Origin of the sequence: Streptomyces sp. NPDC050610, assembly GCF_040654875.1 — a bacterium.
In the GTDB taxonomy this organism is placed as follows: domain Bacteria; phylum Actinomycetota; class Actinomycetes; order Streptomycetales; family Streptomycetaceae; genus Streptomyces.
The window spans coordinates 171,652-229,322 of sequence record NZ_JBFAIV010000006.1; the positions used below are offsets into that span (position 1 = coordinate 171,652).

At 67.8% G+C, this 57,671-nt stretch carries 47 protein-coding genes and 1 pseudogene (2 of these 48 only partly in view); 32 read left to right on the forward strand and 16 right to left on the reverse strand.

Translation table 11 applies throughout. The annotated features are described in order from the left end of the window. On the reverse strand, positions 1-316 hold the start of the coding sequence (locus AB0I22_RS10125) for a helix-turn-helix domain-containing protein (RefSeq protein WP_363130226.1). The gene continues 386 nt to the left of window position 1, outside the view; the window shows 316 of its 702 coding nt (coding positions 1-316); the start codon lies at positions 314-316; its stop codon lies off the left edge, out of view. Between the two features lie 94 nt (positions 317-410). Here AB0I22_RS10125 and AB0I22_RS10130 point away from each other — a divergent pair, with 94 nt between their 5' ends. The 5 genes and pseudogenes from AB0I22_RS10130 to AB0I22_RS10150 all read left to right on the forward strand — a co-directional run bounded on the left by AB0I22_RS10130 (position 411) and on the right by AB0I22_RS10150 (position 6,012). Next, a complete protein-coding gene (locus AB0I22_RS10130; RefSeq protein WP_030782216.1) occupies positions 411-641 on the forward strand; it encodes a hypothetical protein in 231 nt (76 codons plus the stop codon). Between the two features lie 233 nt (positions 642-874). After that, positions 875-2,148 (forward strand): annotated as a pseudogene (locus AB0I22_RS10135) (DUF3631 domain-containing protein). Positions 2,149-2,569: 421 nt separating this feature from the next. Then, positions 2,570-3,373 (forward strand): DUF2637 domain-containing protein, encoded by an 804-nt coding sequence (locus tag AB0I22_RS10140; protein WP_363130227.1) that lies wholly within the window; start codon positions 2,570-2,572, stop codon positions 3,371-3,373. A 372-nt stretch (positions 3,374-3,745) separates the two neighbouring features. Continuing rightward, entirely contained in the window at positions 3,746-4,306 is a 561-nt protein-coding gene (locus tag AB0I22_RS10145) for a MobC family plasmid mobilization relaxosome protein (protein ID WP_363130228.1), read from the forward strand. Further along, positions 4,303-6,012, forward strand: a complete 1,710-nt coding sequence (locus AB0I22_RS10150; protein WP_363130229.1) for a mobilization protein — start codon at positions 4,303-4,305, stop codon at positions 6,010-6,012. Before AB0I22_RS10145 ends, AB0I22_RS10150 begins: the two co-directional genes overlap by 4 nt. Positions 6,013-6,054: 42 nt before the next feature. Here the strand turns inward: AB0I22_RS10150 and AB0I22_RS10155 are convergent, their stop codons facing one another. From AB0I22_RS10155 to AB0I22_RS10185, 7 genes are all read right to left on the reverse strand, one after another. Next, a complete protein-coding gene (locus tag AB0I22_RS10155) occupies positions 6,055-7,029 on the reverse strand; it encodes a hypothetical protein (protein ID WP_363130231.1) in 975 nt (324 codons plus the stop codon). Between the two features lie 29 nt (positions 7,030-7,058). Further along, positions 7,059-8,078 (reverse strand): glycosyltransferase, encoded by a 1,020-nt coding sequence (locus AB0I22_RS10160; protein ID WP_363130232.1) that lies wholly within the window; start codon positions 8,076-8,078, stop codon positions 7,059-7,061. Beyond that, positions 8,079-9,371, reverse strand: coding sequence for a serine--tRNA ligase (gene serS, locus AB0I22_RS10165; RefSeq protein WP_363130233.1), 1,293 nt, complete (start codon positions 9,369-9,371; stop codon positions 8,079-8,081). It lies immediately after the preceding gene. Then, positions 9,364-10,080, reverse strand: a complete 717-nt coding sequence (locus AB0I22_RS10170; protein WP_363130234.1) for a histidine phosphatase family protein — start codon at positions 10,078-10,080, stop codon at positions 9,364-9,366. The genes serS and AB0I22_RS10170 overlap by 8 nt, the downstream gene beginning before the upstream one ends. After that, entirely contained in the window at positions 10,077-10,868 is a 792-nt protein-coding gene (locus tag AB0I22_RS10175) for an aminoglycoside phosphotransferase family protein (protein ID WP_363130236.1), read from the reverse strand. Before AB0I22_RS10175 ends, AB0I22_RS10170 begins: the two co-directional genes overlap by 4 nt. A gap of 140 nt (positions 10,869-11,008) precedes the next feature. Then, complete coding sequence (locus tag AB0I22_RS10180; protein WP_363130237.1) at positions 11,009-12,259, reverse strand: methionine adenosyltransferase; 1,251 nt, start codon at positions 12,257-12,259, stop codon at positions 11,009-11,011. A gap of 79 nt (positions 12,260-12,338) precedes the next feature. Next, positions 12,339-13,175: an aminoglycoside phosphotransferase family protein gene (locus tag AB0I22_RS10185; protein ID WP_363130238.1), complete on the reverse strand. Its 837-nt coding sequence runs from the start codon at positions 13,173-13,175 to the stop codon at positions 12,339-12,341. A gap of 248 nt (positions 13,176-13,423) precedes the next feature. Here AB0I22_RS10185 and AB0I22_RS10190 point away from each other — a divergent pair, with 248 nt between their 5' ends. From AB0I22_RS10190 to AB0I22_RS10215, 6 genes are all read left to right on the forward strand, one after another. Beyond that, positions 13,424-14,644, forward strand: a complete 1,221-nt coding sequence (locus AB0I22_RS10190) for a helix-turn-helix transcriptional regulator (protein WP_363130239.1) — start codon at positions 13,424-13,426, stop codon at positions 14,642-14,644. 10 nt (positions 14,645-14,654) lie between these two features. Then, complete coding sequence (locus tag AB0I22_RS10195; RefSeq protein WP_309028910.1) at positions 14,655-15,137, forward strand: NUDIX hydrolase; 483 nt, start codon at positions 14,655-14,657, stop codon at positions 15,135-15,137. A 154-nt stretch (positions 15,138-15,291) separates the two neighbouring features. After that, positions 15,292-18,504, forward strand: a complete 3,213-nt coding sequence (locus AB0I22_RS10200; protein ID WP_363130240.1) for a helicase-related protein — start codon at positions 15,292-15,294, stop codon at positions 18,502-18,504. Next, positions 18,501-19,271 (forward strand): DUF4391 domain-containing protein, encoded by a 771-nt coding sequence (locus AB0I22_RS10205; protein WP_363130241.1) that lies wholly within the window; start codon positions 18,501-18,503, stop codon positions 19,269-19,271. Before AB0I22_RS10200 ends, AB0I22_RS10205 begins: the two co-directional genes overlap by 4 nt. A gap of 139 nt (positions 19,272-19,410) precedes the next feature. Beyond that, positions 19,411-21,243: a site-specific DNA-methyltransferase gene (locus AB0I22_RS10210; RefSeq protein WP_363130242.1), complete on the forward strand. Its 1,833-nt coding sequence runs from the start codon at positions 19,411-19,413 to the stop codon at positions 21,241-21,243. 17 nt (positions 21,244-21,260) lie between these two features. After that, positions 21,261-24,242 (forward strand): DEAD/DEAH box helicase family protein, encoded by a 2,982-nt coding sequence (locus tag AB0I22_RS10215; protein WP_363130243.1) that lies wholly within the window; start codon positions 21,261-21,263, stop codon positions 24,240-24,242. Between the two features lie 382 nt (positions 24,243-24,624). On the opposite strand, the gene AB0I22_RS10220 is transcribed toward AB0I22_RS10215, so the two are convergent. Continuing rightward, on the reverse strand, positions 24,625-24,810 hold the full coding sequence (locus AB0I22_RS10220; RefSeq protein WP_363130244.1) for a hypothetical protein: 186 nt from the start codon (positions 24,808-24,810) through the stop codon (positions 24,625-24,627). A 390-nt stretch (positions 24,811-25,200) separates the two neighbouring features. Between AB0I22_RS10220 and AB0I22_RS10225 the strand changes: the two genes are divergently transcribed. The 7 genes from AB0I22_RS10225 to AB0I22_RS10255 all read left to right on the forward strand — a co-directional run bounded on the left by AB0I22_RS10225 (position 25,201) and on the right by AB0I22_RS10255 (position 31,651). Further along, entirely contained in the window at positions 25,201-26,895 is a 1,695-nt protein-coding gene (locus AB0I22_RS10225; RefSeq protein WP_363130245.1) for an AMP-binding protein, read from the forward strand. A gap of 9 nt (positions 26,896-26,904) precedes the next feature. After that, positions 26,905-28,458 (forward strand): phenylalanine aminomutase (D-beta-phenylalanine forming), encoded by a 1,554-nt coding sequence (locus AB0I22_RS10230; RefSeq protein WP_363130246.1) that lies wholly within the window; start codon positions 26,905-26,907, stop codon positions 28,456-28,458. Between the two features lie 34 nt (positions 28,459-28,492). Further along, a complete protein-coding gene (locus AB0I22_RS10235; protein WP_363130247.1) occupies positions 28,493-28,873 on the forward strand; it encodes a hypothetical protein in 381 nt (126 codons plus the stop codon). A gap of 40 nt (positions 28,874-28,913) precedes the next feature. Then, positions 28,914-29,363 carry a beta-hydroxyacyl-ACP dehydratase gene (locus AB0I22_RS10240; RefSeq protein WP_363130248.1) on the forward strand — a complete coding sequence of 150 codons (450 nt, stop codon included), beginning with the start codon at positions 28,914-28,916 and terminating at the stop codon, positions 29,361-29,363. Further along, positions 29,360-29,605: an acyl carrier protein gene (locus AB0I22_RS10245; protein ID WP_363130249.1), complete on the forward strand. Its 246-nt coding sequence runs from the start codon at positions 29,360-29,362 to the stop codon at positions 29,603-29,605. The genes AB0I22_RS10240 and AB0I22_RS10245 overlap by 4 nt, the downstream gene beginning before the upstream one ends. Before the next feature lie 119 nt (positions 29,606-29,724). After that, the gene (locus AB0I22_RS10250; protein WP_363130250.1) at positions 29,725-30,753 is read left to right on the forward strand and encodes an aldo/keto reductase; all 1,029 of its coding nucleotides are present in this window, start codon (positions 29,725-29,727) and stop codon (positions 30,751-30,753) included. A gap of 169 nt (positions 30,754-30,922) precedes the next feature. Beyond that, the gene (locus AB0I22_RS10255) at positions 30,923-31,651 is read left to right on the forward strand and encodes a class I SAM-dependent methyltransferase (RefSeq protein ID WP_363130251.1); all 729 of its coding nucleotides are present in this window, start codon (positions 30,923-30,925) and stop codon (positions 31,649-31,651) included. 303 nt (positions 31,652-31,954) lie between these two features. On the opposite strand, the gene AB0I22_RS10260 is transcribed toward AB0I22_RS10255, so the two are convergent. Genes AB0I22_RS10260 through AB0I22_RS10270 form a run of 3 tightly spaced genes read right to left on the reverse strand, consistent with a single transcriptional unit; the run spans position 31,955 to position 33,566 of the window. Beyond that, positions 31,955-32,419: a DUF1772 domain-containing protein gene (locus tag AB0I22_RS10260; protein ID WP_363130252.1), complete on the reverse strand. Its 465-nt coding sequence runs from the start codon at positions 32,417-32,419 to the stop codon at positions 31,955-31,957. Next, on the reverse strand, positions 32,416-33,156 hold the full coding sequence (locus tag AB0I22_RS10265) for a TetR/AcrR family transcriptional regulator (protein ID WP_363130253.1): 741 nt from the start codon (positions 33,154-33,156) through the stop codon (positions 32,416-32,418). Before AB0I22_RS10265 ends, AB0I22_RS10260 begins: the two co-directional genes overlap by 4 nt. Then, the gene (locus AB0I22_RS10270; RefSeq protein ID WP_363130254.1) at positions 33,153-33,566 is read right to left on the reverse strand and encodes an ester cyclase; all 414 of its coding nucleotides are present in this window, start codon (positions 33,564-33,566) and stop codon (positions 33,153-33,155) included. Before AB0I22_RS10270 ends, AB0I22_RS10265 begins: the two co-directional genes overlap by 4 nt. 258 nt (positions 33,567-33,824) lie before the next feature. On the opposite strand from AB0I22_RS10270, the gene AB0I22_RS10275 reads away from it, so the two are divergent. The 13 genes from AB0I22_RS10275 (at position 33,825) to AB0I22_RS10335 (ending at position 49,164) form a co-directional block, all read left to right on the forward strand. Beyond that, positions 33,825-34,697 carry an NAD-dependent epimerase/dehydratase family protein gene (locus tag AB0I22_RS10275; protein ID WP_363130255.1) on the forward strand — a complete coding sequence of 291 codons (873 nt, stop codon included), beginning with the start codon at positions 33,825-33,827 and terminating at the stop codon, positions 34,695-34,697. Between the two features lie 819 nt (positions 34,698-35,516). Continuing rightward, complete coding sequence (locus AB0I22_RS10280; RefSeq protein ID WP_363130256.1) at positions 35,517-37,397, forward strand: BTAD domain-containing putative transcriptional regulator; 1,881 nt, start codon at positions 35,517-35,519, stop codon at positions 37,395-37,397. A gap of 110 nt (positions 37,398-37,507) precedes the next feature. Further along, the gene (locus AB0I22_RS10285) at positions 37,508-37,804 is read left to right on the forward strand and encodes a hypothetical protein (protein ID WP_363130257.1); all 297 of its coding nucleotides are present in this window, start codon (positions 37,508-37,510) and stop codon (positions 37,802-37,804) included. Positions 37,805-37,839: 35 nt separating this feature from the next. Further along, positions 37,840-38,838 (forward strand): ACP S-malonyltransferase, encoded by a 999-nt coding sequence (gene fabD / locus AB0I22_RS10290; protein ID WP_363130258.1) that lies wholly within the window; start codon positions 37,840-37,842, stop codon positions 38,836-38,838. 119 nt (positions 38,839-38,957) lie between these two features. Then, complete coding sequence (locus AB0I22_RS10295) at positions 38,958-39,371, forward strand: phosphopantetheine-binding protein (RefSeq protein ID WP_363130259.1); 414 nt, start codon at positions 38,958-38,960, stop codon at positions 39,369-39,371. After that, entirely contained in the window at positions 39,343-39,870 is a 528-nt protein-coding gene (gene acpS / locus AB0I22_RS10300; protein WP_363130260.1) for a holo-ACP synthase, read from the forward strand. Before AB0I22_RS10295 ends, acpS begins: the two co-directional genes overlap by 29 nt. Positions 39,871-39,903: 33 nt before the next feature. Next, the gene (locus AB0I22_RS10305; protein ID WP_363130261.1) at positions 39,904-41,175 is read left to right on the forward strand and encodes a beta-ketoacyl-[acyl-carrier-protein] synthase family protein; all 1,272 of its coding nucleotides are present in this window, start codon (positions 39,904-39,906) and stop codon (positions 41,173-41,175) included. Then, on the forward strand, positions 41,172-42,506 hold the full coding sequence (locus AB0I22_RS10310; RefSeq protein ID WP_363130262.1) for a beta-ketoacyl-[acyl-carrier-protein] synthase family protein: 1,335 nt from the start codon (positions 41,172-41,174) through the stop codon (positions 42,504-42,506). The genes AB0I22_RS10305 and AB0I22_RS10310 overlap by 4 nt, the downstream gene beginning before the upstream one ends. A gap of 35 nt (positions 42,507-42,541) precedes the next feature. Continuing rightward, positions 42,542-44,908, forward strand: a complete 2,367-nt coding sequence (locus AB0I22_RS10315) for a beta-ketoacyl-[acyl-carrier-protein] synthase family protein (RefSeq protein WP_363130263.1) — start codon at positions 42,542-42,544, stop codon at positions 44,906-44,908. Then, a complete protein-coding gene (locus AB0I22_RS10320; RefSeq protein WP_363130264.1) occupies positions 44,905-46,008 on the forward strand; it encodes a 3-oxoacyl-[acyl-carrier-protein] synthase III C-terminal domain-containing protein in 1,104 nt (367 codons plus the stop codon). The genes AB0I22_RS10315 and AB0I22_RS10320 overlap by 4 nt, the downstream gene beginning before the upstream one ends. 67 nt (positions 46,009-46,075) lie before the next feature. Further along, positions 46,076-47,281: an FAD-dependent monooxygenase gene (locus AB0I22_RS10325; RefSeq protein WP_363130265.1), complete on the forward strand. Its 1,206-nt coding sequence runs from the start codon at positions 46,076-46,078 to the stop codon at positions 47,279-47,281. A 38-nt stretch (positions 47,282-47,319) separates the two neighbouring features. Next, the gene (locus AB0I22_RS10330; protein WP_363130266.1) at positions 47,320-48,189 is read left to right on the forward strand and encodes an ester cyclase; all 870 of its coding nucleotides are present in this window, start codon (positions 47,320-47,322) and stop codon (positions 48,187-48,189) included. Positions 48,190-48,234: 45 nt separating this feature from the next. Further along, the gene (locus tag AB0I22_RS10335; RefSeq protein WP_363130267.1) at positions 48,235-49,164 is read left to right on the forward strand and encodes an alpha/beta fold hydrolase; all 930 of its coding nucleotides are present in this window, start codon (positions 48,235-48,237) and stop codon (positions 49,162-49,164) included. Between the two features lie 566 nt (positions 49,165-49,730). Here the strand turns inward: AB0I22_RS10335 and AB0I22_RS10340 are convergent. Both AB0I22_RS10340 and AB0I22_RS10345 read right to left on the reverse strand, forming a co-directional pair. Further along, a complete protein-coding gene (locus AB0I22_RS10340; protein WP_363130268.1) occupies positions 49,731-49,955 on the reverse strand; it encodes a hypothetical protein in 225 nt (74 codons plus the stop codon). 7 nt (positions 49,956-49,962) lie between these two features. Beyond that, positions 49,963-50,427 carry a hypothetical protein gene (locus AB0I22_RS10345; RefSeq protein WP_363130269.1) on the reverse strand — a complete coding sequence of 155 codons (465 nt, stop codon included), beginning with the start codon at positions 50,425-50,427 and terminating at the stop codon, positions 49,963-49,965. Positions 50,428-51,046: 619 nt separating this feature from the next. On the opposite strand from AB0I22_RS10345, the gene AB0I22_RS10350 reads away from it, so the two are divergent. Then, a complete protein-coding gene (locus tag AB0I22_RS10350) occupies positions 51,047-53,857 on the forward strand; it encodes an AAA family ATPase (RefSeq protein WP_363130271.1) in 2,811 nt (936 codons plus the stop codon). Between the two features lie 48 nt (positions 53,858-53,905). On the opposite strand, the gene AB0I22_RS10355 is transcribed toward AB0I22_RS10350, so the two are convergent. Together AB0I22_RS10355 and AB0I22_RS10360 are read right to left on the reverse strand one after the other, a co-directional pair. Further along, a complete protein-coding gene (locus tag AB0I22_RS10355) occupies positions 53,906-55,504 on the reverse strand; it encodes a serine/threonine-protein kinase (RefSeq protein WP_363130272.1) in 1,599 nt (532 codons plus the stop codon). Positions 55,505-55,565: 61 nt separating this feature from the next. After that, positions 55,566-57,671 carry the 3' portion of a tetratricopeptide repeat protein gene (locus AB0I22_RS10360; RefSeq protein ID WP_363130273.1) on the reverse strand. It continues 1,218 nt past the right edge of the window, so the window shows 2,106 of its 3,324 coding nt (coding positions 1,219-3,324); the start codon falls outside the window, past its right edge — the gene reads right to left on this strand; its stop codon occupies positions 55,566-55,568.

The window sequence follows — 57,671 nt, forward strand, 5'->3', positions numbered from 1 at the left end:
GTTGTACGTCCTCGACGTAGCCAACGGGATAGAGCAGGCAGATGGGCGGGGTGTTCAGCGCCTCGGCCAGCACCATGACGTCGACCAAGGGCAGGTTGGAGCGGCGCCCGGACTCCATGTTGGCGATGACGTTGCGAGGGATCGGATGACCGATCTCCTCGCACTTGTCGGCCAAGTCCTGTGCGCTCCAACCCAGTTCCTTCCGCCGTCTGCGGACCTCGGCGGCCACGGTGGCCATGACCTGGTCCACCCACTCCGGGACGTCGTCCCCGTCATCGGCCTTCTTCTCTCTAGGATGGCTACGGTGTTGTGTCATAGAGACACATTAGCTCGCTTAGTGTTGATTCCAAGACCTGGAGACGGACGCAGAGGTCGCGTTCGCTGTGGGCTCAGTCATGGATGGAGTGCGCATGCGCGAGAACGAAGACGCCGGATGGGCGAAGGGGATGAGTCGCGAGGAGCTTCTGGGGCTCCCGGCGGCCGTTGACCTGGAGACGGGTAACCGGGCATTGGGGCTCGGCCGGAGCAAGGGCTACGAGCTGGCCAAGCGCGGCCAGTACCCGTGCAAGGTGCTCAGGCTCGGGAACGCCTACCGGGTGGTGACCGCAGACCTGTTGGCCTTGCTGGGGCTGGCCGCGTGAGGCGCCTGATGCGCCATAGGCCATTCTGCGCTGAGCTGACACAGAAACGCTGGACTGTGGCATGGCGTGGACGTACTGTCCGTGGTCGCTCGCGGTACCGAAACCCCCGCCCGCAAAGGGAGAGCCTCCGGCGGTGCAACGCCGGAGGCCCCGAGACTCCCCAGCAATCCCGTGAGATCCGCCCCGGCGGCAGGGGCGTGCAAGCCCGACACCGCCAGACGAGGAGCCGCCCAGTGCAACCCGAGAACCCCGACTCCTATTCCGCCTCCGCCCGAGCGGCCTGGCCCGCCACAGCCATCCCCGGCCAGCCCGGCGCCCACCTGCGCCCCGCCCAGGCCGACGGTGCCACAGCAGCAGCGAGGCGGACCCGGCGAGGGGCCTGGAGACCATCCCCGACGCGGAGCCGACGCCGGGCTCGGAGCTACTGGATGAACTACGTTCCCAGATAGCCCAGTTCGTGATCCCACCCTCTTCCGAGGCGCTGGACGCGATCACCCTGTGGGTGGCGGCGACGCAGCTCCAGCCCGCGTGGCAGCACGCCCCACGGCTGGCAGTGGTGGGTCCTGCGAAGCGGTGCGGGAAGTCGCGGCTCCTGGACGTGCTGACCGAGACGGTCCACGAGCCGATGCTCACCATCAACACCACACCAGCGGCCATCTTCCGCTCGATCAACGAAGAGGAGCCGCCGACGCTGCTGGTGGACGAGGCCGACACCATCTTCGGCCCCAAGGTCGCGGAGAAGAACGAGGAGACACGCGGCCTCCTCAACGCCGGCCACCAGCGCGGCCGGTACGTCACCCGGGTCGTCGGCAACGACCACACCCCGACCAAGTTCGCCACCTTCGCGATGGCGGCCATCGCGGGCATCGGTGACCTGCCGGACACCGTCATGGATCGATCGGTCGTCATCCGCATGCGCCGCAGGGCCGAGGGCGAGAAGGTCAAACCCTTCCGCTCGCGACGCGACATCCCCGCTCTGCACGAACTACGCGACCGCATCCGTGCCTGGGCCCTCCCGCTGCTGGAGGACGCTGCGAGCCTGGAGCCGGAGATGCCGGTCGAGGACCGAGCCGCCGACACCTGGGAGCCCCTGGTGATCGTCGCCGACCTGGCCGGCGGTCGCTGGCCCCGGCTCGCGCGGATCGCGTGCGCACGAATGGTCGCCGCCGAGGTGGTGGCCGAGGAGGACCACCCGAGCGGGGCGCGGATCCTCGCTGACATCCGACGGGTCTTCTTCGCGCAGCGGGAGGCGGACAGCCTCTCCACCGAAGACCTCCTGCACCACCTGAACGCGGACGCCGAAGCCCCCTGGGGAGAGCGTGGACGCTACGGCCTGACCTCCCGGGAACTCAGCGGGATGCTGCGCGACTACGACATCCGGCCCGGCAATGTACGCATGGTCGACCGGACGCAGCGCAAGGGCTACACGCGCAACAAGTTCCTTGACGCCTGGCGGCGCTACTGCCCGACCGTCCACCCGGTCAACGCCCGTCGCGGCGAAGACTGACCCCCACCTCCCTGGTTGCCGTACTTGCCGTCCCTGCCGTGATCGTGCAGGTCAGGGCACACACCAGCAAGACGGCAGTCGAGGGCAAGACGGCAACGAACGCGCCTGAGCACGTGCAGCCAGCAGAGGGATGGCGTCCCGATCCGTCTTGCCCCGTCCCAGGCGTCCTCGCCGTATCGCCGCAGGTCACAGTCCTGCTTGCCGGGACGGCTGCCATAACGCAGCCGTCCCGGCAGGGGACAAGCCGTCCCAAGGCGGAGCCCGAACCGAAGCCGCCGCCTCCCTGTCCCGAATCGGGACAAGACGCTGGCGCTGCCCGCCAGGACGGCACGTCCGGAGCGCTGCCGTCCCGCGCTGACCTGCACGTGCAACGGCCGAGACGGCAAAGACGCCCCGCACCACCACCCCCAGGAGCTTCCGCTTGACCGCCCCGCACCTCACCACGCAAGCACCACAGCCACGAGCCGACGCCCGCAGCGAAAGGCAGCCGAAGAAGCGGGCTGACGCCGAGCAACTCGTGCTCGGCGCGGCCGGCCTCGTCATCGTCGCCCTGACAGACGGAGCGTTCTGGCTCTCCTACGCGCACCTCGCCGACGTCGCTGGCCAACACGGGCTCGGAGCAACTCCCATCCGCCGCTGGGCCTGGCCCGCCACCCTGGACGCGTTCATCGTCGCGGGCGAACTGCTCATGCTGCGCGCAGCGCTGCGCCGCATAACCGACCCCTGGGCAATCGCCGTCACCGCTGCCGGATCAGTCGGCTCCATCGCGTTGAACGTCGCCGGGGTCAGCGGAACGGACAACGCGCGTAGTGTCCCGCGCCTCGACTACGTGGTCGCAGCCGTTCCTCCGGCCGCCGCGATGGTCGCCTTCGGCGTCCTGATGCGACAGATCCACCAGCTCGTCGCATCGCCCGGCGACTCCTCGGACAGGGGTTCCGTACAGGCACAGGAACGATCGGTCGGCGACATCGGCCACAGCCACCGGCCAGACGCCGCTCCCGATGGTTCGCCTGCCTCCGGCGACGATCGGACGGAACCTGCGGCCCAGGTGCCGGAGAGCAAGTCGAGCGGTGGCCGTCCGCCGAAAGCGACCATCGCGGAGCTGGCGGACATCGGACGGACGACCGGTCATCAGCACGGCAAACTCACGCGCGGCCTGCTTCGAGCGGCAGTGAAGGACCGAGACCTGACGATCGGCAGTGAGCGGCAGACCGAGGTGATGTAACTACTTCGGCCGGAACTCGAAGCAGCCGGCATCGAGGTCTCCAGGCGCTGACCCCGGCCTGCTCGGGTGACCGGAACCCTTCCGGTCACCCGAGCATCGGCCAACCCGCCGCAGATTTCCACACCTGTGGACAACGCGACGGTCGCGCCGCGCAAACATCGCCGCCCCGCACGCCCAGTCGTACATGGAGCATCTTCCTTGACGCACAACCAGCACCTGCCTGACGACACCCACTCTGAGCCACCTGCGTCGCCGCAGTCCCCTACGCTGCTGCCACGTCTGCGGCGGGCGTTCGGGCGGACGGCCCCTGGCGGAGCCAGTAGTACCCCGAGTCCGACTCAAGTCCGGTCTTCGGGGGTTTCCGCCCCAGGGGTGGCGGAGACAGCCCAGCGCCAGGGGGCGCCGGACCGGGAGGTCCGAGCCGAGGACGGCCCCGACCAAAACGAGCTCCATACCGTCCAGCAGCAGATCCTCCACCCCACACCCACCACCGAGCCGCCAACAGGCGAGCGAGAAGCGCAGAGCGTCCAACCGGCGATCCGTCGTTTCACCGGCATCAAGCGGACCGTCCGTGTCGGCCCACTACGGTTCACCGGCGACGAGCACAACGTGCCCCAGGAGGCCGCCGCCGAGCACGGCTACAAGGGGGAATCCGGCTTCGCTGCCGACATCGTCCTCGCGTTCGTCTCCGGTCGGTTCACGGCGAACCTACCGCTGTCTGAGGACCGCCGCCGCACCCACATGTTCCGCGCCCAGGCGCTGCGCGAGCTCAACCGGATCGGCGTCAACGTCAACCAGATCGCCCGCGCCCTCAACAGCGACCTCACCCCACCCGACGTACGTCACCGCCTCGACGAGCTGCACCGCCTGCTGGAGCTGATCGCCGAGGCCCTGCGCGAACCCGCCGACCCCAGGAAGGACCAAGCCGCGTGATAGCCGCCATCAAGCCGACCGGGTCCAACACCCGTGGCCTGCTCGCCTATCTCTACGGCCCCGGTCGGCACGATGAACATCTCGATCCGCACATCGTCGCGGGCTTCGCCATGCTCGGCATGCCCGATCCCGGCCAGAACCCCGACGCCACCCTCACCCAGCTCGCCCGCCACCTCGACGAGCCCGTACGGCTCCGCAACAGCGAGTTCGGAAAGAAGGTCACCGACCACGTCTGGCACTGCCCCGTCCGAGCAGCCCCCGAGGACCGGCGCCTCTCCGACACGGAGTGGGCCGACATCGCACAGCGGATCGTCGAAGCCGCAGGCATCGCCCCACCCGGAGACGACCTGGCCTGCCGGTGGATCGCAGTACGTCACGCGGACGACCACATCCACATCCTCGCAACCACCGTCCGCGAAGATGGCCGCCGTCCCAAACTCCACGACAGCGGCATCCGCGTAGGCGACGCCTGCCGCCAGGTCGAAAAGGACTACGGCCTACGCCAACTGAAGAAGGGCGACCGCACCGCCGGACGCCGCCCCACCCAGGCCGAGATGCACAAGGCCGAACGCCTCGGCTGGGAGCAGACCAGCCGCCACTGGCTCCAGGACCGCATCCGCGCTGCCATCCCCCACGCCGGCAGTGCTGATGAACTCCTCGCCTACCTCGAAGCCGACGGCATCGCGGTCAAGCCGCGCCGCGGACCGTCCGGAGACCCCCTCGGCTACGCCGTCGGCCGCCCCGGCGACCTCAACAAAGACGGCGAACAGATCTTCCACCCTGGCGGCAAGATCGCTCCCGACCTCACCCTCCCCAGGCTCAAGGCCCGCTTGGGAACCACCGCGCCAGAGGAACACCCCACCGCCCGCCGAGAGCGCCGCACTACCCCCTGGCACCAGGCCACTGACGCCCTCGACACCCTCCATGCCGGCATGGCCGACGACTCCCACGCTCAGGCCCACATCACCGCGCTCGGCGAATTCATCGAGGCCACCGCCCAGAATGCCCCCGCCCACTTCCACGCCGAACTGCGAGCCGCTTCACGGGCGTTCGTCCGTGCTCAGCGCTCCCAGATCCGAGCCGAGAACCAGGTCGCCCACACCCTGCGCACGGCGGCCCGCGACATCGCACACACCGCCACCGGCCCCGACGGCAGCGCCCTGGCGACCCTGCTCGGCGCCCTCGTCTGGGCCACCGTCGTCGCCGCCCGCTGGCATGAAGCGAAGAACCACGCTCACCAAGCCGAGGCCGCCCGCCAGACTCTCCACCACCTCCAGACCGGCGCCGACCGAGCCCTCACGCCCGTCATCGAAAGCCTCGCCACTCGCCATCCGAACGACCAGGCCCGTCGCTCCCTCGTCCGCGATGTCCGCGCAGCCATCCCCGACTACGCCGACCGCATCCTCACTGACCCTGCCTGGCCGGCCCTCGCCACCGTTCTCGCCGATGCCGAAGCCGGCGGCCACACACCCCACCAGCTCCTCAAGGAAGCAGCCGCCCAACGCGAACTACACACCGCCCGTCAGCCCGCCCGCGTCCTGATCACTCGCATCCAGCACACCAGCCGAAACCCTGTGCCCAACCGCCGGGCAGAGGCTGCTCGCCGACGCTCGACCATGACGTCTTCGGTGTCGGCTCACCTCAATCCACAACCTGCAGCGGTACCCACGGCACCCGCCGAACGACAGTTCGGACGGCGCCGATAGTCCCAGTCGGTCTGGCCGACGGCGACACGAACGGCCAGCCCTTCAGGCACCCAGCTCCTCCTCCATCGCCATGGCCACGGCTGGCCAAGGTGCCTTCAGCTCGCCGAACAGCCGCCAGTAGCGGTACGACGCGCGAACCAGGGAACTGACGCCCAACCTCGCCGCACCAGGATCGACCGTTGCGATCACTCGGCGAGTGATTCCGCCTGCTCCTCGCGAGGCGGGACGGATGCCGTGCCCGAGGAGGAGAGTGGCGGTGCGGACGGCATCCAGGGTCGGTGGTGGGGCCAGGGATGAGAACCTGCCGAATACGAGATCCCTCCACCCCAACCGAGTCCGTGCCCAGGCCAGTCGCTCAAGACCGGTACCGAGGTCCACGGCCAGACGGGCAGGGTTGTCGGCGTTCCACAGTAGGACGATGTCACCGACAGGCAGGTCCAAGTGCTTGAAGCGAAGTGTGATGCCCTCGACTTGGCGGCGCTTCCAAGTGGTCAGTGTGCCGTGGACGCTGATGTGGCGCGCGTGGAAACCGAGTCGTGACAGCACGCTGAACCAGCCGTCCAAGATTCCTCCGTACTCGTCCATGTGCTGGATCGGCTGGACACGGGAGACGTTGACGAACGAGGTCAGGAACCCTGGCCGAAGATCACCCGATGTGTCGCGTTGCCCGGTGAAGCGGACAACGGGCTGAGGCAGGAAGCCGCTGCGGTAGGTCACCGGACGCCCGTCCTTGAGATAGAGATCGAGGGCTTGGACTGCCGAGATCGTCAGCTCGGTCTCGCGGCCCCACTGAAGCGGCAGGCAGGTGTCCTGCGGGACGCCTAGTCCCGCGAAACCCGTCGTGAGCCCCGCCAGTAGTTCCTCCCACGACGGCGCCTGACGTGGCGGACGGTATGGGGAGCCTCTGTGTGCGTGCTCGATCTTGACGTGTCTGTCGGAGACGGTGAACTCCCAGTGGGCCCCGAGGATGCGCTGAAGGACCTCAGGTATGAGGATGCCTGAAGGAGGTGATGGCACGAACGGGCATTCTCTGGGATGACTCGACATCACGGCCGACTCGCCATCGCCCTGAAGTGGCGGGCCGGATCGAAGCGGTCCATCCCGATCTCCTGGACCTCCGCGTACTTCAGGTCCTCAGCCTTCTCGATCGCCCGCGCGAGGAGTTCCGCTGCCGTCTCGTCGTCCACGACAGGGTCGGCCACCGCCACCACGCCGGTCTGATCGCACAGAGCGGCTTGGGCGCATGTGCCCTCGCGCCAGGTGAGCGCGGCCATGGGGGTGCCGACGCGGAGAGACTCGCCGAAGACCGCGGCGCCAGCCTCCACGTATGCACGGGCGTAGGTGTAGACGAAGACGGAGGCGTCGCGGATAGCAGCCGTCTTAGCGGGGCCGCCGAGTTCACCGACCCACTTCACGTGGTCCGCGCTGAAGAGGCGTTGGTGGCGTCGTACGTACGCGTCGTCGAAGACGGGTCCGACGATCTGGATCCGGCGTCCGAGGATCTGGGCGGCTCGGACGGCGATGTGCGGGGCCTTTTCCTCGTCAATCCGGCCGAGCCATACGAGGTCGCTACCGGCGACGGCGGGCGGCTCTTCCTCGTCCAGGCCGAGGTGGACAGCGAGTTCGGGGATCGGTCGGTGGGCTGCGTACCGCTCGATCATCTCGGGCGAGTAGCAGTAGAGCCGTGACCGCTTGCCGTCGAAGGCCGTGTCCGCGTGCTGGAAGACGGGCGAATGCTGGAACGTGGCCATGTCGCAGTCCAGCTTGTTCCAGGTACGCGTCCAGGCCGGCAGCGACGGGTATTCGTGCCCGACGACCAGGAGGTCGTATCCGGCGCTGCGGAGCTCGCGCTCGGCGAGAGATCCGGGAGTCAGGTCCTCCAGGCGGACCGGCTTACGGACCCAGTCGTGTTCCAGGTCCGTGAGCCAGCCCGGCCCGAGGAGGTGTACGTCGGCGCCTGCGGTTCGGGCGCCTACGGCGACCGCCCACAGCCATCGTTCGATTCCGCCGTATCCGGCGGGTGGAAAGGCGTAGCTACCGGGGAAGTCGCAGACGCCGACGAGCACTTATGCCTCCGGTGTTCCGTCCGCCGAGATCCGGCGGAAGCCGAGGTACGGGAAGAGAGATTCGGGGAGGACGAGCGAGCCGTCCTGCTGCTGGCACTGCTCAAGGAGCGCGGCCAGGGTGCGGCCGACGGGCAGGCCGGAGCCGTTGAGCGTGGCGACGAGCTTGGGCTTGCCGTCCTCGCCGCGGGTACGGATGTTGGCGCGGCGGGCCTGGAAGGTGCCGAAGTTGGAGATCGAGGAGATCTCCCGGTAGGTGTTCTGGCTCGGGATCCAGACCTCGATGTCGTACGTGAGCTGGGCGGAGAAGCCGGTGTCGCCGGCGGCCAGCTTGACCACGCGGTAGGCGAGACCGAGCTCCTTCAGGCACGCCTCGGCGTGGCCGACCATCGTCTCCAGCTCGGCGTCCGCCGTCTCAGGGTCGACGATCTTGACCATCTCGACCTTGGAGAACTGGTGCTGGCGGATCAGGCCGCGGGTATCGCGCCCGTACGAGCCGGCCTCCGAGCGGAAGCACGGGGTGTGGGCCGTGAGAGCCAGGGGCAGCTCGGCGGGCGGGATGATCTCGCCGGCGTAGAGGTTCGTCAGCGGGACCTCGGCCGTCGGGATGAGGAACAGGTCGCGATCGGCGGCGCCGGTCTTGAACAGGTCCTCCTCGAACTTCGGCAGCTGGCCGGTGCCGGTCATCGTCTTGCGGGTCACCAGGTATGGGACACCGTGCTCGACGTAGCCGTGACGGCGCGTGTGGATGTCCAGGAAGAGCGTGGCTAGAGCGCGCTCCAGAGCGGCGCCGGCGCCGCGGGAGACCGCGAAGCGCGAACCAGAGAGCTTGGTGGCGCGGGCGAAGTCGAGGATGCCGGTGGCCTCGCCCAGGTCGACATGGTCCTTCGGCTCGAACGAGAACGACGGCGGGTTGCCGACCCGCCGGATCTCGACCGCGAACTCCTCGGAGTCGCCGTCCGGGGCCTCGTCGTCGGGGAGGTTCGGAATGGTCAGCAGGAGCTCGGTGAGCTCTTCCTGGACCTTCTCCTGCGCGGCCTCGATGTCGCGGATCTGGTCCTTCAGCTCGCGGGCCCGCTCCTTCAGCTTGGAGATGTCCCCACCCTGCTTGGCCGTCTGCTGGACCTCGCTCGCCACCCGCTTGGACTCCGCCCGCAGCTCGTCGGCCGAGCGGATGCTCTGGTTGCGCCGGGACTGGAGGTCTTCCAGCCGGGACAGGTCCAGGGAGTAACCGCGACGAGCGAGCCGACGTACCGCTTCGGCACCCATTTCAATCAGGGCGCGGGCATCATGCATGGGGAAGATCCTTCTTATCCGGCGAGTGGGACGGGGATACCGCATCGACGGTAGCAACCGCCGGGCGCTCGCCGATCCGCAATATCGACGCGTCACCGCCGGTGGTGGTCTCGCGCAGAGTGGCTGATTCAAGATCATCCATGAGCTCCGTGGTCAAGAGGGGAAGATCGTCGTCGCCGATGGCGAGCGGTTCGATATAGGGAGCCTCGGGGAAGAACAGCGGCATGGGCTCGCCTGCCGAGCGATCTCCATGCCAATGGAGGACGGAAACCAGCAGGCCGTGCCCGACCAGGACGCGGGGCCCTGGGTGCTCCAGAGCGGCGAGGACGCCGGTGAGCAGCCTGCGTATGCCCTCGTGCTGCGACTCCGCGGCGCCCGGCGGGCGCCGACGTGGGCCGTGCTCGTCGAGCCAGGCCGCGTATTCGAGGAAGGGCTTGCCCTCGAACTCCCCGTAGTCGAGTTCGTTCAGGTGGGCGTCGACAACCAGCTCGGGCGAGGGAACGCCCATAAGGAGCGAGGCGGTCTGCCGGACCCGTGGAAATTCGCTGGTCAGCCAGGTGGCCACAGAGTGGAGCGGGAGGACATTCCACGCACGGCCGAGCGACTGGCGGCCTTCGTCGGTCAGGAGGATCTGCTGGGTCGGGTCACCGTTGACGAGGTACCGCTTGCTGTAGTCGGTCTGGCCATGGCGAAGGATGTACGTCGTCACGATCCGCTCCGAGGGGTTGTCGCTGTCGCCAGGAGATCGCTGAGCACGGTGGCCATGACCGTGGCGCGTGGATCGCCGGACTCCACGTAGAAGAGGAGGCCGTGGACCGCCAGGAGTCGGCACCAGGGTGCGAGCACGGGGACGGGGATCCGGGACGTACGTGAGGCGATGGCCAGCCGTACGGTCGTCCCGCGCCCGAGCTCGTAGTAGATGGTCCAGAACGCCCAGTCGAACGCGGGGTCGCCCACCATGGGGAGCGGATCGATCAGCCGGGGGTGTCCCCGCCAGTCGAACAAGACGTTCTCCCGGTACAGGTCGGCGTGCAGCACCGTCGCCCGACGGGGGCCCTCCTCTAGATCGACGACGGCAGCGAACCCTGCTTCGACGAGGGGACGCCAGCCGTAAAGGTCGAGTTCGCGCATCCGTCGCTCGACCTGCGGACGCACTTCGTGGGCGAGGTAGTCAGTGAGGAGCGGAAGCTGCTCCGACCGGAGTCTGTGTCGCCCCAAGGTGTGGAGCCCGTGGACGGCCGCCGCCACCATTTGCAGCTCCCGCCGCGGCCGATCCGCGCCGCCGGGTTGCCCGCCGATGAGTTCGAGCGCGGCCACGGCCAGGTCGTCCGCGGCCTCCACGACCTCCGCCGTCGGGCCGTGGGCCCAGAGCCGCAACGCTTCCACCTCGTGGCGAAAACGAGATGGATCAACCCATGCCTTGAGGAGCAGCGGACGCCCGTCGGGACGGACCGCGGTCGCAATCACCGAGGCGTGGCCGGCGTCGTGGTAACTCACGAGCGTCAGCCTCCGCCTCCCTGCCGCACGCGCCAGCAGCCCCGGGACGGCATCGAGCCACGGCCTGGCCGCAGGCCCGTAGTGCGCGAGTAGCCGCTGCCTGCACCCCGCGGGGATCTCTCCGAGCGTCCGCTTCGCCATCAGCTCAGCTCGATCCCGTCCGAGACGAGCTCGTCCGTCAGGGCCGGGAACTCACCCAGTGCCTCCGCGACCAGGGCCTGCACCTTGTCGACCTCGGCATCCGGGGCGGAGAGGCGGATGAGGATGCGCCAGGGTTCATCCAGGCGCTGGCCGGTGGTGCTGACCAGATGCACTTCCGCGTGCCCGTCCGTGGTCTCGTGCAGGCGGTGAGCCAGGCGTTGCGCGGCGATGTTGTAGAGCTTGCCGACGTGGTAGACGGGGTTCTTGCCGTTGGCGCCCTCCAGGTTCATCGGCCGCAGCGGCGTGATCAGCCCGTTGACTCGGTTGCCGCGCCCGACGACGCCCTCGTCCCCGGACTCGATCGAGCTTCCGGTGTAGGTCAGGTACAGCTCGTCCTTCTCCGGGACGTCGCGGGCGTTGAGCCGGAAGCGCGCCTGGGCGCCCAGCAGCCGGAGGCCGGCCAGCCGGTGACACTCGGCGAGGACGGTCTCCTTGTTGCGGATGTACTCGGCCCGGCTGGCGACGTGCCGCGACTTCTGCGGCACGCACAGGACGATGTCGGCCTCGTCGCCGTCCGAGAAGCCCATGAGCTTGACGTCGGATCCGCACCACGCGTGGGCAAGGGTGAACTCGCTCTCGCCGGAGAAGTGGTTCACCAGGTCGCGGACGAAGGTCTCGAAGGCGTTCTCGGGGGCCCAGCCGGTCCCCAGCGACGTGTCGTTCGAGAGCCGTACCCGGCGCTCACGGAGGTCGTCGAGGGAGCGGGGATTGAACCAGCGCGTGCGGTCGGGAGTCCCGTCGCCGGTGAGGACCGCCCCCGGGCTGGAGTTGCTGGTGATGTTGAAGACGATGTCGAGGTGGTCCGATACCTCGGGAAGCCGCTCGGCGAAGAACGCCCGCACTTCGGCCTCGACGATCTCCTCGACGGGGACCGTCTCGCCGCCGCACATGGGTGCCGCGCGTCCGTTGACCAGGACACGGGCCGGGGCGGTCATCTCACCTGCCCCGTAACGGACTTCACTGGTGCCACCGAGGAGAGCGAGCTTGTCGAAGTTGTGGTGCAGCACGGCCCCGAAGCGCGCGACGGTGTGGTGGCTGTAGGCACGGGACAGCCGCTCGGCGAGGTGATCGGCGAGGGTGTCCGGGTGGCCGAGGCCCTTCCGCTCGACGATGGTCGTCGCGTCCGGTCTGGCCATGGCGGTGTCGATGACGAGGTGGCTGTTGCCGATGGTCGTGCTCGTACGAGGCATCACGAACTCCCTTTCAGGGGTGGGAAGAAGGGGATGAGCGCAGGCGTCAGCACGCCTGGACGAGCGGTGCGGTCGAGATTCAGCGAGGGACTCCGGCAGCGCGGAGGTTCGCCACGATCGCTGCGAGCGACTGGTGCGCGGAAACGGCTTGTTCCTCGGCGGTGAGTCGGACGATGTCGTGGGTCGTGACGAGGGCGATGTCCCGGGTCCGGCGGCGATCGAGCCAGCGGAGCAGACGCCAGGCGAGCACCGGCCCGCAGAAAGGCAAGCGGCCCGCAAGATCGACTGGAATGCGCGCCGGCGCTACGTCCTCGTACAGCAGGTCCCGTACGAGGTGGAAGACGACGTCGGTGTAGTCGAGAACGGCTGGGCCGCAGGCGCTCGCCTCCCAGTCGACGACGTGCAGGTGCTCTCCGTCGACGAGGAGGTGCTCGGGCTTGAGATCGCCATGTAGGTGAACGGTTGGGTGGGCGTCGATCGTTTGGAGGGCCTCCCGCAACGCAGCCCACCAGGGCGTCCGTCGGCAGCGGGCCGAGAACTGATCCAGCAGGAACTGGCTCGCGGAAACAGGGCTGTCAGCCCGTGCCGCCCAGCCGGGGCCAGGGGTAGCGCCGGCAGTGGGCCGGTGAAGCATGCCGCTCACCGCCACGACGTGACCGATGTAGTCCTCCGTCGCCTTGCGGGTAGCCACCGAGCATGGCGTCCCGTGCACCGCCCGGAACACCGTCCAGGACCCGGCCTCATCGCATCCCGTCGCGAGGACGGTCGGAACCGAGATGCCGCGCAGGGCAGCACGCTGGACCGTGCTGGTCTCCCGTCGGCGTCGGCCCTCGGGGTCGATGCCGACGTAGACCTTCAGCACGGCACTGCCGTCCGTGGCGAACCGTGTTCTGGAGTACGGCTTGCGGACTGCCACGCCGAACGGCCCCAGCCCTTGTCCGGCCCATGGCTCCGCCGTCTTCGTGCTGCGCATCCTCCACACACCTCCGTCCCGTTCGAGAAGCAGAACCGATCGCCAAAGACCGCTGAAATGAAGGGAGTTACCCCCATCGCCCTGCGGCTTTCTCGGTCTGCTGCGACAGTAGGCGCGGCGCCCCGCAGTACCCCGGAAAAACCTTCCGGGGTCGATTCCGGCCACGAGGTGATGCTCAGGACATGCGAGGGATGACAGAGAACCTGACCATCGGAGAACGCGTTGCCTGGTACCGGCGCCGACGTGGACTTTCCCAGGAAGTCCTGGCCGGCCTCGTCGGCCGCACCACGGACTGGCTGAGCAAAGCGGAGAACAACCGGATCGAGCTCGACCGCCTCTCGGTGATCACCTCACTCGCCGAGGCTCTCGACGTCTCGCTCGGGGATCTCCTCGCCGAGCCGACGCTCCTGGAGTGGTCGAGTGACAGCGGCCGCCGCACGGTGCCCGCTCTGCGCGACGCGCTCATGGAATACAAGCAGCTCACGCCCTTGCTGGGGCTCCCACCCGACGACGAACCGCCGACTCTGACGGGCTTGCGTGACGCAGTGAAGGAAGTCCTCGACGCCTACCAGGTGTCTCAGTACGGCTTCGCGACTCGACGGCTTCCTCTCGTCCTCGCCGACGCACTCGCGGCCTCCCGCTCGTATTCAGGGCGTGAAGGGGAGGAGGCCCATGCCGAACTCGCCCTGGCCTATCACGGTGCGGCCATGGTGCTGGGCAAGGTCGGGGAGTCGGAACTGGCGTGGATCGCCGCCGACCGCGGCTTGGCGGCAGCGCAACGGAGCGGCCAGAGCACGGTGACGGGCTCGCTCTTCCGCGCGGTCACGCACTGCCTGATGGCCACTGGCCGCTTCACCGCGGCGATCCAGCTGGTGAACGACGCGGCGGCCGTCATGCAGCCCGGCCTGGGCACCGCGAACGACGAATACCTCTCGGTCTACGGCACGCTCTTCCTCGCCGGCGCCATGGCGGCCGCCCGAGCGGAGGACCGCGCAACCACCCAGACCTTCCTCCGCGAAGCGGATGAGGTCGCGCAACGACTGGGTGCCGACGCGAACCACCTCTGGACGGCCTTCGGCCCGACCAACGTGGCCATCCACTGCGTCGCCACCGCCGGAGAACTCGGCGACATCCAGATCGCGGCCGATCTCGGGCAGCGCATCGACACCAGCGGCTTGCCTGTAGAACGGCGCGTGAGGCACAGCCTGGAAGTCGCCCGAGCCTTCAGTGCCTGGAATCGGACCGACGAGGCCCTGGCCACGCTGCTGGACGCCGAGCGAGCCGCACCCGAACAGGTGCGTCACCACTACCTGAGCCGCGAACTGGTCATCGGCTGGATCCGCGGCACCCGAGGCCGCCCGTCCCAGCCGGTGGCCGACCTGGCCCGCAGGCTCGGCGTGGTCGGCGGTTAGAGTCCGTCCTGTGACCGAGAACGAGCACGAAGCGAAGATGGCCCACCCGCGCATGGCCGCCGGCGCGCTCTTCTTCGACGACGCCGACCGGGTCCTCCTCGTCGAGCCCTCCTACAAGGACTACCTCGATATCCCAGGGGGGTACGTCGAGGGCGGAGAGTCCCCCATGCAAGCCTGCGCGCGCGAGGTCCACGAGGAGCTGGGCATCCGGCCCTCCATCGGGCGCCTGCTCGTCGTGGACTGGGCGCCAAGTCCGGGCGAGGGAGACAAGGTCCTCTACCTTTTTGACGGTGGCCGTCTCGGCGCGGATGAGTGCCGACGCATCGTGTTGCAGGCCGACGAGATCCGTGACTACGCCTTCCACGACGCCGAAGAGTTGCCGGAACTCACCATCCCCCGCCTCGTACGACGTATCGCCGCTGGCATCAAGGCTCGGGCCAATGGCGTAACTGCCTACCTGGAGCATGGGGCGGTGCCGGACGCAGCGCGATAGTCCTGGGGAGGCCGAAGCTGAGGCGCGGTCGGGCATCTCCAGGCACCGCGTCAGTACCCTGCTCTAAGCTCTGAGCCATCCAACTCGTTCGTTCTATTTGGTGCTCGGAGGGGGAAGTGCATTGAAGGTCGTGAGCAACCGAGGTGGCGACCGATTGATCGATGCGGTGCGGCCGAGTCTGCAGCCGGGCGGTGCATTGGACCTCGCCTCGTCGACCTTCTCGGTATACGCGTTCGAAGAGCTCAGCGACGAGCTGGCCAAGCTGGAGCAGGCTCGACTTCTGCTACCGAGTGTAGCCGCCGATCTGCACCTACTGGGCGGCGAGCATGATCGCGCTGCCCGCAACCGCCTGTCGAGCCGCTACCTTGCTGCGTCGTGCGTCGAGTGGCTGTCTCGGCGGGCCGAGGTGCGGCATGCGGCGTTTCATGCTATCCCCCAGGGTGTTCTGGTTGCCCGAGCGGCCTCGGGTGAAGTGATTTCGCTGGCCCAGGGCTCTTTCGGCTTCGATCGTGCCGGCCTCGGCCTGGCCCCTGGTAATCCGTACACGTCGATCCTGCGCTCCGACAACGAGAGCGAGGCGGCCGCTCTCGCTCCTGCACTCTTCGAGGCGATGTGGGAGAGCACGCCCGCCTCTCTTGAAGCGGGCCCGCTGCTGGAGCAGATGCGTGCCCTCGGGCGCTATCGCGACCCGGAGCGCATTTACCACCTCATGCTCCACCATCTGTTTAGCGCTGCTGGCGGGGAGCTGGACGAGGACACGGTCATCGATGCGAAGACCGGCATCCACGACACCGTGGTGTGGGGAAAGCTGTACAAGTTCCAGCGGGACGGCGTCATCGGTGCGATCGACAAGCTGAATCGCTACGGCGGCTGCATCATTGCGGACAGCGTCGGCCTGGGGAAAACCTTCGAGGCGCTCGCCGTGATCAAGTACCACGAGCTGCGCAACGACCGGGTGCTCGTACTCTGCCCGAAGCGGCTGCGAGACAACTGGACGATGTACACGGCGAATGACCGCCGAAACCTCCTCGCTGCAGATCGCTTTAACTACGACGTGCTCAACCACACCGATCTGTCCCGTGAGTCCGGCAGATCGGGCGACATCGACCTTGCCCACGTCAACTGGGGTAACTACGACCTGGTGGTCATCGATGAGTCGCACAACTTCCGCAACGCCAACTCTCCGAAGCAGAACGGCGAGACTCGCTATGACCGCCTGATGCGCCAGATCATTCAGGAGGGCGTGAAGACCCGCATCCTGATGCTCTCGGCAACCCCGGTCAACAACCGGCTTGCGGACCTGCGCAACCAGATCGCCTTCGCTACCGAGAACGACGACACGGCCTTGGCGCCGTACGGTATCGCCAGCATCGCCGAGACCGTCCGCGTCGCGCAGCGCCAGTTCAATCGGTGGCAGGAACTTGGCCCAGAGGGGCGTACCCCAGCCCTACTCGTGGACATGCTGGGCTTCGACTATTTCACGCTGCTCGACATGCTGACGATCGCCCGCTCGCGCAAGCACATCGAGAAGTACTACGGCACTGCCGAGACTGGATCCTTCCCCGAGCGCCTCGCACCGCTCAACGTGAAGTCGGATATCGACACACAGGGCGACTTCGGCGCCATCGGAGAACTCAACGACCAGATCCGCAAGCTCAATCTGGCCGCTTACTCGCCCATGCACTACTTGAGACCGGACAAGCGGGCCGAGTACGCCGACAAGTACGCCACCCGCCTGAAGAGCGGCAAGGGTAGCTTCCAGCAGGCCGACCGAGAGCAGAGCCTGGTCAACCTGATGAGGGTGAACATCCTCAAGCGGCTGGAGAGTTCCGTCCACTCCTTCCGGTTGACGGTGAGCCGGCAGCTGGAGCGCATCGACGCGCACCTGGGTGCGATCGACCGCCACGAGAGCTACTACCGCCCCGACTCTTTCGACGAGGAGGAGCGCGACGACCTGCGCTCGGACGAGCTGGCGATCGGTGGTGGCAAGATCAGGGTTCTCATCGCGGACATGGATCTGATCCGCTGGCGCCAGGACCTCCTAGAGGACCATGAGCGCCTCTCCGCGATGCTGTACAGGGCCGAGCAGGTGATACCGGAGCGTGACGCGAAACTAAGCCACCTTAAGCGGCTAATCGCGGATAAGGTTCGCAACCCCGTCAACCCGGGCAATCGCAAGGCCATCGTCTTCACTGCTTTCGCGGACACCGCCGCCTACCTGTATGAAGAGCTCGCCGAATGGGCGCGGGTCGAACTCGGCGTCGAGGCTGGCTTGGTGACGGGGTCCGGGAACAATCGCACCACGCTCAAGCTGCGCCGCGATCTTCCCGCCATCCTCTCTGCGTTCTCCCCACGCTCGAAGCAACGCCCGGACGATCTGGCTGGAGAGGGAGAACTCGACCTGCTCATCGCCACGGACTGTATCTCCGAGGGTCAGAACCTGCAGGACTGCGACTGGCTCGCGAACTATGACATCCATTGGAACCCGGTGCGCATCATCCAGCGCTTCGGCCGCATCGACCGCCTCGGTTCGCGCAGCGCTCGGATCCAGCTCGTCAACTTCTGGCCGCAGATGGACCTGGAGGAGTACATCGGCCTCGAGCAGCGAGTCACGGGCCGCATGGTGCTCCTCGACATCTCCGCCACCGGCGAAGAGAACGTCATCGAGACCAGCGCCGGCGACCCGATGAACGATCTCGAATACCGGCGCGCACAACTCCTCAAGCTGCAAGACTCCGTCCTCGACCTTGAGGACCTGTCGACCGGCGTGTCCATCGCTGACCTCACCCTCACCGATCTGCGCATCGACCTCGCCGATTACGCCAAGCGACACCCCGGCGAGCTGGATGCGGAGCCACTCGGAGTTCACGCGGTCGCGGACACCGATGGCGATGTCCCACCCGGACTGATCTTCTGCCTACGTGCCGAAGACCAGGCGGCCGATCGGGCCGTGCAGGCCGGCGACCCACTTGCCCCTCACTACCTCATCCACGTCGGGGAGGAAGGGGTGGTGCAGCTCAGCCACACCCAGACCAAGCGCATCCTCGACCGGGTGCGCAGGGTCAGTGCCGAGCAGGGCCAGGTTGACCCGGGGCTCACCGCGCTGTTCGACGCCCGGACTCGGCGCGGCGCCGACATGGGGGCAGCCCGCAAGGCCCTTGCCGCCGCTGTACGCTCCATCACCGGCAAGGAGGAAGAGCGCGCGGTCGCCAGCCTGTTCAGCCTGGACGGCACCCAGGCCGCCGCGGCAGGAGGCTTCGCCGGGACCAATGACTTCGAAGTACTCGCCTTTCTCGCCGTTTTGCCCCGTGTCGACGCCGAACCTGTCGGTCCCGCCACACACGACGACCAAGAAGCCCAGCGATGACTCCGGACGACGTGGTCGACGCCCTTCGGTTGCCCGCCGACTGCGCAGTGGATGTCCGGGTGCCCAAGACCCAGTTGCAGGCGCACTCCGACTTCAGCGCCGCTGATCGGCGGTTGCTGCAGGATGGCATCGATACCCTGCGCTGGGCCGCCGCGATACGTCCCGATGCCGTGGGAATCCCTGCCTACATGGCCCCGGACGGCAGTCGGCGCGTTCCCGAGCTCCACGTCATGACTCTGCGTACCCGGACCGGAACCAAGCTCACTCGCCTGGAAGAACTCCTCCATCGAGCCGTGCCATACCCGATCCTCCTTGTTAGCGAACAGGAGTCCGGTCCCCGTGTTTCGGTTGCCCTCAAGCGCATGTCACACGCGCGGAACGATGAGGTCACACTGGAGAGTCCGCCTGTGAGTGCTTCCGTCGGAGACGTCCCCGCACCGGTGGGCGATGCTTTCCTGGGCGCGCTCCAACTCGACCGGCAGCCACGCAGCGACCTCAGTGCGGTCTACGACGGTTGGCTGGCCCGGACGGTTGCCTTGCGTGTTGCTGCGGTGCTTGGGGAGTTTGCGCCCGCGGGCACCTTGGGTGCGGCGCAGACCCAGCTGTCTGCCCTGACAGAGAGCACCCGCCTCGAGACAGAGATCAACAAGCTGGTCGCCCAGATCAAGAGAGAGAAGCAGATCCCTCGCAGGATCGAGCTACAGGACCAGATCAAGGTGAAGAGAATCGCTTTGTCAGTGGCGCACGATAAGTTGCGTCTGGCGTAGTAACGCAGGAAGAACGAAGAGCACGGTCAAGAAGAAGGCACCGGTTGAGCCGGACGGTGCCGTAGTCAAGCAGGGGACGATCAGGGTGACAATGCACACGGTTGAGCCGGGGGATCCGGAGACCCACTCCAAGGACCTCGTGGCGGAGAACCTCGAACAGCTCCGGAAGATCTTCCCGTCTGCCTTCGCGGAGGGCAAGGTCGACTTTGACGCTCTGCGTGAGCTGCTTGGCGACGCCATCGATGACGGCGATGAGAAGTTCGGACTGTCCTGGTTTGGCAAGCGCAATGCCCGACGTGTTGCCCTCAGGCCGAGCACGGCGACGCTGCTGCCCCGCCAAGAAGAGTCGGTGGACTGGGACACCAGTCGCAACATCATGATCGAGGGCGACAACCTTGAAGTGCTCAAGCTCCTGCAGAAGAGCTACGCGAACAAGGTCAAGCTCATCTACATCGACCCGCCGTACAATACCGGCAAGGACTTCATTTACCCCGACAGTTTCCAGGACAGCATTCAGAACTATCTTGAATTCACCGGCCAGACCGACAGTGGTGGCGGGAGGCTCAGCAGTAATGCCGAGACTTCTGGGCGTTATCACAGTGCCTGGTTGGATATGATGTACCCCCGGTTGACATTGGCTCGGAGTCTGCTCGCAGATGACGGGCTTATTATTGTGTCGATCGATGATCATGAAGTCCATAATCTCCGCGCACTTCTTGACGAGATCTTCGGTGGCGAGAATTTCATCGGATCATTTATTTGGAAGCGCAAAGCTGGAGGCGGTGACGATAGCGGCCATATTGCCGTTGAGCATGAGTATCTGCTTTGTTATGGGCGTCGTATCGAGTCTGTGAAGCTTGCGCGGATCAAGCATGAGAGCCCGGCTATGACCGCGAAGTATAATCGGTCGGAAAATGGCAGGCGCTACTATTTGGAGCGACTGGACAAGACGAGCCTTACTTATAGTTCGGCACTTGACTTCGAAATCGAATGTCCGGACGGAACGTGGATCAGCCCACCTCAGAATGACCCGGAAAATCCGACCACTATCTGGCGCTGGAGTAAGTCAAAGGTCGCCGACAGCCGAGGCGAGCTGGAGTTCCAGCGCGACAAGAAGACGGGCGAGTGGCGGATTTATACCCGAACGTGGGAGTCCTTGGACGGCGTTACTGCCCGGAGTCTTCTGGTGGATGCTGAGCACGGGAGGAACCGGGATGGGACTCAGGAATTGATCTCGCTTTTCGGGGGTCGAGTATTCACCAATCCGAAGCCGGTCAAGATGCTCAAGCATATTCTGCGCATTGCTGCAAGTGATCCGGACTCCATTGTTGTGGATTTCTTTGCAGGCAGTGGTAGCGTGGCGCATGCCTTGATGGAAATGAATGGCGAAGACGGGGGGTGCCGTCGATTTGTCTTGGTGCAACTCCCTGAATCTACTGGGCGTAGTGACTATGTGACGATCCCGGAAATCACGAGGGCGCGACTTCGAAAGGTCGGCGAGAAGCTTTCGGGGAATCTCGGCGCGGGGGATTTCGGATTTCGCTCCTTCGCTCTTTCGGAGGGGAATATCGTCCGCTGGGACACCTCCCGTCCGGACTTCGAGCAGCAAGCATTCGAGCACATCGAAAACGTCCGCGAGGGCCGCTCCGAACAGGACATTCTCTTCGAGTTGCTGCTTAGCCAGGGGCTCGACCTCGCTTCTGCTGTGGACACGCGCACCTTTGCAGGCGTCCATGTGTTTGCGACTGGTGGGGGTTTGCTTTTTGCTGTTCTCCCGCCTGTCGTCTCAGTCAACAGGGATAACGCGGAGGGCATCGCCCAGGGAATCATTGCCTGGTGTGAGGAGCTGCAGCCTGAAGCAGACGTGACTGTCTTCCTCAAGGACGTGGCTTTCGCTGACGATGTTGCCAAGGCGAACCTCGTGGCGATCCTCGAGCAGCACGGGACCCCCTTCGTCGTGAAGAGCCTGTGAGCCGAGGGGACGTCAGGATGAAAAAGCCCAAGCTTCATTTCGATTCCGAGCTGTCACACCAGAAGATGGCTGTGGATGCGGTGTGTGATCTATTCCGCGGGCAGGAGAGCGGGCACAGCCTGTTCACCGTCAGTGGAGATAACGACGACCTGTTCACGCCCGCGGCAGGCGTCGGGAACCGGTTGCGGATTCTGCCCGATCAGCTGCACATGAACCTGAACGAGGTCCAGGAGCGTAACGGTCTGCCGCTCTCCTCGCCGTCCGACCTGGCGGACGAGCGCGACCTGAACTTCACCATCGAGATGGAGACCGGGACCGGCAAGACGTACGTGTACCTGCGAACGGTCTACGAGCTGAACAAGCGTTACGGCTTCACGAAGTTCATTGTTGTCGTGCCATCTGTGGCGATCAGGGAGGGCGTCTACAAGTCGCTGCAGATCATGGAGGACCATTTCAAGGCCCTCTACGACGGCACCCCACTGCACTACTTCCCCTACGACTCGGCGCAGCTGGGCCAAGTGCGGAACTTCGCCTATAGCTCTGGCATCGAGCTGATGATCGTGACGGCCGCCGCGATCAACAAGCAGGCGACCGCGAAGATCTATCAGCCCAGCGAGCGGACGGGAGGCGAGGCGCCGATCGAACTGATCAAGCAGGTGCGGCCGATTCTCATCGTGGACGAGCCGCAAAGCGTGGACGGTGGTCCCCAGGGGCGGGGTCGGCAGGCGCTGCGCACGATGGCCCCGCTGTTCAGCCTGCGCTACTCGGCGACGCATGTCGACGTGTTCAACATGGTTTACAAGCTGGATGCCGTCGACGCCTACCAGGCGGGACTGGTCAAGCAGATCGAGGTAGCCGGCGGTACCGTCGAGCACGCGCACGGCCGCCCCTACATCCGCCTTGAGAGGGTCAGCACGCGGAAGAACGACTACACGGCGACCGTGGAAGTTGACGTGATCAGGTCTGGGCGCGTCGCGCGCCAGACAGAGAGAGTCAACCCCGGAAGCAACCTTGAGGCGATCACTGGCAACCGTGTCTACGAGGGGCTGTTGATCGGTGACGTCTCTAAGGGCCGTGGCAAGAGTGAGCTGGGGTTCATCCAGATCCACGGCGGCGGAATCGACGAGTACCTCAGGGAAGGCGAGGCTTACGGCGACATCCCGGTGCTCGAGCGCGCCCGGCATCTGATCAACAAGACCATCCGGGTGCACCTTGATCGGGAACTGGAGCTCCGCTCCAGGGACATCAAGGTGCTGAGCCTGTTCTTCATCGATCGCGTGGACCGCTACCGCGCCGAAGATTCGGATGGCGCTTCGGTACCGGGCGAGTACGTGAAGATTTTCGAAGAGGAGTATGCGCAGCTCCAGCGCAACCCCCGCTACTCGACCCTCTACGACGGGGTGGATCTCGACTCTGAGCCGAGCGCCGTCCACGAGGGCTACTTCGCTCGGGATGCCAAGGGCAAGCCCAAGGACATCAAGGAGGGAGCGGCCCAGGACGGCGCGGACGCCGAGCGCGCGTATGACCTGATCATGCGGGACAAGGAGCGCCTGCTCAGCCTCGACGAGCCGGTGAAGTTCATCTTTTCCCACTCGGCGCTTCGAGAGGGCTGGGACAACCCGAACGTCTTCCAGATTTGCAGCCTGCGGGAGATGAGCTCCGAACGGCAGCGTCGGCAGACCATCGGCCGCGGTCTACGGCTCGCAGTGAATCAGGAAGGCCAGCGGCTCCATGGCTTCGACGTAAACACCCTTACGGTCGTTGCGACTGAGAGCCTGGAGCAGTTTGCCACCTCACTCCAGACCGAGTACGAGCAGGACGCCAAGGTCAGCTTCGGTCGAATCGAGCCGCACCAATTTTCCAGCCTTCTCCTTCCCGACAGCGATGGGAAGCGGCTCGGTAGCGAGGGCTCGCAACGGCTCTTCGCTGCTCTGCAGGAGGCTGGCTACATTCAGAGCAACGGTAAGATCGACGCGCAACTGCTCCAGCAGGCTCTCGCGGAGGACACGTTCACACTGCCCGTGGAGTTCGCCGGCCTGGAGTCTGTAGTTGCGGAGCGGCTCCAGCAGCGTGCCAAGGGCGTCACCATCAACGACCGGGATGAACGACGAACGGTCAAGGTCCGTAAGCAGGTCTTCGAGAACCCACAGTTCCACGAACTCTGGAACCGCATCAAACAGAGGAGCACCTACCGGGTGGACTTCGACCCGGAGAAGCTGATCGCGGACGCAGCGGGTGCTCTGAAGGAGGCCCGCCAGATTCTTCCTGCCCGCATGGTGTGGACGTCAACGACGTTGGCCATAAGCGAGCGTGGCATCGAAACCGGTGCTGAGTCGACCTCGGCCCCGCAGCTGGTCGAGCAGGGAGACATCCCGCTACCGGATATCCTCGGCGAGTTGGCTGAGCAGACCAAGCTGACCCGACGCACCATCCACCGGATCCTCTCTGAGAGCGGCCGCTTCCGGGATTTCCAGCGCAACCCGCAGGAGTTTGTATCCCTCGCCGCTGAGAAGATCACAGAGGCTCGGCGTGCGGCGCTTGTCGACGGGATCAAGTACGTCAAGCTCGGGGAGAGCGACGTCTACGCCCAGGAGCTCTTCCTTACCGAGGAGCTGCACGGCTATCTCGGCAAGAACCTGACCCCTGCGGCGAAGAGTGTCTACGAGGAAGTTCGTTACGACTCCGAGACCGAGCGGAAGTTCGTCGAGGATCTGGAGTCGGCGAGCGATGTCGAGGTGTACGCCAAGCTCCCGTCCTGGTTCAAAGTCCCCACCCCGCTCGGCACATACAATCCGGACTGGGCTATCGTGCGTCGCCTTCCCGACGGCGAGCAGCGCCTTTACCTGGTGATAGAGACCAAGGGCACCCAGCAAGAGAGCCTTCTCCGACCGGAAGAGCTGGGAAAGATCAAGTGTGGGCGCAAACACTTCGAGGCCCTGGGTACCAATGTCACCTTCGAGCAGACGGATGTCTGGGGCCACGTGACGTTCACCGCATGAGAGATGCCCTGTGGTGGAGCGGGCGTCCGTCCCACCACGGGCACCTCAGCTTGCAGCGCGCCACAAGGATTTGCGTGAGCGCTGCGTGAGCGGATGGGGTGGCACAGGATGGATCGGGCGGCACGCAGGTCTCGGCCGCACGCTTCTGACCAGCGAAACCGAGAGCCCGTGGCACAGTCCAGCACCACCCGGGACGATCATGCAGGCCCTCGTAATGCGTAGGTCTCGGGTTCGAATCCCGAAGGCGGCTCCGCTTAAGCCCAGGTCATACCTCGTGTGACCTGGGCTTTCTCATGGCCTGGCCAGTTTTCGGAGGCGTCACCGCCACCCGCGTCTGGGCTGTCTCATCCAAGGGGAGCGCATGAGTTCCCTGAGCCAACCTCTATGCCGCGGTCGTCTCGGCAGTCGTGTTGATCTTCCTGTTGGCGTGGTGGGTTTCGGGGGCGTAGCAGGCGCCGTCGCGTCGGCAGGCCCAGACCACCGGCAGCCAGACGCGGACGAGGATGCGGGCGAGGACAGCATGGGATGTCTGGTCCCTGTTGCGGTGCGACCGGCTGGCCGACGTCACCTTCAGTGCCCCCGAACCCCTTGTCGGCGCATTCGACGGGGCTTACGACACGTCCGTACCACGGCGACCTGATATATGACTGCCTCGTCGAGACCGGCCTGGCCATCAGACCCGCCCACCTGAGTAATTCAGCGACACCACGAGTTCAACTTCGGCAGCCCCAAACCCAGGGGGCATTTTCCGTGAACCATGGACGCACCGAGCGCGTCTCCCAGGGGCCGACCGCGATCGTGCTCCGCTGCCTGGCGGACCCGCCGGTGCCGAGTCTGATGAGGACGCGTGCGAGCAACTGGTGAAGGCCCGTTTCCTGACCGTGCGGCCGTTCAAGCAACACGCCAACCTGCGAATACATCCCCGATCAAGACACGCTCCAGTCCGGCGCCCATTCCGGTGCTCGACAGTGGCTCCCGAGGCCCCGAGACACAAGGCAGGCCCAGCGGCTCTGCTCGCCACAACCACTCGACTGAGAAGGGAGATGCTATGGAACGTACGCGTCCTTCGGCGGACAACCTCTATCGGCTGCTCATGGGGCCTGTGGCCAACACTCCGGGAAAACCCGCAGTGGTTGAGGAAGACGGGAATGGAGCGCTTGAAGAGATCTCCTACTGCCGTCTCGACAGCCAGGTCCAGGAGTACGCAGCGGTCTTGGACGGCCTCGGTCTCGATGTCGGTGACCGCGTAGTGATCGAGGCGGACACCTCGGCGGCGGCGGTAGCCCTGCTACTTGCTTGCTCAAAGCTGGGTTTGCCGTTTGTGCCGGTAAGCCCGCAGACGCCGGACGCCCGCCTGCGCTCGATCCTGCGGTCGGTCGAACCCGCGCTCCACGCAAGGGCGGACGGCCTTGAGCACAGGGAGCCGGCAGCAGCAGTCGGCAGCGCGCACTTCGGCCGGGGAGGGCTGGTGGTCGAGCACCTGCCGGCGGGCAAGGTGCGCCGGCGGCGGAACGTGCTCGACACCGACACCGCGTACATCATCTTCACCTCCGGGTCGACCGGCAGCCCCAAGGGCGTGGTGATGAGCCACCGGTCGATCGTGACGTTCCTCCGCGCGATGCTGGAGGACGGAGTGGTCGCCCCCGACGACCGGGTGGCCAGTACCTCACCGCTCCAGTTCGACTTCGCGCTCTTCGGAATCGGTGTCGCCCTCGCCAGCGGCGCCACGCTCGTTCCGGTATCGCGCGAGAACCTCGACTCACCGCGGCGTATGACCGGTTTCCTGCATGATGCCGAGGTCACGCAGGTTCACGGGGTCCCGTCACTCTGGCGTCCGGTCCTGCGCGTCGATCCGGACCTGCTGAAACAGTTGGAGCGGCTGCGCTCGGTCGTCTTCGCGGGAGAGGAGTTCCCGATCCCTGAGCTGCGTCGGCTACAGGAGACGCTTCCCGGCGTTCGCCTCGTCAACGGCTACGGAGCGACGGAGTCGATGGCCGCCTCGTTCACCGACGTCCCGAATCCGCTGCCGACGGAACAGGAACGGCTGCCGATCGGATACGCCCACACCGGGGCCGAGATGACCCTCGTGGGCCGCCAGGGAGAGGTGGTCACCGAGCCGGGCTTGACCGGGGAGATCTACCTGCGCAGCCCGTCGCTGTTCACCGGCTATTGGAACGACCCTGAGGCCACGGCCGCGGTGCTGGTGCCCGACCCGGCCGAGCCGCGGCACGGGCAGATGGTTCTCCGCACGGGCGACCTGGCCCGCCTGGGCGACGAGGGCGAGCTCTACTACCTGGGCCGGTCCGACTACCAGGTGCAGATCCGTGGAAACCGGGTGGAGCTGGGCGAGATAGAGGGCATCCTGACGCGCCTTCCCGCCGTGACGGCGGCGGCGGCCACCTTGGTGCCGCGTTCCGGAGACCACGCCCTGGCGGCGGCCGTCGTCCTCGACCACCCGGAAGCGGAACTCGACATAGGCGCGGCACTTGAGTTCTGCGCGCGGGAGCTGCCCACCTACATGGTGCCCCGGTCGATCCACACCTTGCCGGAGCTCCCCCTGACCGAGAACGGGAAGATCGACCGCGCCGTGCTCACGCAAACACTGGCCGCCCCGCGGAGCACATCGGATGTACGACATGCCACCAACGCTTAGGAGCTATACGTGACTTACACCCTGTCCCTGGACCAGCGGGTGCGGCTCACCGAGGTCGAGTCGACTGCAGTTTCAGCTGACCCCGTGGCCATTGACGACGCTGTTCGCGCACGCGTGCAGGCCTCCCGAGACATGCTGGAGAAGTTCGTCGCGCAGGAGCGGGTCATCTACGGCGTCAACACGAGCATGGGCGGCTTTGTCAATTGGCTGGTGCCGGTCTCCAAGGCACGGCAGCTTCAGGAAAACCTGCTCAACGCGGTGGCGACCAACGTGGGCGACCGCCTCGACGACACCACGGTCCGCGCGATCATGACGTCCCGCATCGTGTCGCTGGCCCGCGGCAACTCGGCCATCTCCATGACCAACCTGGAGAAGCTGATCGCGGTACTCAACTCGGGTGTCGTGCCGTGCGTGCCGGAGAAGGGATCGCTGGGCACCAGCGGCGACCTCGGGCCGTTGGCCGCGATCGCTCTGGTCTGCATAGGCCAGTGGAAGGCGAGGCTGGACGGCGAGGTCCTCCCGGGTGCCGAGGCGCTGCGACGGGTCGGCATCGAACCGATGGAACTCAGCTACAAGGAGGGTCTGGCGCTGATCAACGGCACCTCCGGCATGGTGGGCCTGGGCAGCATCAACGTCGCGCGGGCCCGAAGGCTGCTGCAGTCGTATCTGCTGGTCTCGGCGCTGTCCGTGGAAGCACTCGCAGGCAAGACCAAGCCGTTCGATCCGCGAGTCCACAAGCTCAAGCCACACCAGGGACAGCGGGCGGTCGCCGAGTTCCTGCGAAATACGCTGGACGACTCCACTCTCGCGGTTGACGAGCTCGACACCGAGCACTTGCTCTCGGGCGAGATGGGAGACGACGCGAAGGCCGGATCGCAGTCCATCGAGGACGCCTACTCGATCCGGTGCACCCCGCAGATCCTTGGGCCGGTCGTCGACAGCCTCGCCAACATCGAGCGGGTCGTCGAGGACGAGCTCAACTCGTCCAACGACAATCCGCTGGTCGACCCCGACGAGGCCGAGGTGTTCCACAACGGGCATTTCCACGGACAGTACGTGGCGATGGCCATGGATCACCTGGTGATCGCGTTGACCACGCTGATGAACCTGTCCAACCGCCGCATCGACCGCTATCTCGACAAGAGCAACAGCGAGGGGCTGCCGGCTTTCCTGTGCCAGGAGGACCCGGGCCTCCGTCTGGGGCTGATGGGAGGCCAGTTCATGACCGCCTCGCTGACCGCAGAGACCCGGGCGAAGGCCATGCCCATGTCCATCCAGTCGCTGAGCACGACCGGGGACTTCCAGGACATCGTCTCCTTCGGCTTCGTCGCGGCCCGGCGCGCCAGGGAGGTGCTGGACAACGTCGCCTACGTGGTCGCCTTCGAGCTGCTCTGTGCCTGCCAGGCCGTCGACATTCGGGGTACGAAGGGCCTGTCGTCCGCGACCCGGCGGCTCTACGAGCAGACGCGTGAGGTGGTCCCCTACCTCGACCACGACGTGACGATCACCGATTACGTGGAGGAGCTCGCGCAGCGCCTCGTCGCCCAGCCGGGCCTGGGCTGAGGACGCCGTGCCTGCCTCTATCCGGACAGCGACGGTGTTCGACGTGCTGAACCGCCCACCGCAGACCGAGAAGACCCCGGAGGGCACCCGGGTCACGCTGCGGATGCCCGTGGACCGGGCCACCGAGCAGATGGCCGGCCACTATCCGGGCTTCCCGATCCTGCCCGGGGTTCTCTTGATCGATTCTGTGCGCCAGGCAGCCGGTTTCGCCGATGGCCGCGAGCTTCGGCTGTGCAGCATCGACCGCGCTCGTTTCGCCAGCCCATTGCTTCCAGGTGACGAACTGGACCTCTCCCTACTGGTGACTCCCGACGCGAATGGGAAGATCGGGGTCCGTGCCCGAGGCACGCGTGTCGATGGCCGGATGGCGGCGGAGCTGTCCGTCACGCTCGAACCGGTGGCGGCCCATGCTTGACCACAGCCAGGTGCGCGGCCGGCTCCGCCAACGCCCCCCGATGCTCCTGCTCGACACCGTCCGGGAGTACTCGCCGCCAGGCTCGCTCGTCGCCACCAAGGCGGTCACCGGCGGGGAAGCCTGCTATCGGGACTTGGCGGACGGTACCGGCATCGACGGCTTCGCGTATCCGTCGGCTCTCCTGCTCGAGTCGTTCGGCCAGGCCGTCTCTCTCCTGTGGTCGCTCGCTGCGCTCGGCCAGCCGGAAGAGATCCCGCTGATGGTCGGCCTCCGCGACCTCGTCTACGCCGTGCCTGTCGTACCCGGGGATGTCCTGGAACACCATGTGCGGCTCAACCACCATTCCGGTGCGGTCGGTGAGTTCACCGGTGAGACCCGGGCAGCCAACCGAACCGCCCTCACCGTGGGCTCCGTTCTGGTCGTCTCCCGCCCGGCCGCGAGCCTGCTCTCCACCACATCAGTACCGGCGCAAGCAAAGGACGGCGGATGAACGACACCGACTACTCGATCTCAAGGGTCCGCGCGATCGTGGCGGAGGTCCTGGTATTGAGTCCGGACGAGATCGACCCCAACGAGGACTTCGTCAAACGCTTCCAGGCCGACTCCCTCAACCTGATCGAGATCGTCGCGCAGGTGGAGAAGCAGTTTCAGGTGGTTCTGCCCCCGAGCGAACTGAAGCAGGCGAACAGCGTCACCGCCTTGTGCGAGTTGGCTGCTCGGCAGACAGCCTGACTCTGCTCTGACTGGCCAGTTTGCGCCGACGGAAGATTCAGGATCCTGCGTGGGCACAAAATGTTCCGCTTGCTCGCTGGTGCGCCACCGCCGCGCCGAGCACCTCTGAGAGGACCGCGTTGCAGTACCGCACATTGGGTCGGACCGGCATCCAGGTCAGCCCCTACTGCCTGGGTGCCATGATGTTCGGGGCCATCGGCAACCCCGACCACGACGACTCGATCCAGATCATCCACAAAGCTCTGGACGCCGGCATCAACTTCATCGACACCGCCGACATGTACTCTCAGGGCGAGTCCGAGGAAATCGTGGGCAAGGCGCTCAAGGGCCGCCGCGACGACGTCGTACTCGCCAGCAAGGTGCACAATCCGATGGGCGATGGCCCGAACCGCCGGGGCAACTCGCGGCGCTGGATCATCGCCGAGGTCGAGAACTCCTTGCGCCGCCTGCAGACCGACCATCTCGACCTATACCAGGTCCACCGGCCGGACTCGTCGGTCGACGTGGAGGAGACCCTGTCGGCACTGTCGGACCTGATCCACAGCGGCAAGGTGCGGGCGATCGGCTCCTCCTGCTTCCCGGCCGCGGATATCGTTGAGGCGCAGTGGGTCGCCGAACGGCGGGGTCTGCAGCGCTTCCGCACTGAGCAGCCCGTTTACTCGATCCTCAACCGAGGCATCGAACGCGAGGTGCTGCCGGTCTGCCAGCAGTACGGGATGGGCACGCTGGTCTGGAGCCCCTTGGGCGGTGGTCTGCTCACCGGCCGGTACCGCAAGGGCCGGGAGGCGGACACACACCGAGCCAAGTATGGCTTCAAGCACCTCAGCGACGAGCGACGGCTCGATGTCGTCGAGCAGCTCATCCCCCTTGCCGACAAGGCTGGTCTGCCGATGTCGCACCTCGCGATGGCCTTCCCAATCGTCCACCCCGGCGTGACCTCCGCGATCATCGGGCCCCGGACCATGGAACACCTCGACAACCTGCTCGCAGGCGCCGAAATTACTCTTGACGACGACCTTCTCGACCAGATCGATGAGATTGTTCCGCCTGGAACCGACATCGGCACGCTCGACATGGCCTACATGCCGCCGGCCCTGGAGCACGCGAGCCTGCGCCGCAGGCCGACCGAGGAGCGCCGAGCCGTCTGAGCGCTACCGATACGGCCCCGGGACGCATCCGGGATCCCCACCGAGGGCCGTGAGGACGCCGACCTTGAAGAACGCATTCCCGATCAAGAAACACTCCAGTCCCGCTCTCTAGATGTGCGCGACACACGTGAACGTCTACGAGAGGTCCAGGTGGAAGGTGACATCACTCATGGCAGGACAGCAGGACCTCAAGCTTCTGCAGCCACACGACTACGAGGAGCTGTACCGTGAGGGAAAGACGCAGCCGGGCGAGATCGGCACGAGTCTCGACATGATTCCGTGGAATATTCAGGCTCCGCAGCCTGTCATTCTCGAACTGGAAGAGGCTGGGGAAATCACCGGCCGCGTGCTGGATGCCGGATGCGGTCTCGGGGACAACACGCTGTTCTTCGCTGAACGCGGTTACCAGGTCACCGGGATCGACGTGTCCTCAAGCGCTATCGAGAGTGACCGGGACAAGGCCCGCGAGCGCGGCTTGCAGGTCGATTTCATCGCGGCCGATGCGACCACGATGGAGGGTGTCGAAGGCCCGTTCCACACGGTGGTGGACAGCGCGCTGCTGCACTGCCTGGACGAAAAGGCGCAGCGGGGCTACATATCCGCGTTGCACGGGATATGCGAACCCGGAGCGTGGCTGCATCTGCTGTGCTTCTCGGACAAGCTGCCCGCGGAAATCCCGGCCTACCGGAACACCGAGGCAGACCTGCGCGCCCTCTTCAGCGACGGGTGGGCGATCCACCGGCTACAACGCCGGGGTTACGCCACGACGTTCACCAAGCAGAAGGTCCGTAGCCTCCTTCAGAACGGCTCTTCCGTAATGGACCTCAGCGCCCTTGAGGCCGATGACGCAGGGCGGCTTCTGCTGCCGAGCTGGCAACTGACAGCCGAACGGATCTGACACGCCCGCGAACTGCTCGTACAACACAACGGCGAGTCCCGGCGGATGTCTCCTCGGCGTCCGCCGGTACTGCTATGCGCGCCGCGAACTGCCGGTCCACGGCCGTTCGCCTCTCACCCGTTTTCCTCGGTGCGACCGGCACCGCGCTCGACGTACCGAAGACAGGGCATGCTTAACCCCTATGCGCAATCGCGAGTTGGGCTATCGGCACGTTCGGGGACGGGCTGACGGTCGAACGGCTCGTCGTGGCACGGTCTGATCCGTCGGAGGCCCCGCCGTCCCAACGGCGGGGCCTCCGACGGATCAATGAGTGACGATGACCGTGAGGAGACCGGCCAGTGCGATGGTCTGCAGTGCGGTCCGGAGCCAGATGACCCCGTCCCAGCGCTGCTGAAGCTCCTTGGTGTCTGTCGGGACTGTATTGCTGGCAGCGGCCGCGCGGAGCTTCTTGTTGATGGGTGCGCTGATGCGCAGGTACACGGCGAGCCAGGCCAGCAGTGCTATCAGGGCGGTGGTTGCGCCAATGCGGGACAGGGTGCCATCGCTGAGGGCGACGGCAAGTGCTGCGGCAATGATGGAAGCCATGCCCGGCACCGGCAGGCGACGGTCTCCGTATTCGTGGATCCTGCCGATCAGGTCGGCGATGGAGGCATCGGCGGCACCGCCTGCGGCTGGGCGCACGACGAGCGCGCAGAACAGGTCGGTGCCGTAGATGACGGCTGTGCTGAGGGTGCCTATGACGGCGATAGCGGTGGCAACGGTGTTCATGGCGGCGAAGCTGTTCCCTCCGTGCGGTGGTTAGGGGGGAGCCCGAGCTGTTCCGGCCCGGGCAGGACTCGGGTGAGGCAGTTGGTCAGCGCGTCCTCGAACAGGGCGTGCAGTCCCTGGGCATCGACGTCGACGCGGTCGACGACCAGCAACGCGATCAGCCCGTGGGCGGTCGCCCACAACTGCAGGACGTGCTGCTGGGGGTGGGGATCTCCGGCGGCGCCGAGCAGTTCGGTCATGATGTCGCCGATGGCCTGGCCCTCGGCCCAAGCGTCGGCGGCGGGTACGCGCACGCCGCCCAGGCCGTACATGAGCTGATAGAGGTCGGGATAGATCAGGGCGAAGTCGAGGTAGGCGTGCCCCGCACGTCGCACCGCCGCGGCCGCGGCGTCTGCGCTTGACATGCCGGTGCTGGTGCCACTACCGGCGTCCGGCCCTGTCTGCCGGCCGGCGGTGGCCATGGCATCTCGGAGCCGGGCGAATGCCTCGCGTACCAGGGTGGAGAGGATGTCGTCGCGGCCAGTGAAATAGCGGTAGGCGAAATTCGCGGAGTGCTCGATCTCCTCCGCGAGTCGGCGCATGGTCACCGCGTCCCACCCATCGCGGCGGGCCACGTCCAGGGCCGCGGACAGGATCGCCTCCCGGGCGGCAGCCCGTTCCCGGCCCCGCCGTCGCTGCGCCGGTGTCGACCCGGACGTGTCCAGTCGGGGCGGAGGACCTTGTTTCTCAGGCGTCACTGGTCACTACTCTCGCCGGTCAGTCGGGGGAAGAAGAGGTGTCTGTCGACCTGGTCCCAGTGTTCTACGGCCATCCCGTCGACGACCTGCCGGATGTCGATCGAGTGCATCTCCCCCGGGCGGCCGGTGGGCTTCAATCTCATGAATAGCCCCTGAAACGTGGCCGGGTGGGTGGAGCGGCCCGAGACACGATCGCCGTCGGCCGGGGGCACCTGGGTATCGGGGAATGCGGCGAACCGCATCTTCCAGAAATCACTGTTCGCTTCGCGGTCGTTCTCTATGCAGAAATTGTGGTCGATGTAGTCCTTGGCGATGAAAATGTCGAGAGCATTGACATTGCGACAGTTCATCATGTCGGCGAACTTGTCGGCGACTGTCTCCGCGCTGTGCTGTGTGGCGCTGGTGTCCATGACCCTATTCTTAGACTGGTTACGCTGTAACCAGTGTGTACTGTGTAACCAGTAGGGTCAAGCGGGTGGGAGGAAGGCCGCACGCGGCACGCGGGTGCTCTCGCGGTCCATCCCGATCCGGAGAAGGCCCTCACCTGCGAGACCAACTCCGCGGCGCTGTCGGGCCGATCGTGTCGTTCGGGCAACGGCAAGGCCGCGGGGTGCAGCTGGAGCTGCGACCGATCCTGATCAATACCGATAGAAAAGGAACGGATCCTCATGCATGTACTGGTAACGGGCGTCACGGGAACGATCGGGGGCGCGGTGGCCCGCGCACTCGTCCGGCGTGGGCACGAGGTCACCGGCACCGTGCGCAACGAAAGCAACCGCGGGGCGGTGCCGCAGGGCGTCGAGGTGGTGGTGGCCGACCTCTTCGAGGCCGGTGTGCTGTCCGATATCGCGCGGCGCGTTGACGGCGCGGTACACGCGGCATCCAGCAGTGACGAACGGGCCGGAGAGCTGGATCGGGGTGTGGTGAATGCCCTGATCGGGGTCTTCGACGGCACCGGGAAGCCGCTCGTGTACACCAGTGGCCTCTGGCTCCACGGGAATGTCGGATCAGCTCCGCTGACCGAGGACTCCCCGCTGAAGCCGCCGACGGTCGTGGCGTGGCGGCCGGCAATCGAAGAGATGCTGCTTGCGGCCGCCGGCCGTGGCCTGCGTACGATCCGGATCCGGCCCGGGCTGGTCTACGGCGGTGGGCGGGGGTACGTGCCCATGCTGTTGGCCCCGCAGGAGCACGGAGAGGCGAAGGTCGTGCGGCACTTCGGGGACGGCTCCAACCGGTGGGCGGTCGTGCACGCTGACGATCTTGGTGAGCTGTACGCGCTGGCTGTGGAATCGGCGCCGGCAGGATCCGTTTATCTGGCTGCCGACGAGGAGCCGGTGTCCATGCGGGAGGCCGCGAAGGTCGTGGCCGACCGGCATGGCGCCCAGGTGCAGGACTGGGACCCTGCCGACGCAGAGCGGTACTGGAGCGTGATGGTCGAGGCGCTCATGCTGGATCAGGTAGCCAGTCACGCGCGTGCTCGCGCCGACCTGGACTGGCAGCCGCAGCGGTCGGGGCTCCTGGAGGAGTTGGCCGCCGGATGAGGAGAAGTCGGCCGGGCTCCTCGGCGGCGTGAGACCGAGTCGATTCGTCGTAGTGTCGGGGAAACTGATTCCCCGACCCGTGCATACGGCCTGGCCCCGGCCGCCGGCCGGATGATGCGGCGGCAACGCCGTGATGAAACCGTTCCTTTCCTTGCTGTAGCAGAACGTTCTCGATGCCAGGTGATGGTGCACCCGGGAGAAACTCCGGTCGGCGGCCGTCCCCTGGCCCCAGAACGACGCTGCACCCGCGCCCCGGCCCCACCGGACTCCGGGTGGCCCCGGGCGTATCGGGTTCGCTCAGAGGTGGAATTCCCTCCCCGTGTGCTTATCTTTTCCGTGGTGCTCGCGCATGGCGCTAATTATTTATCATTTCTCTGCCTTGCTTCTGTGGCAGGGTTTTCGGATTGGCTGATTCTGCGGCAACAGCCTTGAGGCAACCTTTGCGCGGGCGGGGTTGAGCTTTGAACCCTCCGGTGGCGAAATGGGGTGTGCCAAGGTTGGGGCGGGCCGGGCGTTGGGTGAATCTTGGGTTCCATATTTCTCGGCGGTCCACTGGGATGCTTTACAGGCTCGTAACAGAATCTGCAAGAGCGGTTTGACGGCATGCCGATGGACTACAGTGTGTCGGTGTAGAGGGGGTAATTCGGCATGCATAACAGCGAACAGTCCTAGACCGATGCAGCGCCCGGGCGAAGGCAGTACACCGGGCGTCGGGTTGGAGAACCGAGGGCGGAGATCCTGTGGGGGCAGGAAGTCCTGGGAATCGCTGACCAGAGAGCTAGCTTCCGGGGTTTTAAGGGAATGCGGGGGGGATTTTTAGTGGAGCTCCGAATACTGGGATCGATAGAACTTTGGACCGGCAGTTCGCTGGCCGATATCGGGCCCGCACGGCAACGCAGCATCCTTGGCGCTCTGCTGGTCGACCCCGAACGGCCAGTGCCGCTGGAGTCCCTCGTCGACCGCGTCTGGGGAGACAGAGCGCCCGCGGGTGTCCGCAACGTCGTCCACACCTACGTCACCCGGCTGCGCCGGGCACTCGCCCGCGCCTCGGCGGAGCAGCCTGAACCGATCGGCCTGGTCAGGTCACCGGCCGGCTACCTGGTCTCCATGGGTACCGGCGCCGTGGACCTGGTGCGGTTCCGCCGACTGCTCAAGAGCGCTCAGCAGAAGGGTCTCGGCGACCAGGAACGCAGCAAACTGCTCCAGCAGTCGCTGCACATGTGGCGGGGGGACGCGCTGAGCGGCATGCACAGCGACTGGGCGGACCGGGTCCGGGAGACACTGCGCCAGCTGCACCACGAGGCACTCAGCCAGTGGGCGGATGCCGAGATCCGGCTCGGGCGCCCCGGCGCCGTCCTCCCGGAGCTCCGCGCCACGCTGCTCACCGACCCGCTCTCCGAGCAACTCTGCGAACGCTTGATGCTCGCGCTCTACCTGGAGGGGCGCAGCGTTGACGCACTGGAGTACTACCAGTCGATGCGCCGACTGATAGTCAAGGAACTCGGTATAGATCCATCGCGGCGACTGCAGCAGCTCTACGAGAGGGTCCTGCGCGGCGAGACGGCCGACCCCACACTATCGCCCGAGCGCACCGGCGACGCGGTCGGCGCCGGAACTCACCAGGTTGTCGCCCTCCGGTCCACCCCCGTCGCCCTGGAGATGCTCCCGCTCGACCTCCCCGATTTCACCGGATGTGAGCGTGAACTCGACGTAATCCAGCGGACCTTGATGCGTCCCATCGCCGCACAGCCGGCTGCCGTCCAGCTCATCGGTGGCGGCGGCGTCGGCAAGACCGCGCTGGCCGTACGCCTGGGGCACCGACTGCAATCCGCCTTTCCTGACGGGCAGTTGTACGCGGCGCTGCGCGGCAGCTCCGCGCGTCCGGCTGACCCCCACGCGGTGCAGGGCCGGCTGCTGCGCGCGCTGGGGACGGACCCCGACCGGATCCCGGCCGACCCCGATGAGCGCACCGAGGTCTACCGGCTCGCCCTCGCCGGGCGTCAGCAACTGCTCACGCTCGACGACGCGGTCGACGACGAACAGGTGCAGCCACTGTTGCCGGGCAGCGGGGGCACCGCAGTATTGATCACCAGCAGAAGCCGACTCAGCACGCCGCCCGGCGCCCGCGTCTTACAGCTGGGGGGCCTGCCGCACGGCCACAGCGTGCGGCTGCTGGCCCGGATGCTGGGCCCGGAGCGACTCGGCCGGGAGCCTGCCGCGGCCGCCGCGATCGCCCGGTACTGCGGAGGGCTGCCGCTGGCCCTGCGCGCCGCCGCCGTACGGCTCAACTCCCGCCCCCACTGGTCGCTGGGCCGCTATGCGGAACGGCTCAGTGACGAGACCCGGCGCCTGGACGAGCTGGCACACAGCTCGCTGAGCGTGCGCGACAGCTTCACGGCGTCGTACAACGCGTTACCCCATGACGCCCGCGAAGCGCTCCGCTGTCTGGCCGATCTGCCAGTGTCCGAGTTCGACGCCCATCTGGCCTGCCCGGTGCTCGGGAAGGACTTCGCCACCGTCGAGGACGTCTGCGAGCAACTGGTCGAGGCCCACTTCCTGACCGTGGCCGAGCCTGATGTGGCCGATCACCCCACGCGCTACCGGCTCGACGGTCTGCAGCGCAGCTTTGCGTACGGGCTTAAGACCGGCCGTCGCAGTGAGGCGGCGGACACCGTCCAACTCTCCGCATCACGGCGCTGACCTGGGGATACACCCCCGGTCAAGAGGCGTTCCAGTCCCGCTCCCACCCCCGGGCCCGAAGGTTGATCCCAAGGCCCCGAAGCGAGAGGGCAGGACAGGGAGGGACCTCAATGGCGGATCCGGATGTTCCACGGGCCGTGCTGCCGGACCTCGGCAAGACCGACTCGGAAACCCGGTCGCTGGCACCGGCGCGATCACTCACGATGTCTGACTTGACCTGCGAGCTCACGACATTTGCCGCGAAGATCCACCAACTCCGGGACTTCGCCGCACCCGTCGGTGCCCCGGTCATCGGCCACCTCGTCGACAACGTGATCGACCCGGCGGGTGCTGATCAAGTCTCCGGACATGCTGCGCACCAAGCGGGCGGCAGCCCCTCCGCAAACACGGCGACGAGCCCGCTGTGAGCACGCCACGGACCGAGCCACGAAAGGAGCACCCGATGACCGGTTGGACCGGCCCCGGCGGCCACGGCACGACGACCGGGTCCTTGGCTATGTTCCCCGGACAGGGCTCGCAACGGTCGGGTATGGCCCGACATTTGATCGACACCTATCCCTCGGCCCGGCGGCTGCTCGCTCAGGCCGACGAGATCCTGGGCCTACCGCTGTCACGGATCTGTGTGACCGGGAGTGCCGGGGAACTCGGCCGCACCGAGATCACCCAGCCCGCGATCGCCACGACCAGCCTCATCGTCTGGGAACTGCTACGGGCCGCCGGCTACCGGCCCGCGGTGGCCGCGGGCCACAGTCTCGGCGAGTATCCGGCCTTGGTGGCAGCCGGGGTGCTGTCCCTGGAATCAGCCCTCAGGCTGGTGCAATTGCGCGGCCGGTTGATGGGGGAGGTGGCCCGCGAGGTGCCCGGCGCGATGGCCGCCGTACTGGGCCTGCCCGTGGAGCAGGTGCAGGCTGCCTGCACCGGCGCAGAGGGCGTCGGCCTGGTCCAGGTTGCGAACTACAACGAGCCGCTGCAGACGGTCATATCGGGGTACGCCCACGCAGTCGAGGCGGCCGGCAGGGCCGCGCTGGACGCCGGTGCCGACCAGGTCGTGCCGCTGGATGTGGGGGCTCCCTTCCACTGCTCGCTGATGGCAGCGGTGGAAGGGGAGTTCACCGATGCGCTCGCCCGCCAACCGTTCGCCGATCCCGTCCTGCCCGTGATCAGTTCAGTCACTGGCAGTTACGTCCGCTCGGGCGAGGAGGCCCGGGAGCTGCTGCGGCGCCAGCTCACAGGCCCCGTCCGCTGGGTCGAGGTACTGCACACCGCCGCACGGAACCCGGTGGATGCGTACACCGAGATCGGCCCCGGACGGGTGCTCAGCGGACTCGCCCGCCGGACGCTCGGGGACGTCCGTGCCCGCTCCACCGGGGACCCGCGCCGCCTCGCGGTGCTGTGCGCCGAACTGGCACCGGAGAACAGGCAGACGCCGGTGGCGTCCTGACGCCCCGAGGAGCGAACTGCAGGGGCCCGGGGACACCGCAGGAATCCCGCCGGTCCGTCCACCAGCCGCACTATCCCGGTCCGTCCATCACCAGCAATTCCACGAAGGGCAAAGGACATATGTCGTACGACGGAGCAGACTTCGGCAGCACCGTCCAGGAGGCAGTCGCCGATGCGCTGGGCATCGATATCGAGGAGGTCGTACCCGAGGCCACGTTGCTGGGCGACCTGGACGCCGAGTCGATCGATCTGCTCGACATCCTGTTCCGCGTCGAGAAAGCGTCAAACGTGAAGATCAAGGTCTCGGACATCGCCGAACTGCTCCAGGGCGGGATACCCGACGAGGAGTTCGCCGACGAGGACGACGTCATCAATGAGGTCGGGCTGGCTCAGCTCAAGAAGGTCCTGCCGCAGATCGATGTCCAGGAACTGGCCGGCAAGCTCACGGCGGACGAGGTGCTGACCCTGTTCACTGTGCAGAACCTGACGGATCTGGGGACCGAGCGTGCGGCGCTCGCCTCGGCCGCCGGCTGAATCGGGCGCGGGGCGGTCACCGGACCGCCCTGCCCCGCCGCCACTGCTGGTCCGGACCGGCACAGACCTGACAGAGGTGGCCCGGGTCGAAAAGGTGATGTCCACCCAACCCGGCTTGCGAGAACGGGTGTTCACGCCGCGCGAGCTGGACTACTGCTACCGGCGCGGACACCCCGGAGAGCACCTCGCCGGCCGCTGGGCCGCCAAGGAGGCCGTACTCAAGAGCCTCGGGACAGGTATGGGCCCGCGCATGGAATGGACCGACATCGAGGTCGTCAACGAGCGCGGGGGGCGCCCCCAGGTGCGGTTGTACGGCGAGGTGGCTGCGGTCGCCCGGTCCCTCGGGATGGATCACATCGACGTCTCCCTGAGCCACAGCGGCGGTCTCGCCGTGGCGTACGCCGCCATGGTGTGCCTGCCCCCGGCGCCGGACACCACAGACACCGCACCAGCCCACACCATGCACACGACAGAAGGAGACGATCGGTATGAGGCTTGACGGCCGGAGGAAGCTGCGGACGGAGGCGTCGCAGTGAACCGCAGGGTGGTCGTCACCGGCGTGGGCGCCGTCACGCCGCTGGGCAACGATGCGCCGAGCACTTGGCAGGGGCTGGCCGAAGGGCGCAGCGGCGTCGGCCCGTTGACCACGTTCGACACCACCGGCTTCGAGGTGACCATCGCCGGCGAGGTCAAGGACTTCCGGCTCTCCGACGCCGTCCCCGACTCGGTCGGGCTGCGTCACCTGCTGCGTGCCGGCACCTTCGGCGTGGGCGCGGCCTGGGAGGCGCTGTGCGACGCGGGGGTCGGCAAGGAGAAGTACGACGGCGCGGATATGGGCGTAGCCATGGGCGCATGCGTGGACCGGCCAGAGCTGCAGTGGCTGGTGGACGTCGGGGCGCTGCGCGACAAGACCGGCCGGGACGACGCGTTCATCCCCTACTCGCCCTCGGACGCCTTGGCCTACAGCCAGAACATCGCCGCCGCTGCGATGGCCCGGATGTTGGACGCGACCGGCCCGATGATGGGTCTGTCCACCGCCTGCTCGGCCTCTGGGCACTCCATCGGTGAGGCCTTCCGTACTGTCCAGGAGGGCGACGCGGCGCTCATGCTCGCGGGCGGCTACGACTCACTGACGACCTGGCTCGACGTGCTGTGCTTCGGCCTGCTGGGGGCGCTGACGAAGGAGTACAACGACGATCCGCAGCGGGCCAGTCGGCCCTTCGACGGCAAGCGTTCCGGGTTCGTGCTCGGGGAGGGCGGCGTCGTCTTCGTACTGGAGGAGCTGGAAGGGGCCCGGGCGCGCGGGGCACGCATTCTCGCCGAGGTCCTGGGCTACGCCACCAGCCTGAACGCCTGGCGGATGACCGACTCGCCGCCGGATGGCAGTGGAGCCATCGAGTCCATGCAGGGGGCGATCGCGGACGCCGGCCTTGAACCCGCCGACATCGACTACATCGTGGCGCACGGCACCAGTACCGAAGGCAACGACCAGTCGGAGACCGCAGCGATCAAGAAGGTGTTCGGCGACGACGCAGAGCGGCTGGTGATCAGCTCACCGAAGTCGATGGCCGGTCATCTCACCGCGGCGTCCGCCGCGCTCAGCACGTTCACCGCGATCGGGGCGATCAACCACGGGCTGGTGCCGCCGACCATCAACCAGGAGACGACCGACCACCGACTCGGCCTCGACTTCGTCCCGAACACGGCGCGCGAGCGGGACGTGCGGCACGCCCTCGTCAACGCGTTCGCCTTCGGCGGCACCAACTCCGGGCTGGTTGTGGGGCGCTATGAGGAGGACCGATGACGGCCGGACAGCGACACGGCGGAGCCTCGATGAACGGCACCGGACGCCAGGTCGTCATCACTGGCATCGGCCTGCTGACCGCTCTGGGCGAAGGCCCCGAGGCCAATTGGAAGGCGCTGGTGTCCGGCGAGTCCGGGATCGGCCCGATCCGGACCTACGATCCGTCGCCGCTGCAGACCCGGCTGGGCGGCGAGATCGCCGATTTCGACGCCACCCGGTTCGCGAACAGGCGCCAGTTGCGCACCATCAACCGTGGCGACCGCCTCGCGCTGGCCGCCGCCCGGCTCGCCCTTGATGACGCGGGGCTGCCGCACACCCAGGCAGGCGGCGACGAACTCGGCCACCGGGCCGGCCTGTACCTCGGAGGCAACAAGTCGCTCGGCCGCACGGAGCAACTGATCGACGAGCTGAAGGTCATCCGTCGCCCGGACGGCACAGCAGACATGGCGCATCTGGGTCGGCACGGCGACACCATCATGCCTCCGCTGTTCTTCGTCGAAGGGCTCCCGGCCGGCGCGGTGTTCACCATCTCGCAGACGTACGGCATCCGGGGCGCCAGCACCTTCTTCGCGGGCTACGCGGACGCGGGCGCTACTGCGATCGGCCGGGCCATGCGTGCGGTGCGCCGCGGGGACGCGGACGTGGCGATCGCGGGCGGCTACGACGATGCCACCAGTTGGTGGTCAATGACCCTGCTCGACCGGCTCGGCATCCTGACCACTCGCAACGAAATGGGGCAGGAGGCGTACCGGCCCTACGACCGGGACCGCAGCGGAGGTCTCCCCGGCGAAGGGGCCGCGCTGCTCGTACTGGAGGAGAAACAGGTGGCACTGCGTCGTGGCGCCCGCGTATACGCCGAGTTGGCCGGCTATGGCGCCGGCCACGACGCCCGTACGCCTCCGACGTCGGACCCGCAGGGCCGTGGCCTGGCACGGGCGGTGCGGCGGTCGCTGGAGGACGCCCGGCTGGCCGCCGACGACCTCGGCCACATCGCCTCGGACGGCGCCGCGACACGGCTCGGGGATGCCGGCGAGAGCATCGCCCTGCGCACTGCGATGGGCTCGGCCGCCGGGTTCGTGCCGGTCAGCACGGTCAAGCCGCAGACCGGCCACCTCGTCGGCGGCGGCGGTGCGCTGAATGCCGCTGTGTCCGCGCTGGTCCTGCACCGCGGTGTCGTGCCCGCGACGCTCAACCTCGACGACCCCGACCCGGCGTGTGCTCTGGACCACGTCCGCGGCAGTGCCCGGGAGTCCAGGCCGTCCCATGCGATGGCGCTGGCCCGGGGCATCGAGGGGCAGGCCGTGGCGCTGACCCTGTCCAGGCCCGCGTGATTGGCCGAGCAGCCTGTCCAGAGGAGGAAGCAGGCATGACTGACGTTCCCGACCGGGCCGTCGGCGTCGTGATTGCCTCAGTGGGGGCGATCACCCCGCACGGCAGTTCGGCCGAGGCCCTGTGGGACGGGGTGCGTGCCGGGCGGGTGGCGATCTCGCCCGTGCGTCGCCTGCCCATGGGCCACTACCAGACCGCCCTGGGCGGCGAGGTCACCGAACCCTGCTCGCCCGGTTACGACTACGCTCCCGGCTCCGAGGCCCGCGATCGGTCTGTCGACTACGCGCTGGCCGCCGCCGAGGAGGCCATGGCCCGTTCGGGTCTGCAGCCTGGTGCGGACATCCCGGCCGAGCGCTGGGGAATTGCGTACGGCACCTGCCACGGCGGCTGGCGCAGCGCCGAACTTGCCCTGCGCGAGGTGCAGGAGGGTGGTACGCCCGACTGGCGCCGCTACACGTTCGTACCGCCGCAGGGCGCCGCGGAGGCGCTGTCGGCTGCCTTCGGCCTGAAGGGCCCGGTACTGAGCGTCAACACAGCATGCGCCTCCAGCGCGCACGCACTCGCCCATGCCCTGGAGGTAATCCGAGCGGGCGCGGCCGACGCGATGCTCGTCGGTGGCAGCGACGCCTTCACCGAGTCGGCGTTCGCCGGGTTCAGCAGCCTGTGGTCGCTCTCCCCGCGGCCCGCGGCCCCCTACTCCAAGGACCGGTCGGGTCTGACACTGGGCGAGGGCAGTGGGATGCTCCTGCTGCTGTCGAGGCAGGCGGTCGAGCGCACCGGTGCCCCGGTCATCGCCGAGATGCTGGGCTACGGACTGTCCGCCGACGGTTATCATCCGACGGCACCGCACCCGGAGGGCGAGGGCGCGGCCCGCGGGCTCCGCTCGGCCCTGGCCTCCTCAGGCCTGACCCCCGACGACGTCCGGTACATCAACGGCCACGGCACCGGTACCGAGAAGAACGACTCGGCGGAGAGCAACGCGGTGCGTACCGCGCTCGGCGAGGCCGCCGAGAAGCTCTCGATGTCCAGCACCAAGTCGATGATCGGCCATCTGCTCGGCGCGGCCGGCGCGGTGGAGGGCATCGTCACGGTGCTGGCCCTGCGTGACCAGATAGCGCCGCCCACCGCGTCTTTCACCGGACCAGATCCCCAGTGCGGTCTGGACCCGGTGCCGGGGACGGGCCGCCCGCTGGTGTTGGACACCGCGCTGTCCAACAACTTCGGGTTCGCCGGCGCCAACGCCACCGTTGCCTTCGCCCGCCCCGGCGGACCCGGTGCGCCAACTCCGGCTGTCGGCCCGGACGAGATCGTGGTGACTGGATTCGGTGTGATCACCTCGGCCGGCGAGGGAGCCGAGGCGCTCCGGGATGCGTACGCGGTCGGGCATCGGCAGGGTGTGCCGGAGGGTGGACTGCGGCTGGCTCGCGTCGAGTTCGACCGCTCGGCCGCCGGCACCGTCAGGGAGCGCCGCCGCATGGACAAGGTCTCCCAGCTTGCCGTCGCCGCGAGCCGGGCCGCTCTGGGCGCCGCGGCGGCGGGCGGGGACGCGGATGCCGTTGCCGCGACCGGCGTGGTTCTCGGCACCGGGATCGGGCCGATGGAGAGCAGTGAACGCTTCACCGCCCCGGTGCTGTCCGGAGGCGTACAGGAAGCGAACCCGGCCGTGTTCACGAACACCGTGTACAACGGCGCGGCCGGCCACGTCGCGATGGCGCTGGGGACCAAGGGACCGACGTCGACGCTGACTTCGGGGCACGCGGCGGGCGCCGCCGCCCTGGGCATCGCGTACGACATGCTGCGCGCCGGGCGTGCCGAGCGACTGCTGGTGTCGGCGGTGGAGGCGTTCTCACCGGCCACACTGGACGCATACCGCAGCATCCCGCTGTTCGGTTCGGTGGCAGGGCGCCGGTACACGCTCGCCGAGGCCGGCATTGCGCTGGTGCTGGAGCGCCGGGCGAGTGCCGAGCGGCGCGGTGTCCCGATCCACGCCGTGTTTCTGGGACACGCGACCGCGTCGGACGCCTGCGGGATCGGCCGCTGGGACCCGTCCGGCGACGGCGTGGAGCGGGCGATGCGCGAGGCGCTGCGCAATGCCGGGCTCGGGCCCGATCACGTATCGGCCGTCTGGATGAACGCGGCGGGTCTGGCTACCGTCGACCGTCCCGAGCACGCCGCTGTGGAGCGGGTGTTCGGCACGGGCCGGGTGCGGTTCGAGGCTCCGAAGCGACTGCTCGGCGAGCCGGTCGGCGCGGGCGCCCACCTGTCGGCGGTCCTCGCCGCCGGCGCCTGGCGCGAGGGCGGCACACACCGACCGGTCCTGATCAACAGCTCGTCCCTCGGCGGCACCCACACCTCGCTCGTCCTGTCCCCCGCCCACTTCCCTGGAACGGAGTCCAGCCGATGACCCTTGCGTACGATGTGAAAATCCTCTCCACCGGCGGCTATGTGCCTGGCGATCCGCTGGACAATCCCACGCTGGAGAAATATGTCGGGCCGCTGCCGGACGACGTTCTCGAAGGCATCCAGGTCAAGACCCGGCACTGGATGATCGACCCGGCCACGGGCGAGCACGTGATCAACAACAGCCGGATGGCCGAACGTGCCTCCCGGCAGGCCCTGAAACGGGCCGGTCTGGAGCCCGACGAGCTCGACCTGATCGTGGTGTGCACGGCGACGCCGGAGTACGCGCTGCCAGGCGTCGCCACCACCCTGCAGTACTACCTGGGCCTGGAGAGTGTTGCGGCGATCGAGATTCGCGGGGCCTGTGCGGGCTGGGTGCAGGCACTGGATGTGGCCCGGCGGCACCTGGCCCACGGGACGGCGCGCACCGCTCTCGTGGTGGGCAGCGAGGCCGGCTCGCCGATCCTGGCGCCGCTCTTTCTGGACAAGGACCCGGCGCGTGTGCGGATGCGGGACCGACTGACGCTGTACACGTTCGGAGACGGTGCGGGGGCCGTGGTGCTGCGGGCCGAGCCGGCGGGGGCATCGACGGACGCATCGGACGGGTTCGCATTCGTCAACGCCTGCGTGGGTGGCCTGCGCAAGCCCGGCATGGAGATCATCGGTGGCGGTACGGATGTGCCGCAGGCAGAGCAACTGCGTCGACGTCAGCTGATCCAGATGAAGGTCGACGTGCCTGGCACATCCACGTTCAGCCCGCAGGTGTTCGTCCGTGCGATCCAGGAGATGGCGCGGAAGGATGGCCGGACGCTCGGGGAGTTCGACGCGATCGTGCTACCGGAGGGGAACGCCGAATACTTCGCCGACGAGTACGAGGCCGCCGGACTGTCCACCGAGGACAACCAGGCGCTCAAAGGGCGGATCGTGGAGAACCTGGCCGATGTGGGGGCCACCGGTTCGGCTGCGGTGCCGCTGTCGCTGGACGCGGGCTGGACTTCGGGGCGCATCCGGCCCGGTGACCGGATCGTGCTGCTCGGCATCGAGGCCAGCCGGTACGTGTACACGGGGCTTTCGCTGACCTGGCGGGCACCGTTCCCGGCCTGAACGGCCGTCACCTCCGTCACCGGACGCAGTGCCCCACGTCAACCGCCCTGATTTCCAGGAGAGATCCATGTCCGCAGAAATATCTCGCCCCAAGCAGGTTCTCATCGCCGGCGGCGGGATCGGCGGCATCGCCACCGCGCTGGCCCTGCAGCGGCAGGGCATCGAATCTGTCGTCTTCGAACGCGCGTCCCAACTGCGCGACGGCGGCGCTGGGCTGCACATCTGGACCAACGGCATGCTGGCCCTGGACTACCTCGGGGTCGCGGACCAGGTCGCAAAGATCGCTCCCGCGCAGTCCGTGTGCCACTTCACGACCTCGACCGGCCGCATCATCGGCAAGTACCCGGTGGGCCGGTTCGTCGAGCGCTACGGGCAGCCCACGGTCGCCATCGGCCGCTCCGATCTGCACGGCATCCTGCGGGACGCGGTGACCGTGCCCATCGTCACCGGCGCTGAGGTCACCGGGTACACAGAGCATGCCGACGGGGTGAGCCTCCATTTCGCCGACGGCACCTCCGAGGAGGGCGATCTGCTGATCGGCGCCGACGGCGTCCGCTCCGCCATCCGTGGCCAACTGCTCGGCCCCCAACCGCCTGACTACACCGGATACATTGCCTGGCGCGGCCACGCCAAGATGACTCCTGAAGAGTTCCCGCCCGGCACCTTCCAGGCCCTGTTCGGTCCCGGGAATCGCTTCACGTACTACGACATCGCCCCCGGCGTCGTGCACTGGATGAGTGTCGCCAACGGGCCCGCCGGCGGGCGTGACGAGGGCACGCCCGAGCAGACCCTGAACATGCTGCGCGCCCGGCACGCCGGCTGGACCGCCCCGGTTGAGAACATCCTCGACGCAACCACTCCGGAGAGCATCCTGCGCGGCGATGTCGTGGACCGTAGGCCAGACTCCGTCTGGGGCCAGGGCCGGGTCACCCTGCTCGGCGACGCCGCCCACGCCGTCAGCTTCAACATTGGGCAAGGCGCCTGCCTGGCCATCGAGGACGCCCTCGTGCTGGCTGGGCACCTTGCCGCCCCCGGTGCCACCGTCACCCGGGCGCTGCGCGCTTATGAGGCCGAGCGGCAGGAACGCACGCGGCCGATGCAACTGTTGGCGCATCGCATCGGTGCGATCGGCGCCTTGCAGAACCCGGCCGCGATCTGGCTACGTGACCGGGTTCTGAAGCTCGTCTGGAACCGTACCTTCCACACCGCGGAACACGAACACGTCGCCTACGCCACGCGGTGGGCCTCTGGTACCGCCGCCAACGCGACGTGAGCACGTTCGTACACGCTCACGATGAAAGGACTGTCGTTGTGACCACTGCGACCAACCCAGCCGCGTGGGAAAGCACCCGGGAACGCAACAAGGCGACGATCCGGCGCGTCTTCGCCGAATTCGTCAACCAGGGTGACTCCTCGCTCGTGGACGAGCTCTACCGGCCGGACATCGTCGACCACGCAGGCCTGCCCGGCGCGCCCGAGGGCGCCGAGGGCGTGAAGTACACCATCGCCGGACTGCGTGAGGCGTTCCCCGACTTCCACGTCACCATCGAGGACATCAGCGCACACGACGACATGGTGGTCATCCACAACACCTGGAGCGGCACTCACCGGGGCGAGCTGCTCGGCGTAGGTCCCACCGGTCGTGCGTTCGTTTCCGTCGGCATCGTCATCTGGCGGTTCGACGAGGAGGGCCGGATAGCCGAGCGCTGGGAGCACGGCGTGGCATCCAATATGTTCGCCGCGCTCGGCATGCGGATGCTGGCGCCTCGCAAGGGCGGTCGGCGCACCGCAGAGGGCGGCCGGTCCGTGATGCGCACCGTGACGTTGAACAACGGCATGTCCACGGCCTGGCACCGACTCACCGCGGAGTTGCAGGGCCCGCGTCGGCGCGAGTACGAGGCCTCCCGGCGAAGGCTGGGCATCACCCACGAGGCGCTCCGCATCGACCCACGACCCGACCGGGACTACGTGATCGTGCACTTCGAGACCGCAGACCCGGAGCGAACCAGGAAGCGCTGGACAGAGTCGAAGCACCCCTTCGACCAGTGGCTGCGCGAGCAGATCCTCGACATCCACGACGAAGATCCCTGGGCTGGCCCCGCCACATTCGCCGAGTCGGCAGGTCTCACCTGGACGGCGCCACCACGACTCACCCCAGACCGCCCCGATGGGGGCCGCTGAGCATCCCGGCGGCACCCATCGACCGTCAACCGACAAGGACCACTCATGAGCATGTCCAGGACGGACCGGAAGAAGCCGATGCATACCCACTCGAACGGGGTGCGCCCGATCCTCCTCGGTACTGCGGGCCTCACGCTGTCCGGCCTGCTGGCCGAGCCGCCCAACGGGCCGCCGCGGGCGACCGTCGTCGCCGTGCACGGCGGCGGCATGCGCGCGGGCTATTTCGACGGGCAGGCCCAAGCCGACTTGTCCCTGCTCACCCTGGGCGCCCGGCTCGGCTTCACGGTGTTGGCCCTCGACCGGCCCGGGTACGGCCGGTCGGCGGCGCAGGTGCCCGATGGCCTGCCCCTCGACGAGCAGTCCGCCGTCCTGGCCGGGACGCTTGAGGCGTTCGCCGAACGGCACTCAGTCGGGGAGGGGTTCTTGTTGCTGGCCCATTCCTTCGGTGGCAAGCTCGCCCTTGCGGCCATTGCGCACACCCCCGGCATGCTCGCCCTGGACGCCTCCGGTGTCGGCCACCGTTACAGCATTGAACCGGAAGACCGGAAGCGGTTCCGCCGCCACATGGAATGGGAGCGCAATTGGGGCCCGTTGGGGCTTTACCCCTCGGGCACCTTCCGCGCAGCCGAGGCCCTGGTCGCCCCCATACCTGTCCGCGAGGCCGCCGAGGTGGACCTGTGGCCGGAGAGGTTTGAGCAACTGGCACCGCAGATCGACATCCCGCTGCGACTGACCTTTGCCGAGCACGAGGCCTGGTGGCTGCACGATGAGCCGGACGTCGCCGATCTGACCTCCCGGCTGACCAAGGCACCGGTCGTCCGAGTGGAGCGCCAGCCCGACGCGGGCCACAACATCAGCCTCGGCCGGGCCGCCCGCTGCTACCACCTGCGCGCGTTTGCCTTCTTCGAGGAGTGCCTGCAATCCGCCGCGGGGGCCGCGGCTCGGCCGATGCGCACCCCCGGAGAGGCAACCTGACCAAGCCGTGCAGATTGATGCTGCCGGCTACTTCACCGTTGAGCTCACGCGTTTCAGCGAGCGCTTCAAGCCCGGATCACCTCGGGCGGCTGCCGGGCGAACCCTTCCCGCGAGATGCAGGCCCCCCAACGTGCCCGCGAGTCGCCGGGAAAGCCGATCAGCCCAGAGGTTCTGCTTGTGCACACTCGACAAGGCGGCCGAGAGGGCGACGTGGAGGTCACGGAGGATGTGTGCTCCGATCAGCGAAAATGGCACTACGGGTCAGCGTGCGCCCGGCGTGATCGCTACCATGCTCGTAATGCGTAGGTCTCGGGTTCGAATCCCGAAGACGGCTCCATCGAACCCCAGGTCGGATTGTCGTTGACCTGGGGTTTTCTGTTGCTTGAGGCATGGCGGGGCACGCGGCCGGGGTGACGTGACTTTCCCTGCGTGAGCGGAGCCACTCGGAACCTACTTCTTCGGCTGCGATGCGGCTGCGACCTGGGCATCGGGTCTGGCTTGATGCGAATCGGCTCGGGAACGCCCTTGGGTGTAACAGGGGCGGTGGTGAGAGCGGCTGTGACGATCTACCTCACGTTGGTGCGCTTCCTTCGGGTCCGGGCCAGCCAGGCCCGGCGGATGAGGGCGCCGACGGCGAGGGAGGCGAGGATGGCGCCCCAGTCGATGACGTGGGGGAGGCCGGGGAAGAAGGCGAAGAACGTGAGCGAGGCGACGGTGCCGATGGCGAAGGCGATGATGCCGACGCGGCGAGGCTTCGCTTCTTGGTCTTGGGATGGGGTCTCGGGGGTCATGTGCGGCTCACTTGGTGATGTGGTGGCACTGGCTGACTCGCCGCACGCCGTTGACGACGAGGTGAGCGCATGCCTTGCCGTAGTGGGGGAGTTTCCGCGGGGCGTTGTTCCGCATCGGGTCGATCTTGCACTCGGTGTGGGTCCTGCCACGGGAGGTGCGGTACGTCCTGTTGTTGGTGTCCGCATAGGTGAAGTCGATGCGCCAGTTGCAGAAGCCGCTGTTCAGAGCGCCGACGAAGCCGCAGTCGACTCCGGCGTTCTGGTAGGTGATCCTCTTGCCGCCGCCGCGGATGATGTGGGTGAACACGCAACCTGTCGGGATCTTCATGGTGACGCCGCCGACTTGGTAGTTGAAAGTGGCGACAGGAGTGGAACCGATGGCGGTGGCGTGTGCGGCTGATGGAGGTAAGACGGCGAGTGCCGCCGTCGCGGCAAGAGTTGCGATGGTTCGGGCTGTGAAACGCATGGCCATGAGCGGCTCCTATTTCGGCGAAGTGTGTGTGCCGAGATCGGGAACTCCGGCCGCTGACTCAAGGTTCTGCGTCGAAGAGCAGACCACCACGATGAGTGATCAGCAGATTGTTGGGCTGACCAGCCGCGATTGTCTGCTCCGGTGTCGACTCCATGCGTGAGCGGACGCGCGGCACACGCTGGATGAGAGGTCACGAGTCGGAGCCCGACGAGTCCTCTGACAAGGCAGGACAGGGCCCGGCGTGCAACTGCGGCACTATCCGTCACGATCTTGCAGACCCTCGTAATGCGTAGATCTCGACGAGTTCGAATCCCACAGAAGGCAGATGACCTGAGCTGGGGTTTTGCGTTCGACGGACGCGGGGCGTCGTCGGATGCGATCGCCATGCGGCATGGGGTCTCAGTTCTGCTCGCACATTCGCTGACGTCGATGCCGTCCAGCGGTTGTGCGAGTACCAGGGGCATCTGTGAGTTGGTTCTGTTGTCTGCCGGGCCCGCCGGCCCCAGCCGCAGGCCAATTGGGGCTGATTGGTTGTTGTGGGGGTGTCGGTGGGGTGGGGTAGAACGGGGTGGTGGGGGAGGTTGGGAGGGTCGGTGTGGTGGGGGCGGGTGTGGGGTCGGTGCCGTTTGTTGGGCGGGGGGTGGAGTTGGGGCGGCTTTTGGGGGGTTTGGGGGGACTCTCGGGGGCTGTTGTTGTTGATGTCTCCGGTGACGCCGGGATTGGTAAGAGTCGGCTGCTCGCGGAGTTCGGGGCGTTGGCCCGGGCCCGGGGGGTGGGCGTTCTGCGGGGGCGGGCCGTCGAGGGGGAGCGGGGGCGGCCTTCTCCGGCGTTTCAGGTGTTTCTTGATGCCTTTGCCGACCTTGAGTCGTCCGAGTGGGCCGGCTCTCCGCCCGTTGAGATAGGTGTTCGCTCCGTTTCCGCCTTGCTGCGGAGCGTTTCCAGTAGTGGGCTCGTGCTCGTTCTCGACGATATGCACTGGGCCGACCCCGCCTCGCTCGAACTGCTCGACCACCTCGTACGGCATCCGGTGCCCGCCCCCCTTCTGCTCGTCGTCTCCCGGCGGGACCGGCAGTCTCCGCCCGCCCTCTCCTCGGCTCTCGCCCGTGGTGTCGACACGGGTGTCGTCACGCGGATCCCACTGGGACCGTTGGGGATCAGCGACTGTGTCGATGCGGTGGCCCCGGGGGTCTCGGTTGAGCTGGTTCGGGAGAATTTCGAGCTCAGCCGCGGTAACCCTTTCTATTTTCTGGGGCTTCTTCCGGAGCGGTCTGGGGCCGGTATCGCTCAGGCTCTGCTGCTCGATGAGCTCTCGCCTCTCTCGGCCCTGGAGCGTCGTGTCGTCGAAGCCGTCGCCGTGTTCGGCGATCACGCCACCACCGATCTGCTCGGCGCCGTCATCGGAGTCGACGACAGCACGCTCGTTGACGCGCTGCGAGAGGTCGTACGGCGGGATCTCGTACGGCCCGATCCGGGCGGGCACCGGCTGGAGTTGCGACATCCGCTGATGCGGGCGCTGGTCTGCGACAGCCTTGATCCGTGGCGGCGGCAGCGGCTGCACCGGCGGGCCGCCGCCGAGCTGGCCCTCGTCGGGGCCTCGGTCGTCGATCGGGCCTACCACGTGGAGCAGTTCCTTACGCGGTGGGACGCCGAGGCCGCCGCCGTGTTGATCGAGGCCGCCGAGCAGTCGGCGGTTGGTGCGCCCGCTCTTGCCTCGCGATGGCTGGACGCCGTGCTGGGCGTGCTGCCCGACGCGCCCGAGCACCTCGACACCCGCTGTGAGCTGATGCTCGCCCGCGCCCGTACGCTCGGCACGACCGGGGCCGTGAAGGAGAGCCGGGACCTGCTCCACCAACTGATCGGGCTGCGGCCCCCGGACCCGGACGGGCACGATCTGGTGCGGGCCTCCGCTCTCATCGAGTGCGCCTTCATGGAGCGTCACCTGGGGTGTTACCCGGAGGCCGGCGCCCTGCTCAACCGTGAGGTGGGCCGGTGCGCCGGGCCGTCGCAGGCCGGTCGGCGCACCGCGCTCGTCATCGAGTGGGGCAACCACGCGCTGTTCGCCACCCGCTTCCCCGATGCGCGGGAGGAGCTCGCCCTCGCCCTGGCCAGAGCCCGGGCGGTAGGTGACGAGCTCGGCGCCGCGGAGCTCCTGACCCTTTCCGCCATCGGCGAGGCGTACGAAGGGAACACCTCGGTCGCCCGTCGGCATGTCCACGACGCGGCCGCGCTCATCGACGTGCTGACCGACGGCGATCTCGTCGGCCAGTGCGAGTCTCTGGTCAGGCTGGCCTGGAGCGAGGTGTTCCTCGACGAGTTCGCCGACGCCGAGCGGCACACCCACCGCGGCGCCGACATCGCCCGGCGGACCGGCCGCCCCTTCGCGCTCTCGCAGCACCTGCTGTGCGCCGCGTACGCCCACGTCATGACCGGCCGGGTCACCACAGCCCTCGAACTCGCCGACGAGTCCGAGGCCGTCGCCCGCACCCTCGGCGGCAACGAACTCCTCGGCTTCACCCGCGCGCTCAGATCCATGATCCTCATGCACGCCCGCCCGCCCGGCGACCCCGCCGTACTGGCCGCCGCCGAGGAGGCCGTGGCCACCGTCGGCGCCGTGGAAGGCTGGTGGGCGACGCTGGCCCGATGCATGTCCGCCTACGCCGTGCTCGGCTCCGGCGACCCCCACCGTGTACGGGACGTACTGCTGCGCGCCGGCGGCGGCCCGGGCCTCCCTCGGCTCCAGCCCTCCGTACGGCCCAACTTCCTCGAACTGCTCGTCACCGCCGCCCTCGCCACCGGGGATGCCGCGGACGCGGAGCACTGGGCCCGGCAGGCCGTCGAAGAGGCCGCGCGGCTTGAACTGCCCACCCAACGCGGTGCCGCGCTGCGCTGCCTCGGCCTGATCGACGCCGCGCGCGGCGACCGTGACGCCGCCGCCCGGTCGTTCGGCGAGGCCGCGCGGGAGAGCGCGCGTTCCGGCGCGACCCTGCGCGAGGCCCACAGCCTCCTGCTCGGAGCCCCCTACCTGAAGGCCGCCGGAGACGGCCCCGGCGCCGCCGCCATGTGGCGCCGCGGTCGCCGGCTCGCCGACGAAGGCAGCGCGAAGCTCCTCGTCGGACTGGCCGATCACATACGCCCGGGTGTGCTGGGCGGCGCTGACGGAGGCGGAGCCGGGGCGGCCGGGCCCAGCGGTTCCGGCGACATCGCCGGCAGGCTCGCCACGCTCACCCCGCGCGAGCGTGAGATCTCCGAACTGGTCGCCGAAGGGCTCACCAACCAGGCCGTCGCCGGCCGGCTCTGCCTCAGCACCCGTACGGTCGAAAGCCACGTCGCCCGCGTGTACCGCAAGACCGGCGTACCGTCGCGCGCCGCGCTGGCCGCCCTCATGGCCCGTGGCGATAGCGACCGTCACCGTTCTCCGGCTACGGAATGAGGGCAGCTTCATTTCTCGTGTTTCGTTTCGCGCGTTATTCCTCGCTCGTTATTCCTCGCGCGGATACGTCGCGATCACCTTTCCTCCGGTGTCCGCCTTCAGATACCCGGAGCCGTACGCGTCGGACAGGTACACGCTCATTCCGGGGCCGGTGTCGAAGACCGTCGACGCCGCGTTCACCACGAGATACCGGTTGGTGGGGTGCTCGACCCCCAGGTCCCGCTGCGCCTTGCGCAGCAGCTCCGGCAGGGCGTCCCAGTCGAACGCGGACAGGTTCACCGGTACGGCGCCGGTCATGACCGTGCCGCCCGCGCCCTCGCGTACGGCGACGTCACCGCCCCGATAGCCGAACCGGTCGAACCGTTTCTCGCTGCCCTTGACGAGAGCCTCGGCGCTCACGTGTTCCGGGTACACGATCAGCCGGGTGACCTTCGTGCCGCCCATGACCGGTTTCAGTTTCCGGATCGCGGTACGGACCCCTTCCGGCGTCAGCAGGTCGGCCGGATTGGTCGGATTGGTTGGATTGGTCGTATGGGGGGACTCGGTCGGCTTGGCGGGCTGGTCGGCGGCCTTCTCGGGCGTAGCGAGCGTTTTCGGCTTTTCGGTGCTCGCCCTCGTCGCCGTCGCCGCTGCTTTCTCCGCCTCCGTAGAGCTCCCGCCCTTGAACGCGAGCAGCAAACCCCACAGCAGTACGCCGGTCAGTGTCACGCCCGCGACGGCCACGGCCGCCATCTTCGTACGGGTCTCGCGCACTTGCCGCCGCGCGTCGCCCGGAGGGAGCGGAGCCGACGGCGGCACCCCCAAGGTGCCGTCAGCCCTGCCTTCCTCGCTCTCCTCGCCGCTCGCCGCCGCCAGCATGGCGTCCAGCGCCTCGGCGTCCGGCCGCGCGTCCGGGTCGCGTACCAGTACGGAGACCAGCGCACCCGTGAGCGCCCCGGCCCGGCGCGGCGGCGGAACCTCGGCGTCCAGCACGGCGGCCAGGGTCGCGAGCGTGTTCTCCCGGCGCAGCGGGTGGTGGCCCTCCACCGCCGCGTACAGCATCAGGCCGAGCGACCACAGGTCGCCGGCGGGGCCGCCGGACTGGCCCCGTACGCGTTCGGGCGCCATGTAGTCGGGGGAGCCGATGACGGAGCCGGTCGCGGTGAGGGCGGTGGACTCGCGGAGGGCGGCGATGCCGAAGTCCGTGAGCACCGGGCGGCCGTCAGGGCGCAGCAGTACGTTGGCGGGCTTCACGTCGCGGTGCTCGATGCCGCCCGCGTGGGCGGCGCACAGCGCGGCCAGCACGCCGCGGCCGAGCCGGGCGGCGTCGGCGGGGGCCATGGGGCCCCGGTCCAGGCGGTCCTGGAGCGAGCCGCCGGTGACCAGCTCCATGACGAGCCATGGGTACGTGTCCTCGCCCGCGTCCACGATGTGGTGGATGGTCACCACGTTGGGGTGGTCGATCCGGGCGAGCGCCCGCGCCTCGCGCAGCACCCGGGCCCGTAGCGTACGGGCGCCCTCCGGGTCGGCGTCGGCGTACCCGGGGTCCGGCGGGCGCACCTCCTTCAGGGCCACATCGCGGTGGAGGGCCAGGTCGCGGGCGCGCCAGACCGTCCCCATGCCACCGCCGCCGAGCCGGTCCACCAGCTCGAAGCGGTCGTCGATCACACGTCTCGCCGCATTCACGGCGACCCCAGCGGTCGCAATGTTCCCAGCGCTCCCAGAGCGGTCACCGGTCCGGCCGGTCCTGCCGCGCGTTCACGATCAGCGCGTCGCACTCCTCGACGAGGCGGGCCAGCGAGCCGTCCGGATCGGCTACGGCATCGGCTCCGGCCTCGGCCCCGGGTGCGTCCTGTATAGCGCTACGGGCCCGGGCCGCCCGTTCGGCGGCGGCGTCGGCTCGGCCGAGGGCGAACTCCATGCGGGCGGTGAAGAGTTCGGCCCTCGCGTACTCGCCCAGCGCGCCCGCCCCGCAGGAGCGGAACACCTCGATCGCCCGCCCCATGTGGCCGATCGCCTCCTCGAACGCGGCGACGTTGACGGCGTACTGCTCGGGCGAGTCGTACGCCTCGTCCGGCGCGCCGTCGCTGCGCTCCAGGCACAACCGCGACACCTGCTCATGCGTGCGGCCGAGTTCGAGGCGCAGTTCGTCCGGTCCGGTGGCTGAGGGGTTCGGGGCGGCCTCTGACGTCCGTACGCCGTCCTCGTTCTCGTTGTTCCGGTCGTTCCGGTCGTTCCGGTCGTTCCGGTCGTTCCAGTTGTTTTCGTTGGTCTCGTTGTTCTCGTTCTCGTGCAGGGCCTGCCGCATGACCGCCTCGGCGGCCTCCTGCCCCTCGGCCCTCAGGGTCTCCCACGCGCGGGCGCGCATCGAGCGGACCGTGGCGCCGCCGTCGCCGAGTTCGCGCCACAGCCGCTCGGCGCGCTCGTACGCCTGCGCCGACTCCTGTGCCATTCCGGCCCGGCTGAGGGCTTCCGCGGCCTGGTGGCTCAGGATCGCGCAGTGGTGCTGGTCCTCCCAGCCCTTGGCGATGTCGGCGGCGAGGATGAACTGTTCGGCCGCCCGGCCCGGTTCGCCGCCTATGTGCCCGTAGGAGTGCCCGAGCCAGACGTACGCCTGGACCAGGTCGCTCTCATCGTGGCCCTCGGCGAGATCGGGGAGTACGGACTCCAGAATCGACGCGGCCTCGTGGTGGCGGCCGCTCTCGAAGTAGTGGCCGCCGAGGCGCAGCCGGGCGAGGGCGCCGAGGGTCGCGGTCTCGTCGGCGCGGTCCGCGAAGTGGGCGGCGTCGAGCAGGAGCGTCGCCCACTCGGCGTTGAGCGCGGGTGCGGTCGCGTCCGGGTCGGTCGACGGCCCCTCGTCTTCGGCGGGTTGAGCGCCCAGGGCCGCGACGGCTTCGGCCAGCGCGAGGCAGAGGCGGGACCGGTCGCCTGGTTCGAGCAGCGCCACCCGGTCCGGGTCGTCCAGCACGGCGCGTACGACGGCCACCGCCTCCTTGCACTCCCCCTGGGCGAGGTGCGCCTGGGCGAGCTGGACCTCGGCCGTGGTCGCGAACCAGGGGCGGCCGGATTCGTGGTGGCGGGCGACCGCCGTGCCGAGCAGCCCGACGGCGGCGGGCAGATCGCGCGGCGCGGTGAGGCGGCCGAGCAGCTCCGTGGCGCTGGCCAGGCGGGAGAGGGCGGAGGGATCGTCCTGGTGCCGCTCGGCGAAGGCGATCAGGCGCTCCAGTTCGGCGCTCACGTCCGCTGCCTCGGCCCCCGGGTCGAGCGCGGAGCCGACCAGCGCGGCCCGTATCCGGCAGCGGAACAAGTGCACCGCCAGCGTCTCGGCGGCGGTCGCCCGGCCCGCGGCGTGCAGGGCGTCGGACCGTGCGCCCAGCTCGCCGAGGAGGGCGAGCGTGTCGTTGTCCACCGTGAGGTCGGGGGAGCTGAGGAGGGCGCGGGCCCGTGCGACGACCGCCCTCCCGGGGCGTCCGGCCTGCTCGTGGAGGTCCGCGGCCTGCGTGAACAGGGCGTCCGCGGGGCCCTCTTCGGCCTCGGGCCTGCCCGCCGACCTGCCGACCTCCATGCCCGTGGCGTCGAGCAGGTCGGCGCGGTCGGCGGCGCTCAGCACCGCACCGTCGCGCTCGACGGCCGCCGCGGCCCGCCGCCAGGCGGCGCCGGCGAAGGGGTGCGCCGACTCGGCGAGCCGCCGGGCCTTCTCGATCAGTTCTTCGGTCGATTCCGCGGCCTGTTCCGCGGTCGGTTCTATGGCCTGTTCCACGGTCAGTTGCGCGGTCGGTTCCGCAGCGGTCCCCTGCTGCCCGCCGCCCGTGGCCTCGCCATGACGAGCCCCCGA

Coding starts and splice junctions, on each gene's coding strand:
- AB0I22_RS10130 (WP_030782216.1), top strand. CDS start 411: ATGCGCGAGAACGAAGACGCCGGATGGGCGAAGGGGATGAGTCGCGAG.
- serS (WP_363130233.1), bottom strand. CDS start 9,371: ATGCATGATGCCCGCGCCCTGATTGAAATGGGTGCCGAAGCGGTACGT.
- AB0I22_RS10180 (WP_363130237.1), bottom strand. CDS start 12,259: ATGCCTCGTACGAGCACGACCATCGGCAACAGCCACCTCGTCATCGAC.
- AB0I22_RS10190 (WP_363130239.1), top strand. CDS start 13,424: ATGACAGAGAACCTGACCATCGGAGAACGCGTTGCCTGGTACCGGCGC.
- AB0I22_RS10205 (WP_363130241.1), top strand. CDS start 18,501: ATGACTCCGGACGACGTGGTCGACGCCCTTCGGTTGCCCGCCGACTGC.
- AB0I22_RS10215 (WP_363130243.1), top strand. CDS start 21,261: ATGAAAAAGCCCAAGCTTCATTTCGATTCCGAGCTGTCACACCAGAAG.
- AB0I22_RS10240 (WP_363130248.1), top strand. CDS start 28,914: ATGCTCCTGCTCGACACCGTCCGGGAGTACTCGCCGCCAGGCTCGCTC.
- AB0I22_RS10245 (WP_363130249.1), top strand. CDS start 29,360: ATGAACGACACCGACTACTCGATCTCAAGGGTCCGCGCGATCGTGGCG.
- AB0I22_RS10255 (WP_363130251.1), top strand. CDS start 30,923: ATGGCAGGACAGCAGGACCTCAAGCTTCTGCAGCCACACGACTACGAG.
- AB0I22_RS10260 (WP_363130252.1), bottom strand. CDS start 32,419: ATGAACACCGTTGCCACCGCTATCGCCGTCATAGGCACCCTCAGCACA.
- AB0I22_RS10270 (WP_363130254.1), bottom strand. CDS start 33,566: ATGGACACCAGCGCCACACAGCACAGCGCGGAGACAGTCGCCGACAAG.
- AB0I22_RS10275 (WP_363130255.1), top strand. CDS start 33,825: ATGCATGTACTGGTAACGGGCGTCACGGGAACGATCGGGGGCGCGGTG.
- AB0I22_RS10285 (WP_363130257.1), top strand. CDS start 37,508: ATGGCGGATCCGGATGTTCCACGGGCCGTGCTGCCGGACCTCGGCAAG.
- fabD (WP_363130258.1), top strand. CDS start 37,840: ATGACCGGTTGGACCGGCCCCGGCGGCCACGGCACGACGACCGGGTCC.
- AB0I22_RS10295 (WP_363130259.1), top strand. CDS start 38,958: ATGTCGTACGACGGAGCAGACTTCGGCAGCACCGTCCAGGAGGCAGTC.
- AB0I22_RS10310 (WP_363130262.1), top strand. CDS start 41,172: ATGACGGCCGGACAGCGACACGGCGGAGCCTCGATGAACGGCACCGGA.
- AB0I22_RS10315 (WP_363130263.1), top strand. CDS start 42,542: ATGACTGACGTTCCCGACCGGGCCGTCGGCGTCGTGATTGCCTCAGTG.
- AB0I22_RS10320 (WP_363130264.1), top strand. CDS start 44,905: ATGACCCTTGCGTACGATGTGAAAATCCTCTCCACCGGCGGCTATGTG.
- AB0I22_RS10325 (WP_363130265.1), top strand. CDS start 46,076: ATGTCCGCAGAAATATCTCGCCCCAAGCAGGTTCTCATCGCCGGCGGC.
- AB0I22_RS10335 (WP_363130267.1), top strand. CDS start 48,235: ATGAGCATGTCCAGGACGGACCGGAAGAAGCCGATGCATACCCACTCG.
- AB0I22_RS10340 (WP_363130268.1), bottom strand. CDS start 49,955: ATGACCCCCGAGACCCCATCCCAAGACCAAGAAGCGAAGCCTCGCCGC.
- AB0I22_RS10345 (WP_363130269.1), bottom strand. CDS start 50,427: ATGGCCATGCGTTTCACAGCCCGAACCATCGCAACTCTTGCCGCGACG.